This window comes from Haloarcula amylolytica JCM 13557 (genome assembly GCF_000336615.1).
Classification (GTDB): domain Archaea; phylum Halobacteriota; class Halobacteria; order Halobacteriales; family Haloarculaceae; genus Haloarcula; species Haloarcula amylolytica.
Map to the genome: position 1 here is coordinate 446,261 of NZ_AOLW01000015.1, position 56,505 is coordinate 502,765.

Annotated in this window: 56 protein-coding genes (2 of these 56 only partly in view); 31 read left to right on the forward strand and 25 right to left on the reverse strand. The window is 64.2% G+C overall.

Features of this window, described 5'->3' with window-relative positions; translation table 11 throughout:
• From pabB to C442_RS08195, 3 genes are all read right to left on the reverse strand, one after another.
• On the reverse strand, positions 1-1,027 hold the 5' portion of the coding sequence (pabB, locus tag C442_RS08185; RefSeq protein ID WP_008309419.1) for an aminodeoxychorismate synthase, component I. 443 nt of this gene lie to the left of the window's left edge; the window shows 1,027 of its 1,470 coding nt (coding positions 1-1,027); it begins with the start codon at positions 1,025-1,027; its stop codon lies beyond the left edge, outside the window.
• Positions 1,028-1,097: 70 nt separating this feature from the next.
• Positions 1,098-1,715: a helix-hairpin-helix domain-containing protein gene (locus C442_RS08190; protein ID WP_008309421.1), complete on the reverse strand. Its 618-nt coding sequence runs from the start codon at positions 1,713-1,715 to the stop codon at positions 1,098-1,100.
• 50 nt (positions 1,716-1,765) lie between these two features.
• Positions 1,766-2,563, reverse strand: a complete 798-nt coding sequence (locus C442_RS08195; protein WP_008309423.1) for a shikimate dehydrogenase — start codon at positions 2,561-2,563, stop codon at positions 1,766-1,768.
• 113 nt (positions 2,564-2,676) lie between these two features.
• Here C442_RS08195 and C442_RS08200 point away from each other — a divergent pair, with 113 nt between their 5' ends.
• The 7 genes from C442_RS08200 to C442_RS08230 all read left to right on the forward strand — a co-directional run bounded on the left by C442_RS08200 (position 2,677) and on the right by C442_RS08230 (position 11,266).
• Positions 2,677-4,062, forward strand: coding sequence for a sodium:calcium antiporter (locus tag C442_RS08200; protein WP_167320673.1), 1,386 nt, complete (start codon positions 2,677-2,679; stop codon positions 4,060-4,062).
• Positions 4,062-5,417 (forward strand): D-aminoacyl-tRNA deacylase, encoded by a 1,356-nt coding sequence (locus C442_RS08205; RefSeq protein WP_008309427.1) that lies wholly within the window; start codon positions 4,062-4,064, stop codon positions 5,415-5,417. Before C442_RS08200 ends, C442_RS08205 begins: the two co-directional genes overlap by 1 nt.
• A gap of 103 nt (positions 5,418-5,520) precedes the next feature.
• Entirely contained in the window at positions 5,521-6,681 is a 1,161-nt protein-coding gene (gene ftsZ, locus C442_RS08210; protein ID WP_008309429.1) for a cell division protein FtsZ, read from the forward strand.
• A gap of 128 nt (positions 6,682-6,809) precedes the next feature.
• Complete coding sequence (locus C442_RS08215) at positions 6,810-8,048, forward strand: ABC transporter substrate-binding protein (protein ID WP_239642281.1); 1,239 nt, start codon at positions 6,810-6,812, stop codon at positions 8,046-8,048.
• Positions 8,045-10,498, forward strand: coding sequence for a methyl-accepting chemotaxis protein (locus C442_RS08220; protein ID WP_008309433.1), 2,454 nt, complete (start codon positions 8,045-8,047; stop codon positions 10,496-10,498). Before C442_RS08215 ends, C442_RS08220 begins: the two co-directional genes overlap by 4 nt.
• A gap of 146 nt (positions 10,499-10,644) precedes the next feature.
• Complete coding sequence (locus tag C442_RS08225) at positions 10,645-10,824, forward strand: protein translocase SEC61 complex subunit gamma (protein ID WP_004592944.1); 180 nt, start codon at positions 10,645-10,647, stop codon at positions 10,822-10,824.
• Positions 10,825-10,828: 4 nt separating this feature from the next.
• Positions 10,829-11,266, forward strand: a complete 438-nt coding sequence (locus tag C442_RS08230) for a transcription elongation factor Spt5 (protein WP_004516836.1) — start codon at positions 10,829-10,831, stop codon at positions 11,264-11,266.
• Between the two features lie 329 nt (positions 11,267-11,595).
• Here the strand turns inward: C442_RS08230 and C442_RS08235 are convergent, their stop codons facing one another.
• Positions 11,596-11,895, reverse strand: coding sequence for a DUF7565 family protein (locus C442_RS08235; RefSeq protein WP_004516837.1), 300 nt, complete (start codon positions 11,893-11,895; stop codon positions 11,596-11,598).
• Between the two features lie 115 nt (positions 11,896-12,010).
• On the opposite strand from C442_RS08235, the gene C442_RS08240 reads away from it, so the two are divergent.
• On the forward strand, positions 12,011-12,772 hold the full coding sequence (locus tag C442_RS08240; protein WP_008309438.1) for a PHP-associated domain-containing protein: 762 nt from the start codon (positions 12,011-12,013) through the stop codon (positions 12,770-12,772).
• On the opposite strand, the gene C442_RS08245 is transcribed toward C442_RS08240, so the two are convergent.
• Together C442_RS08245 and C442_RS08250 are read right to left on the reverse strand one after the other, a co-directional pair.
• Positions 12,769-13,275: a metal-dependent hydrolase gene (locus tag C442_RS08245; protein ID WP_008309440.1), complete on the reverse strand. Its 507-nt coding sequence runs from the start codon at positions 13,273-13,275 to the stop codon at positions 12,769-12,771. The genes C442_RS08240 and C442_RS08245 overlap by 4 nt on opposite strands.
• Positions 13,276-13,311: 36 nt before the next feature.
• Positions 13,312-13,821 (reverse strand): CinA family protein, encoded by a 510-nt coding sequence (locus C442_RS08250; RefSeq protein WP_008309442.1) that lies wholly within the window; start codon positions 13,819-13,821, stop codon positions 13,312-13,314.
• A gap of 79 nt (positions 13,822-13,900) precedes the next feature.
• Between C442_RS08250 and C442_RS22090 the strand changes: the two genes are divergently transcribed.
• Both C442_RS22090 and C442_RS08255 read left to right on the forward strand, forming a co-directional pair.
• The gene (locus tag C442_RS22090; protein ID WP_004961837.1) at positions 13,901-14,044 is read left to right on the forward strand and encodes a hypothetical protein; all 144 of its coding nucleotides are present in this window, start codon (positions 13,901-13,903) and stop codon (positions 14,042-14,044) included.
• Between the two features lie 38 nt (positions 14,045-14,082).
• Positions 14,083-15,201: a pyridoxal phosphate-dependent aminotransferase gene (locus tag C442_RS08255; protein ID WP_008309444.1), complete on the forward strand. Its 1,119-nt coding sequence runs from the start codon at positions 14,083-14,085 to the stop codon at positions 15,199-15,201.
• 15 nt (positions 15,202-15,216) lie between these two features.
• Here C442_RS08255 and citE read toward each other — a convergent pair whose 3' ends face one another.
• Genes citE through glmS form a run of 5 tightly spaced genes read right to left on the reverse strand, consistent with a single transcriptional unit; the run spans position 15,217 to position 20,487 of the window.
• On the reverse strand, positions 15,217-16,257 hold the full coding sequence (gene citE, locus C442_RS08260) for an L-malyl-CoA/beta-methylmalyl-CoA lyase (protein WP_008309445.1): 1,041 nt from the start codon (positions 16,255-16,257) through the stop codon (positions 15,217-15,219).
• The gene (gene mch / locus C442_RS08265; protein ID WP_008309446.1) at positions 16,254-17,330 is read right to left on the reverse strand and encodes a 2-methylfumaryl-CoA hydratase; all 1,077 of its coding nucleotides are present in this window, start codon (positions 17,328-17,330) and stop codon (positions 16,254-16,256) included. Before mch ends, citE begins: the two co-directional genes overlap by 4 nt.
• The gene (locus C442_RS08270; protein WP_008309447.1) at positions 17,323-18,591 is read right to left on the reverse strand and encodes a methylaspartate ammonia-lyase; all 1,269 of its coding nucleotides are present in this window, start codon (positions 18,589-18,591) and stop codon (positions 17,323-17,325) included. The genes mch and C442_RS08270 overlap by 8 nt, the downstream gene beginning before the upstream one ends.
• Positions 18,581-20,044, reverse strand: coding sequence for a methylaspartate mutase subunit E (locus tag C442_RS08275; RefSeq protein WP_008309448.1), 1,464 nt, complete (start codon positions 20,042-20,044; stop codon positions 18,581-18,583). Before C442_RS08275 ends, C442_RS08270 begins: the two co-directional genes overlap by 11 nt.
• A 2-nt stretch (positions 20,045-20,046) precedes the next feature.
• A complete protein-coding gene (gene glmS, locus C442_RS08280) occupies positions 20,047-20,487 on the reverse strand; it encodes a methylaspartate mutase subunit S (RefSeq protein WP_004516847.1) in 441 nt (146 codons plus the stop codon).
• Positions 20,488-20,608: 121 nt separating this feature from the next.
• Here glmS and mct point away from each other — a divergent pair, with 121 nt between their 5' ends.
• From mct to C442_RS08305, 6 genes are all read left to right on the forward strand, one after another.
• Positions 20,609-21,799, forward strand: coding sequence for a succinyl-CoA:mesaconate CoA-transferase (gene mct / locus C442_RS08285; RefSeq protein ID WP_008309450.1), 1,191 nt, complete (start codon positions 20,609-20,611; stop codon positions 21,797-21,799).
• A 70-nt stretch (positions 21,800-21,869) separates the two neighbouring features.
• The gene (locus tag C442_RS08290; RefSeq protein ID WP_008309452.1) at positions 21,870-22,310 is read left to right on the forward strand and encodes a TRAM domain-containing protein; all 441 of its coding nucleotides are present in this window, start codon (positions 21,870-21,872) and stop codon (positions 22,308-22,310) included.
• A 202-nt stretch (positions 22,311-22,512) separates the two neighbouring features.
• A complete protein-coding gene (locus tag C442_RS08295) occupies positions 22,513-23,073 on the forward strand; it encodes a TATA-box-binding protein (RefSeq protein ID WP_004516850.1) in 561 nt (186 codons plus the stop codon).
• 222 nt (positions 23,074-23,295) lie between these two features.
• On the forward strand, positions 23,296-25,743 hold the full coding sequence (locus C442_RS08300; RefSeq protein WP_008309455.1) for an ATP-dependent DNA helicase: 2,448 nt from the start codon (positions 23,296-23,298) through the stop codon (positions 25,741-25,743).
• Between the two features lie 75 nt (positions 25,744-25,818).
• Positions 25,819-25,980 (forward strand): DUF7563 family protein, encoded by a 162-nt coding sequence (locus tag C442_RS23225; protein WP_004516852.1) that lies wholly within the window; start codon positions 25,819-25,821, stop codon positions 25,978-25,980.
• 51 nt (positions 25,981-26,031) lie between these two features.
• A complete protein-coding gene (locus tag C442_RS08305) occupies positions 26,032-27,120 on the forward strand; it encodes an ArsA family ATPase (RefSeq protein WP_008309457.1) in 1,089 nt (362 codons plus the stop codon).
• A gap of 32 nt (positions 27,121-27,152) precedes the next feature.
• Here C442_RS08305 and C442_RS08310 read toward each other — a convergent pair whose 3' ends face one another.
• From C442_RS08310 to C442_RS08325, 4 genes are all read right to left on the reverse strand, one after another.
• Positions 27,153-27,977, reverse strand: coding sequence for an SDR family oxidoreductase (locus C442_RS08310; RefSeq protein ID WP_008309459.1), 825 nt, complete (start codon positions 27,975-27,977; stop codon positions 27,153-27,155).
• 42 nt (positions 27,978-28,019) lie between these two features.
• The gene (locus C442_RS08315; protein WP_008309461.1) at positions 28,020-28,838 is read right to left on the reverse strand and encodes an endonuclease V; all 819 of its coding nucleotides are present in this window, start codon (positions 28,836-28,838) and stop codon (positions 28,020-28,022) included.
• 2 nt (positions 28,839-28,840) lie between these two features.
• A complete protein-coding gene (locus C442_RS08320; protein ID WP_008309463.1) occupies positions 28,841-29,785 on the reverse strand; it encodes a rhomboid family intramembrane serine protease in 945 nt (314 codons plus the stop codon).
• 86 nt (positions 29,786-29,871) lie between these two features.
• On the reverse strand, positions 29,872-30,816 hold the full coding sequence (locus C442_RS08325; RefSeq protein WP_008309465.1) for a response regulator: 945 nt from the start codon (positions 30,814-30,816) through the stop codon (positions 29,872-29,874).
• 412 nt (positions 30,817-31,228) lie between these two features.
• Here C442_RS08325 and C442_RS22875 point away from each other — a divergent pair, with 412 nt between their 5' ends.
• Positions 31,229-31,360: a DUF7503 family protein gene (locus C442_RS22875; protein ID WP_011223170.1), complete on the forward strand. Its 132-nt coding sequence runs from the start codon at positions 31,229-31,231 to the stop codon at positions 31,358-31,360.
• A 67-nt stretch (positions 31,361-31,427) separates the two neighbouring features.
• Here C442_RS22875 and C442_RS08330 read toward each other — a convergent pair whose 3' ends face one another.
• The gene (locus C442_RS08330; protein WP_008309467.1) at positions 31,428-33,512 is read right to left on the reverse strand and encodes a caspase family protein; all 2,085 of its coding nucleotides are present in this window, start codon (positions 33,510-33,512) and stop codon (positions 31,428-31,430) included.
• A gap of 228 nt (positions 33,513-33,740) precedes the next feature.
• Here C442_RS08330 and C442_RS08335 point away from each other — a divergent pair, with 228 nt between their 5' ends.
• Genes C442_RS08335 through C442_RS08345 form a run of 3 tightly spaced genes read left to right on the forward strand, consistent with a single transcriptional unit; the run spans position 33,741 to position 36,388 of the window.
• Positions 33,741-34,193 (forward strand): DUF5788 family protein, encoded by a 453-nt coding sequence (locus tag C442_RS08335; protein ID WP_008309469.1) that lies wholly within the window; start codon positions 33,741-33,743, stop codon positions 34,191-34,193.
• Between the two features lies 1 nt (position 34,194).
• Positions 34,195-35,931 (forward strand): DNA polymerase/3'-5' exonuclease PolX, encoded by a 1,737-nt coding sequence (gene polX / locus C442_RS08340; protein ID WP_008309471.1) that lies wholly within the window; start codon positions 34,195-34,197, stop codon positions 35,929-35,931.
• Positions 35,924-36,388, forward strand: coding sequence for a Mut7-C RNAse domain-containing protein (locus C442_RS08345; RefSeq protein WP_008309472.1), 465 nt, complete (start codon positions 35,924-35,926; stop codon positions 36,386-36,388). Before polX ends, C442_RS08345 begins: the two co-directional genes overlap by 8 nt.
• 24 nt (positions 36,389-36,412) lie before the next feature.
• On the opposite strand, the gene C442_RS08350 is transcribed toward C442_RS08345, so the two are convergent.
• Positions 36,413-37,432 carry a LolA family protein gene (locus tag C442_RS08350; protein ID WP_008309473.1) on the reverse strand — a complete coding sequence of 340 codons (1,020 nt, stop codon included), beginning with the start codon at positions 37,430-37,432 and terminating at the stop codon, positions 36,413-36,415.
• A 116-nt stretch (positions 37,433-37,548) separates the two neighbouring features.
• Here C442_RS08350 and C442_RS08355 point away from each other — a divergent pair, with 116 nt between their 5' ends.
• From C442_RS08355 to C442_RS08365, 3 genes are read left to right on the forward strand one after another with little or no spacing between them, the layout of a single operon-like run.
• On the forward strand, positions 37,549-38,256 hold the full coding sequence (locus C442_RS08355; protein ID WP_049942912.1) for an ABC transporter ATP-binding protein: 708 nt from the start codon (positions 37,549-37,551) through the stop codon (positions 38,254-38,256).
• Positions 38,256-39,491: an ABC transporter permease gene (locus C442_RS08360; RefSeq protein ID WP_008309475.1), complete on the forward strand. Its 1,236-nt coding sequence runs from the start codon at positions 38,256-38,258 to the stop codon at positions 39,489-39,491. The genes C442_RS08355 and C442_RS08360 overlap by 1 nt, the downstream gene beginning before the upstream one ends.
• Positions 39,492-39,537: 46 nt before the next feature.
• Positions 39,538-40,017, forward strand: a complete 480-nt coding sequence (locus C442_RS08365; RefSeq protein WP_008309476.1) for a DUF5797 family protein — start codon at positions 39,538-39,540, stop codon at positions 40,015-40,017.
• A 56-nt stretch (positions 40,018-40,073) separates the two neighbouring features.
• Here the strand turns inward: C442_RS08365 and C442_RS08370 are convergent, their stop codons facing one another.
• From C442_RS08370 to C442_RS08380, 3 genes are all read right to left on the reverse strand, one after another.
• Positions 40,074-41,120, reverse strand: a complete 1,047-nt coding sequence (locus C442_RS08370) for a DUF5787 family protein (protein WP_008309477.1) — start codon at positions 41,118-41,120, stop codon at positions 40,074-40,076.
• A gap of 40 nt (positions 41,121-41,160) precedes the next feature.
• On the reverse strand, positions 41,161-41,826 hold the full coding sequence (locus C442_RS08375; RefSeq protein WP_239642283.1) for a DUF4013 domain-containing protein: 666 nt from the start codon (positions 41,824-41,826) through the stop codon (positions 41,161-41,163).
• A 361-nt stretch (positions 41,827-42,187) separates the two neighbouring features.
• Entirely contained in the window at positions 42,188-42,619 is a 432-nt protein-coding gene (locus C442_RS08380) for a bis(5'-nucleosyl)-tetraphosphatase (protein ID WP_008309479.1), read from the reverse strand.
• A gap of 95 nt (positions 42,620-42,714) precedes the next feature.
• Here C442_RS08380 and C442_RS08385 point away from each other — a divergent pair, with 95 nt between their 5' ends.
• A complete protein-coding gene (locus C442_RS08385; protein ID WP_008309480.1) occupies positions 42,715-43,047 on the forward strand; it encodes an uS10/mL48 family ribosomal protein in 333 nt (110 codons plus the stop codon).
• A 64-nt stretch (positions 43,048-43,111) separates the two neighbouring features.
• Entirely contained in the window at positions 43,112-44,383 is a 1,272-nt protein-coding gene (locus C442_RS08390; RefSeq protein WP_008309482.1) for an amidohydrolase, read from the forward strand.
• Between the two features lie 5 nt (positions 44,384-44,388).
• On the opposite strand, the gene C442_RS08395 is transcribed toward C442_RS08390, so the two are convergent.
• Both C442_RS08395 and C442_RS08400 read right to left on the reverse strand, forming a co-directional pair.
• A complete protein-coding gene (locus C442_RS08395; protein WP_080504302.1) occupies positions 44,389-44,841 on the reverse strand; it encodes a type IV pilin in 453 nt (150 codons plus the stop codon).
• Between the two features lie 243 nt (positions 44,842-45,084).
• Positions 45,085-46,503, reverse strand: coding sequence for a geranylgeranyl reductase family protein (locus C442_RS08400; RefSeq protein WP_008309486.1), 1,419 nt, complete (start codon positions 46,501-46,503; stop codon positions 45,085-45,087).
• A gap of 182 nt (positions 46,504-46,685) precedes the next feature.
• Here C442_RS08400 and C442_RS08405 point away from each other — a divergent pair, with 182 nt between their 5' ends.
• Together C442_RS08405 and C442_RS08410 are read left to right on the forward strand one after the other, a co-directional pair.
• A complete protein-coding gene (locus C442_RS08405) occupies positions 46,686-47,018 on the forward strand; it encodes a 2Fe-2S iron-sulfur cluster-binding protein (RefSeq protein WP_008309487.1) in 333 nt (110 codons plus the stop codon).
• A gap of 195 nt (positions 47,019-47,213) precedes the next feature.
• Positions 47,214-47,816 carry a DUF7110 family protein gene (locus C442_RS08410; RefSeq protein WP_008309489.1) on the forward strand — a complete coding sequence of 201 codons (603 nt, stop codon included), beginning with the start codon at positions 47,214-47,216 and terminating at the stop codon, positions 47,814-47,816.
• Between the two features lie 80 nt (positions 47,817-47,896).
• Here C442_RS08410 and C442_RS08415 read toward each other — a convergent pair whose 3' ends face one another.
• Positions 47,897-48,514 (reverse strand): stage II sporulation protein M, encoded by a 618-nt coding sequence (locus C442_RS08415; protein WP_008309491.1) that lies wholly within the window; start codon positions 48,512-48,514, stop codon positions 47,897-47,899.
• A gap of 136 nt (positions 48,515-48,650) precedes the next feature.
• Between C442_RS08415 and C442_RS08420 the strand changes: the two genes are divergently transcribed.
• Positions 48,651-49,628, forward strand: a complete 978-nt coding sequence (locus tag C442_RS08420) for a phosphoadenosine phosphosulfate reductase family protein (protein WP_008309493.1) — start codon at positions 48,651-48,653, stop codon at positions 49,626-49,628.
• 703 nt (positions 49,629-50,331) lie between these two features.
• Complete coding sequence (locus tag C442_RS08425) at positions 50,332-51,522, forward strand: MFS transporter (protein WP_008309498.1); 1,191 nt, start codon at positions 50,332-50,334, stop codon at positions 51,520-51,522.
• Here the strand turns inward: C442_RS08425 and C442_RS08430 are convergent, their stop codons facing one another.
• Together C442_RS08430 and C442_RS08435 are read right to left on the reverse strand one after the other, a co-directional pair.
• Entirely contained in the window at positions 51,523-53,544 is a 2,022-nt protein-coding gene (locus C442_RS08430; RefSeq protein ID WP_008309500.1) for an AMP-binding protein, read from the reverse strand.
• 147 nt (positions 53,545-53,691) lie between these two features.
• On the reverse strand, positions 53,692-54,561 hold the full coding sequence (locus tag C442_RS08435) for an SDR family oxidoreductase (RefSeq protein WP_008309501.1): 870 nt from the start codon (positions 54,559-54,561) through the stop codon (positions 53,692-53,694).
• 246 nt (positions 54,562-54,807) lie between these two features.
• Here C442_RS08435 and C442_RS08440 point away from each other — a divergent pair, with 246 nt between their 5' ends.
• Together C442_RS08440 and C442_RS08445 are read left to right on the forward strand one after the other, a co-directional pair.
• Entirely contained in the window at positions 54,808-56,157 is a 1,350-nt protein-coding gene (locus C442_RS08440) for an ABC transporter substrate-binding protein (RefSeq protein ID WP_008309503.1), read from the forward strand.
• A 9-nt stretch (positions 56,158-56,166) separates the two neighbouring features.
• On the forward strand, positions 56,167-56,505 hold the beginning of the coding sequence (locus C442_RS08445) for a branched-chain amino acid ABC transporter permease (RefSeq protein ID WP_008309505.1). 606 nt of this gene lie beyond the right edge of the window; 339 of the gene's 945 nt are visible here — the first part of the coding sequence; its start codon is at positions 56,167-56,169; its stop codon lies off the right edge, out of view.

A 56,505-nucleotide genomic window follows, 5' to 3' on the forward strand; every position in this document is an offset into this window, starting at 1 on the left:
CGAATTTGCTCACTTTCCCGAGGTCGTTTCGCTCCAGGTCGACCAGCATGGCGTGTTCGGCCCGCTCCTTCGCGTCGTCGAGCAGGTCCGCCTCCAGTCGGTCGTCGGCCTCGGGTGTTTCACCCCGCGGGCGGGTGCCGGCGATGGGTTCGGTTTCGATCCGGTCGCCGTCGCGGCGCAAGAGGAGTTCCGGGCTCGCGCTAACGAGGTCGACGCCGGGGAACTCGAGCAGGGCGGAGTACGGTGCCGGGTTCACAGTTCGAAGTGCGTCGAAGGCCTCGACCGGATGGACCGCGGCGGGTGCGCGGAGGCGCTGTGAGACGTTCGCCTGGAACGTGTCGCCCTCGCGGATGTACTGCTTGACCGTCCGGACCCGCTCGGCGAACTCCTCGCGCGTGCAGTCGCTCTCGAACGTGGCTTCGTCGGCCTCGACCGGCGGGGCCTCGACGGCGGGGTCGCCCTGTTCGGCCGCCCGAGCAAGGTCCAGCGCGTGTTGCTTCCCGAACTCGTAGGCCAGTTCTGGCGTCTCGAAGTCGCCGACCCGCGGGCAGGCCGTCACGCGCAGCGTCACCGACTCACCGCGGGGCTCCTCCCAGGCGGCGAAGCGGTCGTAACGAGCCACCTGCAGGTTCGGGAGGGCGCGGTCGGCGTCGGCGCTGTCGGGCAGTGACTCCAGTTCCCGCGCCACGTCGTAGGAGAGCCACCCGACGACTCCGCAGGGATACGGTACGTCACAGTCGCCGCGGACCAGTCGCTCGCCGTCGAGGAACTCGGTCAGCGCGGCGAGAGTCCCGCCTTCCCTCGGATCGACCTCGCGGAAATCCGCCGGGGCCGTCCCGAAGTAGCCCCACCCCGACTGGCCGCCGGTGGTCGCCAGATACACGCCGCCGGTCTCGTCGCGCGCCCGGCGATAGGCGAGAAACGGGTCATCAACGTCCACGCGAACCTCGACAGGGACGCGTGCCTCCGGGGGCGCGTCGGCTGCGAGGTCGGTGAACGCAGTCCGGTCGGTTTCGACCGATTGCATTACCGAACGAAAACAGTGCGGCGACTAATTCCCTTGCGGTTCGGCGCACAGAGATGGGGCGTAAACGCTCTCAGAACTCTTCGGCCCGCTCGACCCAGCCCGAAACGCGGCTCTCTGAGAGGTCCGTGTCCGCGGCGATGTCTGCTGCATCCCCGCTGGCCAGTTCGCCCACCGTCTCGATACCGATCTCGGCGAGTCGGTCGGCGTAGGCGGGGCCGATGCCCTTGATATCCGTAACGGGCGCAGTGCTTCCATCATCGTCGGCCTCAGCCGATTCTTCGTCGGATTCGGCTGGCTCCTCATCAGCCTCGGTCGAGTCCTCACTAGCGGTGGCCGCCGAATCGCTGTCCTCGTCGTCGCCCGCCGTTTCTGGTTCGGCCTTTGTGGTAGAGTCATCAGTCGCAGATGCCGATTCGTCGTCGGTCGCAGTCGGTGACGCCGCGGTCTCCGACTCGTCCGTCTGAACGGACGTCGTACTCCCGTCCCCTGATTCGGCACCAGCCCCGTCCGCGGTATCGGATGTGTGGGTCTCGGTAGTCGTCGCGGTGTTCGTCCCCTTCACAGCGTCTTCGTCTTCAGTAGAGGGCTCTCGCTCGACGGTCACGTCCACGTCGCGATTGGTTCCCGACGCGGATGACCCAGTCCCGTCAAGCCCGAGGGCGGATTTCAATTTCTGAAGCAGACCCATACATGAACGTATTTATCCCCCACACAAATCTCTTGCTGGTGACCGCTCCGCTACAGGTGTTCGCGCAACTGGTCGTTCATCCGGTCCACGGGCGCGTCTTCGCCAGTCCAGCGTTCAAACGCTTCGACCCCCTGATACAGGAGCATCCACGCGCCGTCGACTGTCGTCGCGCCCGCGGCCGCCGCGTCCTGTAACAGACGGGTCTCGATTGGCGTGTACACCGCATCGAGCACCGCGATGTCGCTGTGCAGCGCATCGGCGGGGACCGGCGTCTCGTCTTCCTCCATGCCCACGCTGGTGCAGTTGACGAGGATGTCGGCGTCCGCGAGCAGGTCGGGGAGCGAGTCGAGGCCGTGGCCGGTTGCGGCCGGGACCTCGTCGGCGAGCGCGTCTGCTTTCGATTCGGTGCGGTTGGCGACTCGCACCGACAGCCCCTCGTCGGCGAGGCCGAATGCGACAGCCCGGCCCGCGCCGCCGGCCCCGACGACGACAGCCGTGCCGGACAGCGACACGTCGTGGTGGGCCAGCGCCCGGACCGCCCCAACCGCGTCGGTGTTGTAGCCCGTCGGCGTGTCGCCGCTGAAATCGACGGTGTTGACCGCGCCGATGCGCTCGGCGAGCGGCGCGGGGTCGACGGCGTCTAGCACGTCCTGTTTGAACGGGATAGTGACGTTGAGGCCGTCGATCCCGAGCGTCTCCGCCGCTTCGATGGCTTCGGCACCGGCGTCGGCCGCCGGCTCGAACGTGACGTATCGCGCGTCAAGCCCCAGTGCCTCGTAGCCCGCCTCGTGCATCGGCGGCGACAGCGAGTGCCCGACCGGGTTTCCGATGAGTCCGTAAACGTCCATACCAACGCCAGCGCGCGCCGGTCGTATGAACGCCACGCTCTCACGCAAGTGGTCAGGGTACTCAGTCGACACTTTCGCAAGCTTTTCAGCCGGACCCGGTTACGTTTGAGCTAGTGAGTCGTCTTCGCCACCCGCTGGTACAGGTCGCAGTGACGGTTTCTCTGACTGTTGGCTGGATATATCTGTTCGTCACTGGTACCGAAGTCGGAAACGTGACGACCGTCGCCGTCAGCGGGATCGCGGTCCTCGGGGCGTCGTTCCTGCTGGCGTGGGGCGCTGAAACGGCCGAGAAAGACGTGCCGAGATCGTTCGCTATCGCCGTTCTCGCCGTTCTCGCAGTCGCCCCCGAATACGCCGTCGACGCGCTGTACGCCTGGAACGCCGGAGCTGGTGGAGCGACAACGGAAGCCTGTCAGCAGTTTTCCCCGGCGGAGATCGAAGCGGGCGCGACATCGCTGGCCAGGGCCTGTCACGATGCGAACCTGGCTATCGCGAACATGACCGGCGCGAACCGCATCCTCATCGGCATCGGCTGGGCGGGCATCGCCGTGTTCACCGTCTGGCGGGCCGCGAAAACCCGAGACCCCGCAGTACAGAAACGCGACGGGTTCCTGCGGGACGCCGTCCAACTGGACACCGACATCGCGACCGAGATATCCTTCCTCTTTCTGGCGACGATGTGGGCGTTTCTCGTCCCCCTTGGCGGCGGTATCGGTATCTTCGATACGCTGTTTCTGGTCGGGCTCTACGTCGCCTACATCGGGCTCGTCCTCAAGTCCGACATCGAACACAGCGAGCACACCGTCGGCGTGCCGAAGTACTTCCAGGAGTGGTCGCTGCCGTGGCGGCCGCTGGTCGTTCTGGCGCTGTTTGGCTACTCCGGCGCGATGATTTTCACGGCCGTCGAGCCGTTCGCGCACGGCCTCGAAGAAATCGGCGTCGCGAACGGAATCCCCGAGTTCTTCATGATCCAGTGGGTCGCCCCGCTGGCGAGCGAGTCGCCCGAACTCATCGTCGTCGCCGTGCTGGTCAACAAGGCCCGGTCGACGGCCGGGTTCAACGCGCTCATCTCCTCGAAGCTCAATCAGTGGACGCTGCTCATCGGGACTATTGCGGTGGTGTACTCCATCGCGCTCGGCGAGTACGGCGTCCTGCCGTTCGACGCCAGACAGGGCGCGGAGATATGGATTACGGCGGCCCAGTCCTTCTTCGCGCTCGCCATCCTGGTCAACTTCGAGATCAGTATCCGCGAAGCGGTCGCGCTGTTCGCGCTGTTCATCTCGCAGGTGATTCTGGAGTTCGCTATCATCAGGGACCTCCTCGACCTGCCGATATCGAGTCACGACCTCCTGCTGGCGTACACGGGGATGTATCTCGTCGTCGGGATGGCGCTGTTCGTCCAGCGCCGCGAGGCGCTGAAACACCTGTTCGGGCTGGCCGGTGACGCCGTCCGGACCGCGATGGGCCGTGAACCGATCCACCCGGAGAACGCCGACTGATGCTCGGAATCGTCGTCTCACACGCTGACGCGGCGTCGACCCACATCGGCGAGCACCTGCGCTCTCTGCGGGACTGGGAAACGAGCGTCGACGAGACACGACCCGATGCCGAGGGCGGCGGAACGGTCTACCGGACTGACAGCGTGGAACTCCGCGAGTTCGAGGCGTTACATCTGGATATCGAAAACGTCCCGGCGGCGTTCGAGGACCCGGATCTGCTGGTGTTCGCCTCGAAACACGCCGGCGAGACCGACGAACTCCTGACGGCTCACCACACCGGGAACTTCGGCGTCGCGGAGTTCGGCGGCGAGGACGGCCAGTTCGCGCGCGCCTGTCCCGGTGCGCACGAGGCCGTGGTTTCGGCGCTCCAGCGCCACGCCCCGCCGGACTACGAGGTCGGCATGGAGTGTACCCACCACGGTCCGACGGAGGTCGGTGTGCCGTCGATGTTCGTCGAGGTCGGCAGCGCGGAGCCACAGTGGGCGGACCCCGACGCCGCCGAAGCCGCCGCCAGGGCGATACTGGACCTCGCCGACGAGCCGGCCGACAAGCCGCGGGAAAACGGGACGCGCCGCCACCTCCTCGGCGTCGGCGGCGGCCACTACGCCCCGCGTTTCGAGCGGGTCGTCCGCGAGACGGACTGGGCGGTCGGCCACATCGCCGCCAACTGGTCCTTGGACGCGCTGGCAGAGTGGGCCGACAGCGACGCGGAGCGCGACGCCGTTCTCGAACGCGCTTTGGCGGCCAGTGCGGCCGACTACGCCCTCATGGAGGGTGACCGGCCGGACCTCCAGGCAGCGATCGAGTCGCTGGGCTACCGTGTCATCAGTGAGACGTTCGTTCGGGAGACGACCGGTGTCGACCTGGGCCTCGTCGAGACGCTGGAAGACGCTGTCCGGCCGGTCGACGATGGTCTCAGGTTCGGAGAGCTTGCGCCCGGGTACGACGGGGAATGGACCGTAATCGACCTCCCGAGCGAGCTTATTTCGGACGTGCGCGGTGTCGATAGCGAGGCACTGCGTGAGACTATCGAACGCCAGTCCATCGCGTACGCGACCGAGCAAAACGGGACTGTCCTCACCGGACCGATTGTCTGTCCGGCGGCGACAGAAATAGAAGCGGTCGTCGAACCGCTGGTCGAAATCCTCGAACGGCGCTTCGACAGCGTCGACTGGACCGCGGACGAACTGGTCGCCCGGGAGACGGCGTTCGACCCGGACCTCGCACGAACGGCCGGTATCCCCGAAGGGCCCAAGTTCGGGAAACTCGCCTCGGGCCAATCCGTCGAAATCGGCGGCGAAGAGATTGGCCCGGAGCGTTTCCAGCGCGAGCGTATACGTCGATATACGCTGTGAACACTGGCGCGTCAGCCGGTAAAACTAGGACTCAACACGTCAGACGTGCGTCAGACGTAGGGGGAAAACTAATAACTGTTCGTCTGCAAGGGGGTTTTAAATTATGGATTCGATAATTGACGACGCTATCGACGAGGCAGAACAAGACGGGGAGGACGCGGCTGGCGGAACTGTCGACGAAACGACATCGTCGCCGTCCCAGGACATGTCCACGTCCGGGACGATGTCCGACGAGGAACTGGCAAGCGTCGTCAAGGACCTCGAAACGAAGATCACTGTCGTCGGCTGTGGCGGTGCCGGCGGGAACACGGTCACCCGGATGATGGAGGAGGGCATCCACGGGGCCAAGCTCGTCGCCGCAAACACCGACGCACAGCACCTCGCCGACGAGGTGGCCGCCGACACCAAGATCCTCATCGGCCGCAAGCGCACCGGCGGCCGCGGTGCGGGTTCGGTCCCGAAAATCGGCGAGGAGGCCGCCCAGGAGGACATCGAGGACATCCAGCAGTCTATCGACGGCTCGGACATGGTGTTCGTCACCGCAGGTCTCGGCGGCGGGACCGGGACGGGTGCGGCCCCGGTCGTCGCACAGGCCGCCCAGGAAGCCGGCGCACTCACCATCTCTATCGTGACGATTCCCTTTACTGCGGAGGGTGAGCGCCGCCGTGCCAACGCCGACGCCGGCCTCGAACGACTTCGGTCGGTCTCCGATACGGTCATCGTCGTGCCGAACGACCGTCTGCTGGACTACGCGCCTTCGATGCCGCTGCAGGACGCGTTCAAGATCTGTGACCGCGTGCTGATGCGCTCGGTCAAGGGCATGACCGAACTGATCACCAAGCCCGGCCTCGTCAACGTGGACTTCGCCGACGTTCGGACCATCATGGAGAACGGCGGTGTCGCAATGATCGGCCTCGGCGAATCCGACTCCGAGAACAAGGCCCAAGACTCCATCCGCTCGGCGCTCCGCTCGCCGCTACTTGACGTGGAGTTCGACGGTGCGAACTCCGCGCTCGTCAACGTCGTCGGCGGCCCCGACATGAGCATCGAGGAAGCCGAGGGCGTCGTCGAGGAGATCTACGACCGCATCGACCCCGACGCTCGCATCATCTGGGGCGCGTCGGTCAACAACGAGTTCGAGGGCAAGATGGAGACGATGATCGTCGTCACCGGCGTCGAGAGCCCACAGATCTACGGCCAGAGCGAGGCCGAACAGGAGAAGGCCGCCCAGCAACTCGGCGAAGACATCGACTACGTCGACTGAACTGCCTCGTCGTCTCAGTTTTCTGACTCTCCCTAGCTGCCAGTAAATGAATTTATCTCCACACGTTTGCTATCATAAATGATACTCTCGCCGAAAAGCGTTTATCCGGAAATTCTAACTCTCTTCGCATGTACTCAGATTCGAGGCGTAATGTTCTCAAAAAGTGTCTGACCGTTGGGAGCTTGGGACTCTCATCCGGTTGTCTCGGTTCTCTGGGCGGAGGTGGTGACACTGTTCAGTTTGGTGCACTCCTCCCACTCAGTGGTGCGCTCGCCCCACTCGGACAACACGGCAAGCGCATGGTCGAGCAGGCAGCAAGCGACGTCAACGCCGCCGGTGGTATCGGCGGTAACGACGTCGAAGTGACCATTCTTGATACCGAGGCGAACGCCGAAACCGCGGTAGAGCAGTACGGATCACTCGTCGACCGTGGTGTCATCGGCTTCGTCGGCGGCCTCGTCAGTGACGCGTCGCTCGCTCTCGCTCCGGAAGCAGCCAGCGACGAAATCATGGAGGTCAGCCCCGCCAGTACTGCCCCGCAGCTATCGACTGCCGGCCGAGCCAACGGGCGGAAATACTTCGGTCGAACGGTGCCGAGTGACGGGACGCAAGCGGTGGTGATGGCGAAGGCCGTCGACGACCCGCTGTACATCGATGCGGACTCCGTCGCGTTACTGAGCATCGACAACTCGTTCGGTGCCGGACTGGCCGAAGTGCAGCGCGACGTACTCGACGCCGAGGTCGTCGCCGATATTCGGTATGACCCGTCGTCGGAATCGTTCGACGACACGCTCGCAGACGTGTTCCAGAACGACCCTGATGCCGTCAGCTTCACCAGTGTCTCCGGTCAGGAGCGCGGTATCCTTGATGCGTACAGCCAGTCGGAGTACGACGTTCCATGGGTGTTGTCTGCAGGGATGTTCGGTAGTGACCTCCCGTCGTATTACGAAGGGTTCTACAGCGCATCGCTGTCCTCTGCGCGAACGCAAGCGTACTTCGAGCTCGTCCGCCGACTCTCGGACATCGATGATCCCCGAGCGTACTCGGTCAACGCGTACGACGCGCTGTTTTTGATGGCGTGTGCCGCCGAACAGGCCGGCGAAAGCAGCGGTCCGGCAATCGCCGAGACCATTCAGTCAGTCTCCGGCGGGTCTGGACACACTGTCTCTGTCGGCGACTTCGGTCGCGTTCGGTCACTCACTGAAGCAGGCCGGGCAGTGAATTACCAGGGCGCATCCGGAAGCGTCGACCTGACGGCTGACCTCGAACCGCTGAGTTCGTACCTGATCGAGCGGGTCACTAACGGGGCGGTCGAGTCGCTGGAGCTATTGCAACCGCAGTTCTTCAAATCGGGAGGGAACCGATGAGTTCGCTCCCGAGCCGGCTGGTTCAGGCGACGGAGCGTGCGCTCCCTGACGTCATTCGGCGTCGGTACGCGGCGAAGTTCGGCGTCCTGTTGCTCGGCGTGGTCGTCTTACTTGCACTCGGTGGGGCAGCCATCAACCTCGAAACGGGGGCGCTGGTCGAGTCACAGACAGAGGATCAAATCCGCGGTGTCGCGGAGTCCCAATCGAGTTCCGTCTCAACTTGGGTCTCGAACAAGCAGTCGACAGCGTCGTTCCTCGCGGCGTCTATCGGTGACCGGTCCGAGTCCACCTCGGACAGAGAACACCAGCGGTGGCTCGAACAGAAGCTCATTGGGTTACCGGGAGACGTCCGGGCGCTTCATTACGTCGACGCCGCTGACGGCACAGTCACCGCCAGCACCGACGACGAACTGAACGGCGTCGCACTGAGCGACGTCGACGATCCGTGGACCGACGCGAGTGGCGCAGTCGTCTCGTCGGGACCGACGGGCACGTCCGAAGCGTACAAGAGCAGTAACGAATCGGTTATCGCGTTCGTCCAACCACTGGCCGGGAGCGACGAATACGTCGTGCTGACGGCGTCGCTCGAGGCGCGCTCTCACGAGTTCACGTCACCGTTTGCGACCGGCGACGTGAAGGTCGTCGGGTCGAACGGACAGATCATTCTCGACAACCGGAAGAGTTCTATTCTCGAAGAGTACGCAGCGACCGGGGACGCGACCGACACGAGTGTCGAAGCAGCACTGAACGGCGAGACCGGCTACAAGTCCGTCTCCGCCAGAACGGGCATGGAAGACGGCCAGTACGTGATGGCGTACACGCCGGTCACCGGCACTGAGTGGGCGTTGCTGTATCACGTCCCGCAGGACCGCGCGTTCGCCCTGCAGTCGGCTGTCTCCGAGAACATCGCGCTCCTCCTGGCGCTTGCCGTGGGGGCACTGTTCGTCGTCGGCGTGACAATCGGGCGTGGAACCGCGAACGCGCTCTCCCGCGTGGCCGAAAGCGCCGAGGACATCGCCGCCGGTGAGATCAACAGTACCCTCCCCGAGACCACGCGCGTCGACGAGATGGGGCAACTGTACGACTCATTCGCGTCGATGCAGGCGTACCTGACAACCGCCGCGAATCAGGCCGACGCGCTCGCTGACAAGCGGTTCGACGACCCGGCGCTCGACGAGAGCATCCCCGGTGAGTTCGGTGCGGCGCTGGAGGAGATGGGCGAGGACATCCAGACGTTGATTACCGACGTCGAAGCCGCCAGAGACGAGGCGGAGGCGGCGAAAGAAGACGCCGAGGCGATGGCGTCCGCCCTCGAAGCGAAGGCGGCCGAGTTCAGCGACGTGATGGACAAGTCGGCGGCCGGAGACCTCACCCAGCGGATGGCCACCGACAGCGACTACGACGCGATGGTCGACATCGCGGAGAGCTTCAACGAGATGATCACGGAGCTCGAACGGACGGTCAACCGCATCGAAGGGTTCGCCGGAACCGTCGACAGTTCGACGGAGACGATCTCCGCGAGCGCACAGGAAGTGCGGTCGGCCAGCGAGTCGGTGAGCGAGTCGGTGCAACAGATCGCCGAAGGCGCTGACGAGCAAAACCGGAACATCCAGCAGGTGAGCGACGAGATGACCGACCTCTCGGCGACCGTCGAGGAAATCACCTCGTCCACCGACGAAGTCGCGTCGAAGTCACAACAGGCCGTCAACGACGGCGAGTCCGGCCGCGAATACGCTGAGCAAGCCGCCGCCGAAATCGAAGCACTCGAACGGAAGTCCACCGAGGCTATCGAACAGGTGGAGTCCCTCGCTGAGGAGATGGAGCGCATCGGCGAAGTCACGACGCTCATCGACGAAATCGCGGAGCAGACGAACATGCTCGCGCTCAACGCGAACATCGAAGCCGCTCGGGCCGGTGAGGCGGGCGAAGGGTTCGCCGTCGTGGCCCGCGAGATCAAGACGCTCGCCGAGGAGACGCAGGAAGCAACGACCGATATCGAGTCGATGATCGACGACATTCGGTCCCGGACCGACACCACTGTCGAGGACATGCAGGAGATGGGTGAGAGCGTCGACACCGGGAAGAAAACGGTCGAAAACGCGACGGACTCGCTGACCAGTATCGTCCAGCAGGTCAACGAGGCAAACGACGGCGTCCAGGCTATCAGCGACGCGACCGACGAGCAGGCGGCTTCGATGGAAGAGGTCGTCTCGATGGCCGAGGAAGTCGGCTCGATCAGCGAGGAGACGTCCGCCGAGGCCGAGAACGTCGCCGCGTCCGCCGAGGAACAGACGGCGTCGATCACGGAGGTCACCGAGAAGATACAGTCGCTCTCCAGTCAGGCGACAGACCTCAAGGAGCTCATCGACCAGTTCGAAACCGGCGATGCCGGTGACGGCAGTGAACTGGGAGCACACGGATCGGACGGGACTGCGTTGACCGACGACTAACCGACGAGTTCGGAACGCCCGTTTCGGCCATCGCTTCGCTCTGTCGACTACTTTTTTCGACGGTGTACCCAAAGCGCTCTGTGAGAGGTGCGGACTCGTCGCCGCGCACCACAATATAGAAAAGCCACCAGTGGGTACGACCCGCTATGGACGTTCCATACGATCTCACCTCCTACATCCGCGTACTCAAACTGGCGAGTACGCCGTCGTGGGAGGAGTTCTCCCAGATCGCGAAAATCGCCGGCGCGGGCATCGCGCTGGTCGGACTGCTCGGGTTCATCATCTTCGCCGTGATGACCTTCATCCCTGGCAGCAAGCCGGTGTAAACCGATGGGAATCTACGCAGTCAAAACCACGGCCAGTCAGGAACGCACCGTCGCGGACATGATCATCTCCCGCGAGGAAGACGAGATCCACGCCGCGCTCGCACCGGACTCGCTCACGAGCTACGTCATGGTCGAAGCGGACGATCACAACGTCTTCGACCGGATCCTCGACGAGATACCCCACGCCAACGGCGTCGTGCAGGGGGAGTCCTCGATGGCGGAAGTCGAGCACTTCCTCTCGCCGAAACCGGACGTGGAAGGCATCGCGGAGGGCGACATCGTCGAACTCATCGCCGGCCCGTTCAAGGGCGAGAAGGCGCAGGTCCAGCGCATCGACGAAGGCAAGGATCAGGTCACCGTCGAACTGTACGAGGCAACGGTCCCGATTCCGGTCACCGTGCGTGGCGATCAGATACGCGTTCTCGACTCCGAAGAGCGGTAGGCACATATCCACCGGCGGAGCCGGTGGTTCACTGGCCCGAACGACGTGAGGGCCCGCTTTTTCGCCCACGTTTTTCGAGGAGTGGTGCGCGAACACAGTGAGCGTACCCGACGAAGAAAAAGGTGGAGCAGTAGGAAGCGACGGTCCCGATTCCGGTCACCGTGCGTGGCGACCAGATTCGCGTTCTCGACTCCGAAGAGCGCTGAGCGAAGCGCTCCTCGTTCAACTCGAACGGGAGCGGAGCGAGCCATGAGACCGTACGGTAGCCTTTTTAGCGAGCTAACGGCGGCGACTAAACTTCCGCCTATGTTTCACAAAGCGCGCAGTCGCTACGCTTCGCCGCCTTCCAGTCGGTCGATGACCTCGCTCATGTTGGCGGCGGCCTCGACGGACTCCTTGATCTGTTCGCGGCGGCGGACCTCGGCGGCAGAGGCGTCGTAGGCGCGGACGTACTCCGCGCGGGAGTGTTCGTCGAAGGCGTGCTTGATAGCGAAGTAGCCGTCGGGGACGACGGCACCGCAGACCTTGCACTCGATGCGGTCGTGTTCGACCGACTGGTGGATGATAAGCTCCTCGACGCGGTCGAACTGTCTGTCGTCCCCTTCGATGTCGCACTCCCAGCGTGGCATTTGCTCAGTGGCATGCGACGCGGGGTTAAAAACGTTGGCTGCCACCTGTCATCGGTCTGTCCCGAAGGCTGCCGAAACGGAAACCCCTAATGGCAGTACGGAGTTAGCGTTCACCGTGCAACCCGAGGGGTACGCCGTTGATCTCCACGTGAAAGTGCTCGACGACGGGGTCGTCGAGCGCGCGAAGGCACGTGGCCTCGACGCGCTGGTGTACGCGCCGCATTTCACGCGGCTACCGGAGATACGGCGGCAAGCAGAGGCGTTTTCCGACGAAGAGCTGACTGTGTTTCCAGCCAGAGAGATATTTACTGGCACCTGGCAACAGCGCAGGCATGTGCTGGCGATTGGCCTCGAAGAGCCGATCCCGGATTTCATCACCTTCGACGGCGCGATGCGAGAGTTGGACCGTCAGGGCGCAGCCGTGCTCGTCCCCCACCCCGGGTTTCTCAACGTGAGCCTCGGACTGGACGACATCGAAGCGTACGACGACGTTATCGACGCGCTGGAAGTGTACAACCCCAAGCAACTGTCCCACCACCGAGACCGCGCGCAGTCGTTCACGTCGGAGACCGGCCACGAGCCGTTCGTCTCGTCGTATGCCCACGTTCGTGGTACCGTCGGCGAGGCCTACGTGAACTTCGCCGAGGCGTTCGACGACGTGGCGGCGCTCAGTGCAGCGCTGAAAGACGACGTGGAGCGGTCGCTGTTCCATCGTGACGGCCTCTCACACGACATCCGCCGGGCAGTCGAGTGGGCGCACCTGGGGCTGGAAAACACCTGGGGCAAGTTCGACCGGCTGATGCTACAGGGCACCGAGCCAACTCATCCGGACCACGTCGCGTACAGCGGTCGGTTCGACGATGTGAAAGTGTACTAAACCAGAAACGCGCTGTTCTCGACGACGAAGGTACGGACCGACGGCGGCAGGTACTGTGGGAGCACATGTATCAACAGCCCGACCGCGGCCAGTTCGAAGATGGTAATCGCGACGGTGACAACCTCCGCATACTCACTGGAAGTCGTCACACCCGTCGGTGACCCGTACTCTTTGTCCGAGATGGGGTAAAACAGCGCGATGCCCCGGCGGGAACCGAAGTAGTCCAGCACGTAGTGGGTGAGGACGCCGAGCCACACCCATTGGAGATTGCCGCCGTGATACAGCGGATGGGCCAGGAAGATCACGAGGACAGGGATGTTGTGCAGCGTCTTGCGGTGCTTGCCGAAGGCGGTGTCGACGTCGGGGAACAGTGCGCCCAGAACGACGGGAAGGAACACCTCTGTGATTGTCGCGAATGTCGTCACGTCGCCCGAGGGGTCAAGGACGTATCCCAGTCCGATGCTCAGGAGGACGGCGTTCAGGACGTGCCCACGTTTGTTCATCTACCGGACCGTCTGTGTCCCGACTGAAAGAGCTTACTACTCCTGTAAGGCGGTTTCCAGGTCTCGGAGCGCCTGTGTCGCGATGCTCGCTTTGATTTCTCGACGGGTGCCGTCGAACTCGTAGCGGGACACAGTCACGCCCGACTCGTTGGTCCCCCACGGGGCGGCCTCTGCCACGGCGATGTAGACCGTCCCGACGGGCGTCTCCGACGAGCCGCCGCTCGGCCCGGCGACGCCAGTCGTGGCGACGCCCCAGTCGGTCCGGGCGGTATCGCGTGCGCCCTGGGCCATTTCGACAGCTACCGACTCAGAGACCGCGCCGTGGGCGTCCAGCGATTCCCGCGAGACGGCCAGCAGTTCCCGCTTGGCCTCGTAGGAGTAGGTGACCAGCGAGCGGTCGAAGTAGTCGCTGGAGCCGGGTATGTCCGTTATTCTCGACCCAACGAGGCCGCCGGTACAGGACTCCGCGGTAGCGACCGTGGCATCGGCTTCTCGGAGACGCTTGCCGACGCGCTTCTCGACTGGGTCCGCAGTATCGTCTGTCATTACCGGTAGTTGTCGTGACAGGCGAATAAGCGTTCAGGGCGGGCCGAGATACTTTCAGTTCGGAGACACAACTGCGTGTATGAGCTATCAGACGACGCTTGGCTGGTCACTCGTTACGTCGGGTCTCGTGACGCTATTCCTCTGGGTCTTGCCGGGGTCGGACCTTCTGTGGGGGATGCTGTTGCTGGTCCTCGGCGGACTGACGCTGTACATCCGCCAGTAGACAGAAAAGCAGACGGGGCCGGCAGCCGGAGGGCCCGTATGGACTACACGGAACCCCAGTTCTTCCGGGTCATGCAGTACGCGGCCCGGGCCGACCGGGACGTGGTGGACATGGTGTCGGGCAACCCCGACTGGGACCCGCCCGAGGGGCTTCGGGACGGGCTCAGAGACTACGCCGAGGCTCCGGCCGACGACTACCAGTACCCGCCCAGCGTCGGGCTGACGCCCCTCCGCGATGAAATCGCCGCTCGGCGTGGGGTGGACCGGAACCGAGTCCTCATCACGAACGGCGCGGGTGAGGCAAACCACCTCGCGATGACCGGCGGACTCCACCACTTCGACGGCAACGAGATTCTCCTGACGGACCCGGTCTACCCCTACTACGCCGGCCGGGCGAACTTCGTCGGCGCGGACATCTCTTTCGTCCCGGTCGACGAGCGCAACCGATTGAGACCAGCGGACGTTCGGGCGGCCGCGAGCGAGGAGACGGCCGTCATCGTCGTCAATTCGCCGAACAACCCCACTGGCGCGGTGTACGACGCCGACGCGATGGCGGCGTTCGCAGCCATCGCCGAGGAGTACGACGCGCTGCTGCTCAGCGACGAGGTGTACGACCACTTCGACTACGCGGGTCGGTTCAGTTCGGCGCTGCACGCCGACTCCGACCACGTCGTCGCCACCAACTCCTTCTCAAAGACGATGGCGATCACCGGCTTGCGGGTCGGCTATGCAATCTTCCCACCGGAGGACGGCCCGACCGGCGAACTCCTTGAACGTGCTCGCACCCAGCACATGCTCACGAACGTCACCGGGAGCCGGCCGGCGCAGTACGCCGTCCTGCGGGCGCTGAAGACGACGAGTCCGGACTACTACGCCGACTGCCGACGGCGACTGGAAGAACGCGTCGACGACTTCTGCGCCGCGCTGGCCGAGGCTGGTGCCGAGTACAACCGCCCCGACGGTGGCTTCTACGTGATGGCCCGATTCCCCGACTTCCCCGGGTCCTTCGAGAACGTGTACGAACTCGTCGACGAGGCCGGCGTCGCCGGGATGCCCGGCGAGGCGTTCGGCGAATCCCGGCGCGACTGGATCCGGTTCGCGCTCGTGACGCCACGGGTCGACGAGGCGGCCGAACGGCTGGCGAACTACTTCGAATAAAAAGCGACTGCCGGCTTAGCCGAAGATCAGTTCGACATCTCGTGCCCGCGCCAGCAGGTCGTCGTCGTAGTACTCCTCGGTCTGGGCAGGGTGGGTCTCGTCGATAGCTCGGACGGTTTTGACCGTGTTCGCGAAGTTCTTGTAGGTCGCCTCGTCGACCATCTGGCCGTCGACGACGACCGCACCGGTCCCCTCGCGCTTGGCCTCGTTGAACGACTCGATCTTGTGGAGGTCACGTTCCATTTCCTCCACTGTCGGCATGTGGATGCGGTTGGCCTGCGTGGTCTGCTTGGGGTGCAGCGACCACGAGCCGTCGATGCCGATGGTCGCCTCGTGTTCCACCTGGTCGGCGTACCCCTCGGCGTTGTAGTAGGTGACGCCGGCGCGCTCGTGGAACAGTTGGTCGAAGGGGCCGCCGATGGCGACGATGTCCGCCGCGCTCGTCTCATTCGAGAGCGCTTCGAGCAGGCCGTCCCAGCGGGGCCGCTCCCCGTCGAGCGCGCGCCCGCCGAGTTCCGCGGTGTAGTCCACCGGCCCGAACACGAGCGCGGAGAGCCGCGAGTCAGCCGCGTACTGGCATATTTCGCGGAGGTCCGAGCGGCCGGGTGCCGTCTCCAGAATGATCGCCATCTCCAGCGTCCCCTCGGCAAGCCCGGCGTCGCGCTCCGCGTCGGCGATGACGCCTGCCGCGTCACGTACGTCGTCGAGGCGGCCGACCTTCGGGAAGACGAAGCCGTCCAGTTCCTCGCCGACCTCAGCCGCGAGGCGGGTTACCTGCTCGATGCCGCGCTCGCGGGCGTCGGCGTCGTCGTAGGCCCATTCGACCCGTGGGAGGATGTCCCCCGCGAACTCGTCGGCGTGGTCGGGGATGTGCTCGACGATGTTGTCGACGGCCTCGTCTTTCATCGACGGCGCGGTGCCGTCCTCGATGTCGGGGACGAGCCAGTCCGGCGTCTGGAACCCCTCGCTGGTCAGTCCCGAGACGAGGAACTTCGCGCTGTTGTCGTTCGGTATCGCGGCCGGTGCGGTCTGGAATGTGCGACAGAGTCGTGTCATTGATTTCGCTGAATGAGTGCGGTTCGCCGGCCAGAGTAGACCGGGGTCTGCTCCTGATTGAACGCGACGTGCTCGAACGTGACCGCGCCGGCCCCTTCCGGCCCGGCGTCGGGGTCGCAGTCGAGGACGCGGGTGAAGCCGTAGACGGTGTCGCCCAGCGTGACGAAGTCGTGGAACCGCTCGTCGGCGAACCGCTGCTCGCGGTAGGTCGCTTCGTCGGAGCGAGCGTGGGCCAGCGCAATCGAGCGGGTCACGTCGCCGTACGCGACGATGTCGCCCGACGGCGAGTCGGCCATCTCGTCGCGGTTGTGGTGCTGGCGAGCGGTGTTGAGCGTCGAAAGCGGCAGCCCGGCGACGAGTTGGTCGTCCATCGTCCGCCCGCGTTCGTGGCGGTAGGCGACGGCGGCGTTCTCCTCGCGGGCGGTGTCGAGTGCCGCTTGGAAATCCCCGAAACGTTCGCCGTCTGGAGAGACGAGGGTGTCGGGCAGCGTCGTCCCCCCATCGTCCTGTTCCCCGACAGCGCCGCCGTCGGTGGCCGCCGGTTCGCGGCGCGGAATCATGTTCGTCCGCCGGTAGGACACCAGCGTCTCGCCGGTCTCGCGGTCCTGGCCCTCTGTTTCCCAGGTGACGATGCCGTACTTCGGCCGGGAAGAGGAGGTTCGGGTGTCGACGACGGTCGAAGTCACCGACAGCGGCGTCCCCGCTGTCGCCGGCTGGTGGAACTCCACGTCATCGCGGCCGAGGAAGTAGCCGCCCTTCTCCGAGAGGTCCTCGACGGTGATGCCCATCACGCACGCGAGCAGGTAGTCCGGGTGAACCGGGCGCTCCTCGAACCCGCGTTCCCGGGCGGTGTCGGCCCGCCAGTACGCCGGGTCGTGGTTGAGCGTCTGGCCCATCCACTGCTCGCTGCCGTGGTGGGTGAGTCTGAGCCCGGGGTCGTGAGCGAGTTCGTCGCCCTCAGCGAAGAACTCGAAGAAGTGGCCCTTCTCACGGGTGTCGGCCCGGTCCAGCAGCGCGTCGAACGTCTCGCCGTCCGAGAGGTCCATGGCGTCGGGGTCAGTCCAGTCAGTCATCGGCCGGAACCTCCCGTGTGGCCTCGCGGCGTGCAAGCGCCCGCCGCATCTCGTTCGTGACGACCATGAACCCCTCGTCGAAGCCCATCCCGGGCTTTGCCAGCACCTGCGCGGCGTCGGTCGCCAGCGCGACGTGGGCACAGGCCCGCGCCGAGGTCACGGTCTCGTTGCAGGTCCCGCCGACGTAGGCGCGGGTATCCGTGCCCTCGCAGTACAGCACCGCTTCGGCCGAGCGCTGGATCCCACCGAGGTCCGGCGTCTTTATCTGGACCAGGTCGGCGGCTTCCGCGTCGACGAACGCCTGTACGTCCTCGAAAGTGTTGCACCACTCGTCGGCGACGATGTCCACCTCGACGCCGGCGTCCGCGAGGCCGCCGCGGAGTTCGGCCATCCGGGATATCTGCTCCGCGCGGCCGCCGGCGTCCATCGGGCCCTCGACCTGAAGGGGGTACGGGGCGGCGGCCTCGCGCAGGGTTTCGAAGTAGTCGGTCACCTCGGTCCGGTCGTACGGCGGGCCGAACACCTTCCCGAGGATGCCGTACACGTCGACGTGGAAGCGCGGCGAGTACGGCTCCGGCCCGAGGGCCGTCGCCCGGTCCGAGAGCCACGCGAGGTAGTCACGCAGCCCCTCGCCGTTCTCGCCGACCTTCTCGACGCTGTTGAACAGGCCGTGGGGCAACACCGGGACGCCCTTGATGAGCATCTTTTCGGCGTTGGTGCGGCGCTCGTCACCCGACTGGCCGAACACCGGAATCGGTGACGTGGCCGGTTCGGTGTCGTAGGTGTCGGCGAGCACGTCCGTCGGCGTCACCCCGCGTGCTTGTGCGGCGGCGTTCAGCAGCGCCTGTGAGACGCCGTAGCGGACCGCGGTGTGGAGCTGGTCACCGCCCGAACGCTGTGCGTTCATCTCCTCCAGCATCGTCGCGTTGGCACCGAACTGTGTCGCATCTTGGCCCCGGAGCGCATCGGCAACGGGACCCTCGACGACGGGACGGTACTTCTCGGCCCGGAACAGCGGGTCGCGGCCGCCGGCCCCCGAGTACTGGACCGCAGCACAGTCGCCCGTCGCGATGGAGCCGTCGGCGAGTTCGATTTCCACGATGAGGGCCTCGCCGGCCTCGCGGATGCGGTCGAACCCCTCCGTGACCGGCTGGCCGTCGTAGGCGAACCCGCTCTGGGTCGCCCCGTCCTTGATTGCCTGCTGGTCGTCGAAGAAGAACCCCGACAAGCCGGGAACCGTCCGAACGTCCTCAATCCGCATCGCTCGCACCTCCCGCGGGGCTGTTGTCACCGGTCGGCCGCCCGATGAGCTTCCCGTCGCTGATGGCGTCCACGTCGTCGGCGACCATCCGGAAGGACTGGTCGCGGCCCTCGGTCTCGGCCCGTTCGCCCAACCGCGCGGCGTGGATCTCCTTGATCTCGTCCGGGAGCGCGAGGTCCGCGAACTCGAAGATGCGGACCCGGCCGTCGTCGTCTCTGGCCGGTAGCACCGCGCCCTCAGCGGCGTCGCTCGGCGCGAACGGCACGTCCAGCGCGCCGCTGTCGAAGGCGTTGATGACCCCCCGTGCCACGTCGCCGTCGCCGGCGTCGTAGATCGCGTCCATCAGCGCCCGTGTCTCCCGCTCGATGAGCGCCTGTTCCTCTTCGATACCCCCGAGGTCGATATCCTGTTCGATCATCATATCGATGAGCTGTCTCGTCGTTCGCAGTCCGGCCGCGTTGGCCTCCTTCGTCGGCACGCCCTGGAACTCCTGAGCGGACTTCGTGATGACTTTGTCCGGCTGGGCGACGGCCGCCGTCGCGCCGCCGAGGCTGATGACGCCGTTGGCCCGCGCCTCGTCGGGCGGGAAGCCGCCCATCCACTCGTGGAAGACGGTCGTGACGGTCACCTCGTCGCGGAGGTACTCGTTGCCGAGCTTCCGAAGCGCGCGAAGCGCCGCCACGTCCTGCACGAGGTTCCCGACCTGTCCGTAACCGAGTGTGAGCGACCGGACGCCCTGTGTCGCGGCTAGCTCGCCCTCGACGAGCATCACTGCGATGGCGATGCTCGGCGGGACGAGGGTGCCGGTCAGCGGGCCGAACGGCTCGCGGTTGATGGTGACGCCGCGCTCGGTGTAGGCCCCGCAGAGCCGGTCGACGAACTGCCAGTGTTCGATGGTCGTCGCGAGGTCGTGCCGTTTCGTGTACGGGATGTTGTAGGAGATCGGCCCGCCCTCGAAGCTCTGGAAGCCGCCGGCGAGGGTAACCATCGCCAGCAGTCGAGCGTCCGGCGTGCCGTGCCGGACCTCGACCGGCGCGTCCAGCGCCCGGATGAGCCGTCGGCAGTCCTCGACACCGTGGTTGACCGCCGGGAAGCCGTTCAGCTCGTTCTCGTCGCTGCCGCGGGAGGCGGCCAGTCCCTCCTCGGCCTTCTCGTACTCGTTGTCGCGCGTGTACGAGTCGATGGTCGTCGGCAGGAGGTCCGCGCCGCCCTCGTCCTGGAGATACCGCAGCAGGTCGATCTGCTCTTCGAGGCAGGGCACGCCCGCCCGCGGCTGGAGGAGCGGCTGGTCGGCCGACTCCAGCACCGTGGCGAACTGTTTGGAGGCCGGCAGCGACTCGTGGAAGGCGATGGCCTCCTCGAAGTCGACTTCCCGGCCCGTGTGCCAGTTGTCCCTGAGTTCGTTTGCGATGCGCTGTAGCTGGTCGTCGCTGAGTCGCTCGTCAGTTGGCATAGTCACCCGTCAACCCTGATCTGCTCCGCCTCTGTTGTCGTCAGTTGCAGGTCTTCGCGGAGCATCTCGATGGCCTCTTCCGGGTCGGTCTCCGCGTCGAAGACTCGGTCGAAGCCCATCTGCCGGAAGGTCGCCTGCGTCTCCTCAAAGTCGGACTGGCCGACGGCGAGGTTCCCGCCGACGTAGGTGAGCACGTCGAGCCCGGCGTCGTCGAGCTCGTCGTGAAGCCCCTCACAGTCCTGACGGGCGTGCCCGTACAGGGAGGATACCAGTACTGCCTCGGCGTCGTGCGATTTCGCGGCAGAGACGAACTCGTCCTGTGAAGTCTGGACACCGAGGTTGATGACCTCGAAGCCAGCGGCCGAGAGCGCCTGCTCTAGAATCGTGATGCCGACGACGTGCGCGTCGGAGCCAATCACGCCGAGGATAACGGTCCGGGGCATGTACTACCCCGTCATCGGCGGGTAGTGATAAACCTAATGGTCTTTCATGATAATATGGCCTTAAGGAATTTATAACGGACATTCAAGAAGGTTTATGCGGCCGCCCCGTCGTGGTTTTCCCATGGGTGCGCTTGACGACTTGCGTGTGCTCGACCTGACACAGGTCCTCGCCGGACCGTACTGTACGATGTTGCTCGCGGACATGGGCGCGGACGTGGTAAAGGTCGAACGCCCCGGCGGCGACCTCATCCGGTCGAACCCGCCGTTCGTGTCCGACGGCGACGAGGAGGCCTACGGCGGCTACTTCCAGAGCGTCAACCGCGGGAAACGCTCGCTCGAACTCGATCTGGGGGCCGACGAAGACCGCGAGGCGTTCCTCTCGCTCGTCGAGCGCGCAGACGTGGTGGTCGAGAACTTCAAGGCCGGCACGATGGAGAAGTTCGACTGCGGCTACGAGACGCTGCGGGAGCACAACCCGGACCTCATCTACTCCTCCATCCGGGGCTTTGGCGACCCGCGGACGGGCGAAACCCACCGGCAGGGCCAGCCCTCGTTCGACCTCATCGCGCAGGCGCTGGGCGGCGTCATGGAAATCACGGGGCAGTCGGACGGGCCGCCGACGAAGGTCGGCCCTGGCGTCGGCGACCTCTTCACTGCCGTGCTGAACGCCGTCGGAATCCTCGCGGCCGTCCATCACCGCGAGCGCACTGGCGAGGGGCAGTACGTCGATACGGCGATGTACGACTCGATGGTGTCGCTGTGTGAGCGAACGGTGTACCAGTACTCCTGTGACGGCCAGTCGCCGACCCGGCAGGGGAACTCTCACCCGACGCTGTTCCCGTACGACTCCTTCGAGGCCGCCGACGGCCACGTCGTCATCGCGGCGTTCTCCGACGGCCACTGGGAGACGCTGTGCGAGGCGATGGAGCGCCCGGACCTCGCCGCGGATTACCCCGACGCCGGCAGTCGGATCGCGAACCGCGAGTCCCTGCGCCGCGAAATCGCCGACTGGACAGCCACCATCGACTCGGAGACGCTCCTCGACCTGCTCGAAGGGCGCGTGCCGGCCGCGCCGGTCCAGAACACCGCCGACATCTTCGACGACCCCCACATCCACGACCGGGAGATGCTCACCGATGTCGACCAGCCCGGCGCCGACGAACAGATAACCATCGCCGGCAGTCCGATAAAGATGACCGAAACCATGCCCTCGCCCGGTGGTCGCGCGCCGCTGCTAGACGAGCACAGGGCGGAACTGCTCGACGAGGCCGGGGTCGGTACGGGCACCAATCGCGTCGAAAGCGACGACTAATCGGCAACTGCCGGCAATTTTCACCACATCAGGGCAGGACCATTATCTATCATGAGCCGTAGAATAGGCTATGGTCGAAGTTCCAGATGCACTCAGTACATTGTTCAGTGCGCGAGTAGAGACTGACGGGGACCGATATATTGTCGAGATTCCGAAAAGCGAAGTGTCCCACGGCGCGATTTCGCCGGGCGAGACTTACCGCGTCGGTCTGCTCTCACAGGTCGATGCCGGCTCGTCGACGACGGCCCAGCCACAGACGCCCACACAGGATACCGACCCGGAGCGAGCCGACACCGGCGTCCCGCAACCGCCGGTCGACGAGGGCGAGATCAGAAACGTCACAATCGAATCGCTGGGCGACCAGGGCGACGGCATCGCCAAGGTCGAGCGGGGCTACGTCGTCATTGTCCCCGACGGCGAACCGGGCGACTCGCCGACCGTCGAAATCGAAACCGTGCAGGAGAACGTCGCGTTTGCGAGCGTCGTCGACAACGACGGCCGGACCGTATAGCGGGACTGCTGGCTCTTTTCGGCTCGTTCTACCGCCGGAGTGGCAGCCTCGCAGGACCGGACCGAACGGGCACAGCGGGCCGCTCGGCGGACGTACCCCCACTTGAATGGAATCTGTCGGACGTGGTAGAGGTCGAAGAACGACTAGTAATCACAGCATCACAAACGTTTATATGATTTAAATCCGGTATTTAAAACACTATATGGTCGACCCAAAAGAGAGCATTGACATCGAAAATGTCGTTGCTTCGACCGGTATCGGACAAGAACTCGACCTTGAGAGCGTCGCGATGGACCTGGAGGGGGCCGACTACGACCCCGAACAGTTCCCGGGCCTCGTCTATCGGACACAGGACCCCAAATCCGCCGCGCTCATCTTCCGGTCGGGCAAGATCGTCTGCACGGGTGCGAAATCCACGGACGACGTCCACCAGAGCCTGCGTATCGTCTTCGACAAACTCCGCGACCTGAACATCCAGGTCGACGACGATCCCGAAATCGTCGTCCAGAACATCGTCAGTTCCGCGGACCTCGGGAGTTCGCTCAACCTCAACGCCATCGCAATCGGCCTCGGCCTCGAGAACATCGAGTACGAGCCGGAGCAGTTCCCGGGCCTCGTCTACCGACTGGACGAGCCCGACGTGGTCGCGCTGCTGTTCGGTTCGGGGAAGCTCGTCGTCACCGGCGGGAAGCGAAAGGAGGACGCGGAGGAAGCCGTCGACACTATCGTCGAGCGGCTCAGCGACCTCGGCCTGCTGGACTAACGGCTCGGTGCTATAGTAACAATTGAAACGATGTACACACTGATCGCACTGCCGTCGTGCGATCAGGTGTGCATTGATTTTCAATGGCTACTATAGTGACTGGCCGGCGGTCAGTCACTGCCCGTTTTTCCGTTCATTGTGGTCTCGACGCTGTTCACACAGAGCGCGAGCGGCGGACAGGAACCCTGCGGTTCAAATACCGGGACGACTAACCCCGGCCCAATGGCAGACCCGGCCTCGACGGGCACGGAGTCCTGGCGCACGTATTTCGGCTTCGACGAGCCATACGAGAACCAGGCTGACGCCGTCGAACGAGCCATCGAGGCGGGCAAGGCACGCGGTTTTCTCGCGATGGAGGGCCCCTGCGGGACGGGCAAGACGATGGCCGCGCTCACCGCCGGCGCGACGCTGGTCCGCGATACGAATCTGTACGAGCGAATGGTCGTCGTTACCCCGGTCAAACAACAGCTCCAGCAGTTCGTCGACGACCTTCGAGCGCTCAACGCTGGAATAGAGGAGCCCTTCGACGGCATCTCGCTGGTCGGCAAGCGCGACCTCTGCCCGTACGGTCGCGAGGGGCAGTTCCCCGACGACGTGGGCACGCACGACCGCTGTGAGGACCTCAGGGAGGCGACGGCGCGGTTAGTCGAGGACGACGGGCGCTCGGACGGCGCAGCCGTCGCGGACGCCACAATCGCCGGTGAGACCGACGACGACCAGTGGTGGGACCCGCGGAAGGGTCAGGACCTCGCCGCTGCCGCGCGCCCCGACGCAGTCGAGCAGTCGACTCTTGGCAACGACACACTCCAGACCGCTGGCGCGACCTCCCCATACCGGAAGGCCCAGCCCACGGCCCCAGAGTCGATGGCTGAGGGATCGGACCCGCCGCTGTACTGTCCGTTCGAAGCGGACTGGTACGCTCGTAACAAGGGCTCGTCCGTCGATTTCTCCGCCGGGGAGGGGCATGTAGTGACGATGGACGACTACCTGCCGGCGGCGACGGAGCGCGGGACCTGCCCACACCGGGTGATGAACGTGATGCTAAACGAGGCCGACGTTGTCATCGGGAACTACAACCACCTGTTCGACCCCGGCTCTCGACCCCTGCTGTCGGACGTGCTCGACGGCCAGACGCTCGTCATCGTGGACGAGGCCCACCGGCTCGAAGAGCGCGTGCGGGACCTCTTGTCGGACCGCCTGGGCCGCCAGACTATCGTCCAGGCGCGCAACGACTGCACGACGCTCATTCAGCGCGCCCAGCAGAGCGCCGACCACAAGGCGCAGGTCCGCGAGGTGCTGTCGGCCCGTGAAGTCCCGCTGGACGCAGTCGACCAGGCCCGGAAGTTCTACGACGACCTCGTTCGGTGGCTCGACGACCGCATCGAGTCGTTCCTCGACGCCGAACACGAAGGCTGGCGCGCGGACCCGTCGATGCTGCCGGAACACGATAGGGAGATTCCGCTGCGGGACCCCGACACGGTCGAACAGGACGAACTGACCGAGTGGGCCGAGGGCAAGGGATACGACGGGTCGCTCTGGCGGTCACTGTCGAAGGTCGGGGCCGCGGTCGAGGACGCAATCGACCAGCTCGGCCTGACCCGCCAGCCGGTGTGTGCCGCCGTCGGCGTGCTGGCCGGCCAGTGGTGGGAGCGCGACCACGCGACGTTCCTCCGGGAGATCGAACTGGAGCACTCCCCCAATCACGGACAGACCCTCGACGCCGATTACCAGGCCGTCTACACGCCGGGGCTGCTCTGTTACAACTGCATGCCGGCGACGGCGCTTCGGAACGTCTTCGACGACCTCGGGGGCGGTATCCTGATGAGCGCGACGCTGGAGCCGCTGGACGTGTTCACCCGCGTTTCCGGGCTGGATTCGATGGCCGAGACGGGGTCGACAGCCCCCGACGAGCAGTCCGGCGACGGCCGGCCGGTCCGCACGACCACCTACGACCTGCCGTTCCCGTCCGAGAACCGGGCCTCGTATCTCGTGGACGCGACGCCGTTTACCGCGCGCAACCGCGGCGACCCCGAGACGATGCGGCCGCTCGGGGAGAACTGGAACCCGACGCGCGACGAGTACGCACAGGCGCTGCGCGCGCTGGCCCGCTCGCCGGGCAACGTCATGGTGGCGATGCCGAACTATCGGGAGGCGCGCTGGGCCGGCGCATACCTGCAAGAAGCCGTCGACAAGGCCGTTCTCGTTGACGAGTCATCGAGCAACGAGGAGACCGAACGGCTGAAACGCGAGTTCTTCAGCGGCGACGGGAAAGTCATGGTCACGTCGACACGCGGGACGCTGACGGAGGGTGTCGACTACGACGGCGAGAAGCTATCGACCTGTGCCGTCGTGGGCATCCCGCTGGTGAATATCGGGTCGCCCCGCGTCCGGGGTGTCCAGCGAGCATACGGCGACGCCTTCGGCGAGGACAACGCCTTCGAGTACGCCCTGACTGTCCCGGCCGTGCGGCGCGCGCGCCAGGCCATCGGCCGCGTCATCCGCGGTGTCGACGAGGTCGGCGTGCGGGCGCTGGTCGGCCGCCGGTACACGCCGGACGCACGGCATTCGGTGTATCCGTACCTGCCCGCCGGCGAGCGCGAGGAGTTCACCCGGATGACACCCGATTTCCTCGCGAGCCAACTAGATTCGTTCTGGGCCGACCACCAGTAGTGCCGCCTGTTGATTAACCGGAAGATTTCGTTGCCAGCGGAAAGCATATACATCGTGGAACGAGTGTACCTATAGATGCCCGAGTGTCAGAACTGCGGCGAGTTCGTAACCGAGCAGTACGTACGGGTTTTCACACCAGAAGCCGTCGAAGGTCATGGCCCCCGGGTCTGTCCGAACTGTGAGGACAAACTCAGAGACGGCGCGGATGTCCGTGAAGCGCGATCCTCGAGGCAGTAGGACAACTCTTTTTCGGGAAGTACTCAAGTCCGGGCGAGCGTAGCTCCTGGCATGAGCGAACTCGACGTCGAGGCGGTCGACGACATCGACGCACCCGCGGGAATCGACGCAGCGGAGTACGTCCTCTACGGCGGGAAAGGCGGCGTCGGCAAGACGACGTGTGCCGCGGCAACGGCGCTGGCCTCCGCGCGAGACGACACGGCGACGCTCGTCGTCTCTACGGACCCCGCACACTCGCTGTCGGACACGCTGGAGGCGGACATCCCGGCGACGCCGACGCGCATCCGTGAGGACATCCCGCTGTACGCCGCGGAAATCGACCCGGAGGCCGCCGTCGGCGAGGGACCGCTCGGCGTCGAGGAGGACGCACTCGGCGGCGTGGGCGAACTGCTCGGCGGCGACGGCATGTTCGGCGGTGGCGCAGGCGGCGCAGCAGGCGCAGGTCAGGCCGAGGACCCCATCGGCGGCGAGGAGGGACTCCTCGGCGGGTCGATGCCCGGGGCTGACGAGGCCGCGGCCCTCCGCCTCCTGCTGGATTACGTCGACGACGACCGCTTCGACCGCGTCGTCATCGACACCGCCCCGACCGGTCACACGCTCCGCCTGCTGGAACTCCCCGAGACGATGGATTCGATGGTCGGGAAGATCCTCCAGCTCCGCGAGCGGTTTTCGGGGATGATGGACAACCTCACCGGCATGTTCGGCGACGACCAAGACGTGGATGCTGAGGCCGGCATCGAGGACCTGCGGGAACTGTCCGACCGCATCGAACACCTGCGGTCGATTCTGCAGGATTCCCGGAAGACCGACTTCCGCATCGTGATGGTCCCCGAGGAACTGTCTGTGGTCGAATCCGAACGCTTGCTCGCCCAACTCGACGAGTTCAACATCCCCGTCAGCACCGTCGTCGTCAACAGAGTGATGCAAGACCCGAGCGAAGTGCTCGGCGAGGACGTAGACATCGCCGGCCCGAACCACGCCGACTGCGAGTTCTGCGCGCGGCGCTGGCAGGTCCAGCAGGACGCGCTGGCCCGGTCACAGGACATGTTCCGCGGCCACGACGTGCGCCGCGTCCCGCTGTTCGCCGAAGAAGTGCGCGGCGAGCGGTTGCTGTCGGTTGTGGCGGCCTGTCTGGACTGAGACGGATTGGTGTATCGGGCGGCAGTCGTTGCTTAACTCGTCAGCTTCCGGATGACGCCAAAGGCCGCGTCGCGCCACCGCGCCGGCAGATAGTCAAGCATGAGAAGCAGTTGCGCGCCCTGGCCGACGGGATACCGCGGCTCGGGATCGCTGGCGCTGGCGGCGTCGCGGATGGTGAGCGCCACCGTCCCGGGGGTGACCGACAGTGCGTCCTGGATGCCGACGAGGCTCGAATCCTCGTGGGCCTGGTACAGCCAGTCGTACGCGCCGGACTTGTCGAGCTCGTCGAGTTCTTCCTCGGCGCGGTCGTCGAAGTTGGTCTCCACCGGTCCGGGTTCGACGAGCACCACGTCGATGCCGAACTCTTCGACCTCCATCCGGAGCGCGTCGCTGAGCCCCTCCAGAGCGAACTTCGAGGCGGCGTAGCCACCCTGGTTCGGGAACGCGATACGGCCCGCGACGCTGGAGACGTTGACGATAGTTCCGTTCTCGCGAGCCCGCATGTGCGGGAGCGCTTCGCGGATGAGTCGGTGGGGGCCGTAGAGGTTCACGTCGAACTGCTCGTGTAGCGCCGCCGTCGACACGTCCTCGACCGCGCCGAACTGCGGGTAGCCGGCGTTGTTCACCAGGCAGTCGAGCCGTCCCTCGGCGTCGATGAGCGACTCAACGACCCGCTCGCATTCGCGCGGGTTCGTCACGTCGAGTTCGGCGGTCTCACACCCGTCTTCGCCGAGGTCTTCGATGTCCGATTCCTCGCGAGCGGTCGCCCAGACTGTCCAGTCGTCGGCCAGGAACGCCTCGGCACTCGCCCGCCCGATACCCGAGGACGCCCCCGTAATCAGCACCGTCTTCGCCATGTGTTGGCCGGGAGAACACACCCCGGGAAGTTATACTGTCGGTTATTCGGACGGAGTACTGACAGCAGCCTTCGCCTCGTCGGCGTAGCTGTCGGCCAGCCGGGTCGGCTCGGGGAGCTTGTAGCCGTCGGTGGTGGCTTCGACGATGTCCGCCGCCGTGCTTGCGCTGACGCGATGGCCGGGGCTGACGATGAGCGGATTGATGTGCCGGTTCGGTGAGTCGTACTGACGCGTCTGGAGCGCATGACCGATAACCGTTCCATCGGGGCAGGTCTCGACGCTGTCGTCTGCTGCAATCGGAATCCGAGTCCCTTCCGGGTATGTTTCGTCGAGCGACTGCTCCGGCGTGCCACAGAGGAGGCTCTTGGCGACGCCGACGGCCGGCACGTCCAGCGTGATGCCGATGTGTGTCGCCAGGCCGGCCTCCCGAAAGTGGATGCGACCGCTGCCGTCGACGAGTACCACGTCCGGGTCGGCCTCCAACTCAGCGAAGGCGGCCAGGATTGCGCCGCCTTCGCGGAACGACAGCAGGCCGGGAATGTACGGAATCTCGGTGCGCTCCACGGCGCTGACCCGCTCGATGACCTCGTCGTTCCGTAGCACGACAATAGCCGAGACGGCCCTGTCGTCGACGAACGCCTGGTCGACGCCGGCGACGAGCGGCGCGTCCGTTGTATCGTCGCCAGCACCCAGCGTCGTCTGGTCGCCGTCCGGGACGTCTCCGGCGCGCCCGATTGTCTCGGGTGAAAAGTCCAGGTCGTCCTCGAATCGCGCAACCTCGGCGATGTCGCGTTGCAGCAACTCCATCTCCGCTTGCGAGAGCGACGGGTCGGGGACGAACTCGGGGCGAACCGGGTCCATCGTCACGGACGACGGCGGCCGGGACCACCCGGTCCACCGGGGCCGCCTGGGCCGCCGCCACCGCCACCACCGAACTGTATCTGGCCGGGCATCCGGGTCTGCCCCTTGATCTTCTGGCCGTACCAGAGCCCGATGACGAGGCCGATGAGGTGTGCGAGGTGGGCGATGTTGCCGCCGAGTAGCCCGGCCCCCTGCATGCTGAACGTCCCGGCGATGCTCAGCAGGAAGTAGAAGCCGGTGATGGCCCAGATCGGGACGGGAATCAGGAAGTACAGGTACACGCGGAGATCCGGCTTCAGAACGGTCAGGAACGCCATGATTGCCAGCGCCGCGCCGCTGGCCCCGAGGACGCCGTAGCCGGAGCCGCTCTGGATCATTTGGAGACCGATTTGACCGAGGCCAGCAAGCGCTCCAGAGACAAGGAAAAAGATAGCGAACTTCTTCGATCCGATTTGTTGCTCGACCAGCCGGCCGAAGAAGTAGATGATGATGCCGTTCCCGAAGATATGGAACAGACCCCCTCGAGCATGAGAGAATATTGATGTAAACCACGTCCAGACGTACTCCGGATTGTTCGGGTGAAGGACGAACAGCATTTGGTGAGCCTGTTCACCGAGCGTGAACGTCACAACGTGTTGAAGTATAAACACGATCCCCATGATCGCCAGGAACAGGTACGTGACGTTCCCCCGGAAGTACGCCAGCGGGCCGCCGGGTCCGGTGTCGATACCGAGCCGGTCGGCGACGCCGCCGCCCCCGGAGGTCTGGCCAGTGTTTACACTCTCATCGAACCCGCTGTCGAACACGCCGCCCGGATCGCTCCAGTTATCCAGTCCGGGGCAATCGTGGGCCTCGGGCAGTCTGTGTTCCGAACAGTAGGTCCCGCCACAGTGCCCACACTGGTACGGCATGTTCTCCTGCTTTCCACAGGCATCGCACTCCGACATTGTCCTACGGTAGGAGTGGGCGGTGGAAAGGGATTGTGCTTATACTGTCGGCCGTCAGTCTGTGACGGGTTTCGTGACGCAGCGGCTCATTCGCCGATGTCGGGGTTGCTTTCAGCGTCCCGGAGCACGCCGATCCACGCCGGTTCGTCGTCGTACTCGATCGACCCGCCGGACACCTCGGTGGTGCGCGTTTCGCCGTCGGCCTGTTGCCCCGCAAATTCCGAATGGAACGTGTCAAGCTCGTCCGACTCTGCGGTTCGGAGTGAGCTGGGGAACTGGCTTTCGTCGCCCTCTGGAGTGAGTATAGTCGGTGATTCGTCGATGAGTTCACTCTGGTCGTAGCCGAAAATGTCGGCCAGCTTCTGGTTCACGTAGACGAACGTCCCGTCCTGAATGATACAGACGCCCGCGAGCTCCTGTTCGACGAGCCGTTGATACCACGAGAGGGCGTTCCAGAACCGCTGTTCGGTGCGGTGTTGCTCGACGGCGTTCTCGATTCGGTTGGCGAGGACGTCGTACGTATCTGACCGGCCTCCCTTCTGCATGTAGTCCGTCACGCCCGACGCGATTGCCTCGCTCGCGATCTCCTCGCTACCCTTGCCAGTGAACAGAATGAACGGGATGTCCTGGTACTGCTCGCGGACGAGTTCCAGAAACTCCAGCCCGTCGGTGTTTGGCATGTCGTAGTCGCTGACGATACAGTCGACCTGCTCGGTCCGGAGGAAATCGAGCGCGGCGACGGCGCTGGTCTTCGTCACGACGTCGAAGTCGTCGTTGATGCGTTCGAGATACATCTCGACCAGTTCACCGACCTGTGGGTCGTCGTCGACGTGCAACACGGTACACTGCTGGGACTGCTCGACCTTCGCTAGTGGAATCGGCACCTCTGCCCGTATTTCATCGCGGCGGTCCGCTGATTCGGTCCGGAGAAGCGGTGTGTGACGCGTCGTCGCGCGGCGGCTTCCGCTGATGGCCTCGCTGGAGAGTTCCACTATCTTATCCTCGAGCTGCCACTGCTCCTCAGGAGTCATTTTCTCTCACGGTGCTGTCGATAGTACAGCAGTCGAACGCAATCACCCGTCCAGTCACGCTGGTCGTGAGTGTTGTAGACCTCAGCCCCCCTACGTCTGCCCGCCAAAGAGAGCCGGCGGGACGTATGTGTTTCAAATAGTAGTCAGGAACTACCCATCCAGACATCAATACCTAATCCTGGCCAGTAGTTACATACCAGTCTACTAAACGCTACTGATGAGGTGTATCGCTGTGGGCCTTCTTCTGAACGTTTCACCCGTCTGTGTTACTTGACCGCCATATGGTCGGTTCAAGTCTTATATGTGTAGATTCCCGGATTTATCTTTTAATTCTATACTTAATACAACATATAATATGTAGGTACACTTCAGATAAATTTAATTATTTCGCGCCCTACATCAAAATCGTATCATGTCCGATACTACCATGCGCGAATACCTCGCAGAGCACCCGAAAATGGCCGGCGCACTGTTCACCCTCCTGATGCTACTGTCACAGGCGGGGACTGCAGCAGCTAATAATAATATCTACATCGGGCCATAAACCGTAGAACTGGCAACATAAGCAGCTGTTTTCGTCGCGTTGTTCTTAGCAAAAACCGGCAAGGAAATCAGCCGATATCTTCTAGTTCCATCGAATTACTCCAATAGAGATCTCCGCCGGTTTTGACAGGGACTTGTTGCATCTGAAGGAACTCAGATAGTTCCGAGCTAGAAATATTGAAACTTCCAACTGATCCCGGCGCTAAAAAGTACTCTTCACACTTCTCAAAGAACGGAAATACGATTGCTCCTAAGCCTTTGTTATCCATAGAATAGGCCTTCATTTCTACGTCGTATCCTGCTGTGGTCGCAGAAACATTCAGTAGATTCGGTGTCCCGTTTTCCGCTTGCGCAACTGTCACACCACCATCACCAACCACGATATACTGCCCCCCAAGAACGCTCTTTTTACGTGCGATAGTAAGCGCCGCTCGAAGGGGGAAGCCGCAGTTCAACAGCCTGGCGACCGTTTCACCGATGCGAACCGCGCCGTCGTTCAGCACTTCGTTAAGCGTGACGATGCCAGCGATTGCGCCCTTTTCGACGAGCGCTAACCCCTGGTTGTAGGAGTTGCAGGCGTTCAGCAGGAAGGTGTCGATACCGACCGAGTCGACTGTCGTCACGTCGAGCTTGCCATCGCGGCAGACGAAGCCGTCGTGTTCGGTGTGGCCGATGTAGTGGAAGAACTCCGCGTCGGTCGTGAGAACGGTCCTGAGCTCCGCCGTCGTCAGGTCGTCGTGGACCGTGACATCGAACGGCAAGTCGTCGCGGGTGCCGTACACGTCGTCGACGACCTGCCGTTCCTCGTCCATGCGAGCGTCGTTCTGGACGACGCGAATCGTGATGTCCTCGGCGTTCGTGTCGCGGTCGAGCCGGTGTTCGAACGCCGCTTTGGTCAGTTTGCTTGCACCGATCGGGATACTGTCCCCGATCCAGGCCTGTTCCAGTGAGTCCTCGGCCTGCGGCTCGACGTAGTCCGCCTCGGATGGAGCGGTCGCAGCATCGGAACTCGCGGCGCGGGTGATGACATCGTCCCGGGTGAACTCGGCCTCGACTTCCGCCGGAACGCTCGCCTGCTCCAGCTGCTCTCGCTGGTGTGTTCGGACGATAGCGAGGTCGTCGACGACGTACGGGAGCTGTTCCGCGTTCGCCGGCACCGGGTCGATGTGCGTCGTCAGCCGCCACTTCGGGATATGGTCCTCGATGACGTCGTACGGGACCTGCAGATAGGCGGCGACCTGCTCCGCCAGCGGCTGCTGATACAGCGACTGGAAGTCGAGGTCGACGTACGGCTCGATGGCCGCTCGCTCGTGCAAGTCGATCTGGTGGAATCCCTCGGTTCGCGTGACACAATCGAGAAAGAAGAGACGTTTGAGCGTGCGTCCGACCTCGGATTCGAAGCCCCGTGCGGTATCAAGCGAGTACGTAAATCCCGTGTCGGTCGTGAGCCGCGGTTCGGATGCGGGGACGAGTGAGGCTCCGAGATAGTACGCAAGCGGTGCGGCGACGAAGATCGACGGGAGGTCGGGCGGTAATTCGAGTGTGACACCGGTATCCGGCCTGTCGATATCCGACGGGATAGCCAGACTGTCACCGATCTCAAGCGCCGGTGGGTGGCCGCGAAGCGTCGGATAAGAGCGCTCGGGGTCGTGAGCCTTGAGCGCCGACCCGAAGGTCTCGACTGCGACCATCACGTCTGTCGGTTGCTCAGTCGTCGTGACCGTGGCTGCTGGCCGGTCGTGCTGGGACCGAGCGCCGATGAGCAGGTCTACCGGAGCGTCGAACTCGATGCGGGTCCGGCCCGAGTCGACGGTGACCTCTACCGCGGTGTCTTCGACCCGCAGATACGTCTTGATCTGCGTCAGCGGGTCCAGCACGTAGTCGTCCGCCGGCAGCGTCTCCGACTCGAACTGGGCGACCTCGGCGGCTATCGCTCCGGCATCGTCACGGACGTACACCATGACCACTGTCGGAAGTTCGATAGCGCGTGTCTGTATCCGGACAGCGTCCCCGACCGGATACTGGAACATGTCGGTCGCTGCCTCCCTGGGCGCGACGGGGGTCGGCGTGTGTATCCGGTAGCGCTGGCGCTCGATCTGATCAATAACCGCAAGTCCAGGGCGGTCGTCAAGCGGTTCGAACGTTAGAGTCATGTAATAGGCGAGGGGGACAGTAGGACTCTCGTACAATGAGAACGACAGAAACCATGAAAAAGATATCGCCGACTTCGTTCTCTCTTAGTCGAGACCACGGGATGGATCTCCCCCGAAACTGGGGGACAGGATAGGGACGCGTGGCCGATCCAAGACAGGAAGTTCCGTGCAAACACCGCCGGTGGCTTGGCGAAGCGGGTAAGGGCACCCCGGTCTAACACTCCGGTAGTGAAAGAGTTCGAGCGCAAACAGTTGCTGGAGCGCATCGAACGCGACAGCGCGACCGTCGGTGCGGATATCCCCGATGAGATCACCGTGCAGGGCGAGGAGATCGAACTCCAGTCGTTCGTCTTCGAAATCAAGCGTCGGGAGACGATTCCGCGGGGCGAGCGCGAACGCGTCGAGCAGGCGAAAAAGAACCTGCGGCGCGAGCGCCTCCAGCGCAAGCAGCGGATCGAGGACAACAAAGTGAGCTACGAGCGCGGCGAAGAGCTTGCCACGGCCATCATCGGTATCGACCGGGCGCTCAACGCGCTCGAACAGCTCGGTGCGGCCAACATCGAACAGGAAGCGCAGACCCAGGAGACGGCCGACAGGAAGCGCTGGATGAAGTTCCTCCAGAAAGCACTGGGTCACGAGGACGCGGACTCCGGCACGGGTCGTGCCGGGCGGAGCTACTAACATGAGCCGGAACGACGAAATCGCGACACTGCTCGAAGAGTTTGCCGACCTGCTGGACGCGAAAGGGGTGGAGTACAAGCCCCGAGCCTACCGCCGGGCAGCCGAGAACATCAGGGACTTCCCCGGGGCGATCGAGGGGCTGGCCACCGAGGGCGAGGACAGCGTCGGCGAGATCGACGGCGTCGGTGACGCTATCTCCTCGAAGGTCGTTGAATACGTCAACACTGGCGAAATCGAGGAGCTAACCGAACTCCGCGCGGAACTCCCCGTCGAGATGGATGCTCTCACGGCGGTCGAGGGCGTGGGACCGAAATCCGTCGGCTCGCTGTACGAGGCGCTGGGAATCACTACCCTTGACGAATTGGAAGCAGCCGCCGAGGCCGGCGAGATACAGGAAGTCTCGGGCTTCGGCGCGAAAACGGAGCAGAACATCCTCGACAATCTCGACTTCGCCCGCGAGGCCCACGAGCGGTCGCTGCTCGGCGAGGCCCGGCCGTACGGCGACCGTATTCGGAGCTTCATGGCCGGCGGCGACGCCGTGGCCGAGTGCGCGCTCGGTGGGTCGATCCGCCGCTGGCGACCGACCATCGGCGACGTGGACGTACTCGTCGGAAGCACCGACCCCGAGGCCGTCGTCGAGCGGTTCACCGACTGGGACGGGCTCGACCGGGTCATCGAGTCCGGCGAGACGAAAGCGAGCGCCTACGCGGACGACGTGCGGGTCGACCTGCGAATCGTCGACCCCTCGGAGTTCGGCGCGGCGCTACAGTATTTCACCGGGAGCAAGGACCACAACGTGGCGGTCCGCAACCGCGCTATCGAACGGGACCTCAAAGTCAACGAGTACGGCGTGTTTGATGTCGAAGGCGTCGAGGACGACGGCCAGCGGGCCGGCGAACTGGTGGCCAGCGAGACCGAGGACGCAGTGTACGACGCGCTGGGCATGGATTGGGTGCCGCCGGAACTCCGCGAGAACCGCGGTGAGGTCAAAGCCGCCGCCGACGGGTCGCTCCCCGACCTCCTCGCCGAGGGCGAGGTCCGCGGCGATATCCACACCCATACGAACTGGTCGGACGGCGGCAACACCATCGCAGAAATGGTCGCGGGCGCGGCCGACTTCGGCCACGACTACCTCGCTGTCACGGACCACGCGACCGGACCGGGGATGGTCGGCGGCGTCGGCGTCCCGGACGAGAAACTCCGCGAACAGTTGGCCGAGGTGGAATCGGTCGCGGCGGACGCCGACATCGACGTGTTCTCCGGCGTCGAGGCCAACATCGCCGCGGACGGCAGTATCTCCGTTGCCGACGACTTGCTGGCGGAACTGGACGTGGTCGTCGCCTCGCCACATGCCGCGCTGGACGGGGACGGCACGGACCGCCTCGTCGCCGCAGCGGAACACCCCGACGTGAACGTCATCGGCCATCCGACGGGGCGCTATCTGAACCGCCGGGAAGGGCTGGATGTTGATATCGAGCGTCTCGCAACAGCCGCCGCCGACAACGACACGGCGCTGGAGATAAACGCCAACCCGGCCCGGCTGGACCTCGGCGGCGGCGCGGTCAAGCAGGCCGTCGAGGCCGGGGCAGCAATCGTCATCAACACCGATGCACACAGCCCACGCGACCTCGAACTTCTGCGCTACGGCGTCCACACGGCGCGGCGGGGCTGGGCCGAGACGGACGACGTGCTGAACACCCGCGACGCCGAGGGCCTCCGCGAGTTCCTCGATGCCTGAGAATTCCCCAAGCGACCGGCTCGTGCTCGATGCGATGCTCGGCAAGCTCGCCACCTATCTGCGGATGTGCGGCTACGACACGGCGTACGCGCTAGATCGGGACGCCGAGGCCGACGATGACCTCCTCGCCCTCGCCGAACGCGAAGACCGGCTTGTGATTACTCGGGACAGCGACCTCGCCGCCCGCGCACCCGAGAGCGTGCTCCTCATCGAGCGGGCAGTCGAGGACCAGTTGCGGGAACTCGCCGATGCCGGCTTCAACCTCTCACTCGCTTCGGAGCCGGCTCACTGTGGCGTCTGCAATGGGCCGGTCGAACAGGTCGATCCGGTGGAACCGACGCCGGAGTACGCACCGAATACGGACGACGAGACGGTCTGGCGCTGTACCGACTGCGGACAGTACTTCTGGAAAGGGAGCCACTGGGCGTCAGTTCAGGCGACGCTGGACGGCCTCTAGAACGTAGAAAGTCAGCGGGCGTCGCTACAGTTCTTCAGCCGCGGCGACGGCCTCGTCGGTCGTCCCCTCGACGACCACGCCGGTCGTGACATCGTCCTCGGTCCAGTAGACGACAGCACTGTCGTCGCGCTCGATTGCAGTCGCGTTCTGGCCGTTCACCTGTACCGCCGTCCCGTTCTCCGCATCGGCCAGATAGCTCGACGCGCCGGTCGCAGACAGAACCGTCACGTTCTCCCCATCGGCGTTGTACTGCTGGGCCACAGCCGTACTCTCGGGCCGGCTGATGTACCGGGCTTCCTCGAAGGTCCCGTTCTCGTATTCGGGCAGGTCCATCTCCGTCGCGGACTGGGCCGCGTCGTAGGAGTCGTACCTCTCGACGGTCGTGACGGCGACCCGGTCAGCCGGCGGGGCGAACTGGCTGTCGTCGATGCTGACGTTGAAGTTTGTCTCCTCGACGGTGAGTTCCGTCCGGTTGGTCCCGTCGTCAGTGGTCAGCTTGTGGACGCGGTAGTCCTCAGTGTCGACCCACAGCGTCGTGTTCGGCGCGTCGATGCTCTCGTTGGTCGGTTCCAGGTCGAGAACGTACGTCGACTCGCCGTTGACTTCATCGGTCCCCCGGAGCGTCGCGGTGACGTTCTCCTCGGGAACCGGGTCCGTCGTGTCGTTCATCGCCGCCGGGTCCTCGGGCAGTTCGCGGCCGTAGGACTGGTTCTCGCCGACCGCCCAGACGACGGTCCCGTTCGTCCCCATCTCGTAGGACCGGTTCTCGCTCGTGACGGCGGCCCACGTCTTGTTGGGCTCAGCGGCGGCGTACTCGACCGTAGCGGTCTTCGACACCGAGTCGTTCGCGACGCTCACCGTCGCCGTTCCGGTAATTGTCTCAGTTGCGTCGTAGCGCTGCTCGGTCCGGTCGAGCACGTCGTCGCCGGACGGCTGCCCCATCTCGCTGAGGCCGGACACGCCGGCGACCGCCCCAGCAGCCAGTAGTCCAATGGTGACGAACACCGCGACGATAGCCAGTCTCCGTCCGGTATCGGCTGTCATTGTCCGGTCTTAGGACTGGAGTGGTAAGTGGGTTCTTCTTGTCAGAGCGCGGACTGTATCCGGCGAAACCTGGGCCCGGCGAACCCCTCATTGCCGTCCAGTCCGTACATCGGTCCGTGAGCGAGTCAGCGAACACGACCGTCCGCGTCGAGGGCGTCAGCAAGCAGTACGACCTCGGCGGGACGGTGACGGCGCTGGACGATGTGAGCCTGGACCTGTCGGCAGGGTCGTACACGGCGGTTATGGGACCGAGCGGCTCCGGCAAGAGCACACTCCTGAATCTCATCGGCGGGCTGGACACGCCGTCGTCGGGACAGGTGGTCGTCAACGGACAGGACGTTTCGGCGGCCAGCGAGGCCGAACGGGCCGACATCCGCGGGACTGAGGTCGGCTTCGTCTTCCAGACGTTCAATCTCATGCCGCGACTGTCCGCGGTGGAAAACGTCGCCCTGCCGCTCGTCTTCGACGGCTGGGACCGCGCCCGTCGCCGCGAGCGGTCGGTGTCGTTACTCTCTGAGGTGGGGCTCGCCGACCGCACCGACCACGTCCCCTCGGAACTCAGCGGCGGCCAGCGCCAGCGGGTCGCTATCGCCCGCGCCCTGTCGACCGACCCGGCGTTGATTCTCGCCGACGAGCCCACCGGCAACGTCGACACGGACACCGGCGCACAGATACTCGACCTGTTCGACGATCTCCACGCGGCGGGCAACACGTTCCTGCTGGTGACCCACGAGCGCCACGTCGCCGAGCGGGCGGAGCGCATCGTCCACGTCGAGGACGGCCACATCCAGTCCGTCGAGGACGTTTCCGGAGGGCAGGACTGATGGACACCGGCGAAAGCGTGCGCATCACGCTCCGGTCTATCAGGGCCCACAAGCTCCGGTCGGCGCTGACGGTCGTCGGCGTCGTCATCGGCATCGCGTCGGTCATCACCTTCGCCACGTTCGGGGCCAGCGTCGAGGCGGAAATCGTCGGCGACATCGAGACATCGAACGCGGGCAACATCTACGTGTTCGGGACGCCGTCGGGCGACGACGACTTCGACCGGACGCTTCAGCCGGTGTTTACCGAGTACGACATTCAGCAGTTGGAGGGGATTACCGGAGTACAAGCGGTACTCCCGCGGGGCACCGTCCAGACGCAATCGGTACGGCACGGGGACCAGACCCTCGCTAGACAGCAGGTCACGGCGATACGGCCGGCCAGCATCAACGACGGGGTCCTCGTCGACGGACGCTCCTTCGAAACCGACGAGGAGGCCGTCGTCGTCAACGAGCGCATGGCGAGGTCGTTTTCCGAGAACCTCACGACCGGCGAGCGACTCACGATGACGATGCCCGACGGGGGCGAGCGCAACGTCACAGTCGTCGGCGTCGTCAACGGGACCCGCGGCGAGGTCCCGGTCAGCGAGTTCGCCCGCCAGCCGCGGGTGTACGTCCCCATCGACCCGTTCTACGACTCCGTCGTCGAGAGTCCTTCAGCGGGCGTGCGACAGCGCGCGTACCCGCAGGTGACCCTCGTCGTCGACCCTCGGGCGATTCCGGAAACGCAGTCGGCGATTCAGACGTACCTCTCCGGTAATTCTGATGCGCGGTCGCTGTCGGCCGACGACACGGAACTGGTCGCTCGCTCGGGCAACGACTTCGTCGAGGAAATCAGCGACGTCATCGAGCGCATCACGCGCTTCGTCACCGGCATCGCCGTTATCGCGCTGGTCGTCGGCGCTATCGGTATCGCCAACGTGATGCTCGTCAGCGTGACCGAACGGACCCGCGAAATCGGCATCATGAAAGCCGTCGGGGCGCGCAACCGCGATGTAATGCAGGTGTTCCTCGTCGAGGCCGCACTGCTCGGGACGATTGGTTCGCTGCTCGGCGTCCCGCTCGGACTCCTCGTCGGCTACGGCGCGACCCGGTACGCCGAGGTCACGTTCTCGCTCGCGCCGCTGTGGATGGCGCTCGCGGTCGCCGTGGGCGTCCTTGTCGGCGTGGTGGCCGGTCTCTATCCGGCGTGGCGGGCGGCCCGGGTCGACCCCATCGACGCGCTCAGACACGAATGATCGGGATTCAGAACACCGAAATACGTGGTCGTCGTACCGACGGGCCATGACCCTCTCGGAGGATGCCCGCGAGCGACTCGCCGACATCGTCGAACTCCAGCCGACGAAAAACGGCGAGTTGCAGGAGCGCTGGGACATGGACAGCGGGAGCGAGGTGCACCAGTACCTCGAATCCGAACTCAAGGAGTACTACTACCGCAACGACAACAGCCTCATCTGTGCGACGCCGGAGGCGACGACGCTCATCGACGGGGAGGACTCCGAACGGATACAGACGGTGACGGTCACCACGCTTCAGCAGGCTATCGTCGACGTGATCGCCGGGCCGGACGAGGAGAGCCAGAGCGTCGTCGCCGTGTTACACGCCCTCCGCGAGGTCGGCGAGGACCGCGACACCGACGATGTTCGCTCCGCGCTCCGCAGCCTCGCAGACAAAGGTATCGTGGAGACGGTTGAGAAGACGGTGCCGACGTTCAGGCTCGCCGTTCCCCGGGACGAACTGGACATCGAGCTATCCGAGGAGTGAGTGCGTCCCGCAGTACCGGTCGGTTACTCTGACAGCCCGGCCGCGGTGTCGGTCCGCTACTCCGACAGTCCCGGCCGCTGGCGGCGACGACGCCGTGCTAACACCCGTTGTATTGCTTTGCCCGGCCCGCCCTCAAGCGGCCACGCCTTCGACCGCCACGCCGGCGGCTCCGGCTCGTAGGACGGGCACTGGCCCCGACACTCCGCCGCTGTCGGTAGACAGTCTTTCGCCGCGCAGTGGGGATACACACCAGTTTCGTCGGCGCTGAGTTGGAAGTGCCGGCAGTCGGGACGCATCGTGTCCACGTACGCGCGCCACCCGCGAGCATACGCCCGCTCAGCGATGGCGAGCCGCCGCTCGTGCTTCCAGTCGGTGTCCACGTACTCGAACCGCGCCGCGCTGGTGTCGTCGTCCGGTCGGTCCAGAATGCGCGTTCCAGGGTCGTCAACCGACAGCGACCGCGGTTGCCAGACCGCCTCGGCCGTGCCTATCTCTGGGTCGACTGTCAACACGCCGGCGGCTGCCGGCAAGTCAGCCAGCAGGATCGGCTCGACGCGCTCGTCGGTCGCCGCCGTCGCCACCCACACCTCGTCGGCCAGCGATAAGGCGATGTCCCGCTGTAGTTGTGGGACGAGATTTCTGGCGGCGCTGGCAGTGAGATCGGGCTTGTTCTCGATAGCGACGATCCGTCGGACCCAGTCCGGATACGGGCGTACCCGACGGATTTCGATGCGGTTACCCCGCTTTCGGGTCTCGATGGCGTCCCGGTCGGCCGCCTCGTGAATCGACTCTCGGACGTACCGCCACGGATAGCCCGGGTCAGGCAGCGCGTCGCGGTAGTACGTCCAGTCGGCCGGCGCGTTCTGCAGGACGTGCAGGAGGTCCGAGTCGAACGCGTCTCCGCCGAACGTCGCTCGCTCGCGGAGTCTGTCGGGGTCACACTCCAGTACAATCGTGTCCCAGCGTCGGTGTTTCGTCCCGAACTGTCTGGCGATCAGCACCGCCGCATCGTCGGACGGCGACCACGCTCGCTCGGCCCATTGACAGACGGCCAGTTCGAAGGCGAACTCGGAGTCTGAATCGGCTCCACCACTCGATGTCACGTATCTCGAAAAAATAGCCGGCCGCGTAAGAACTGCTGGGTTAGGCTGACGTGGTCGGACCTGTTACCTGCTGTGCGCTCTTGTTCGTCTGGCTTGCGAATGCCGTTCCGAACATACGGAAGACGGCGACCTGCCCGTAGTAGGTGACGAACGGAACGAGAACGAGTCCGATGACAGTAATCGCCAGAATATTGCTGATGAGGTTCGTGATGATGCCAACGACAATCGGCATCAGGACTGCGATGAAGTAGTCGCTCGTGAGAACGACGTTTTTCAGCAATGAGAAGTCGAACGCTGCTCCAAGGCTGCCTTCGACCGCCATATTGGCGAGTGCTGCCGGGACAATATAGTAAATGAGGAACATTACTGGAATCAGGAGGAGGATCGTCATGAACCCGAAGCCGGCGATGATTCCGCCGCCAGAGTCGCCAGCAGCGCCACCCAACCCGAGGAGGACGCTGCCGATACCGAAGATGACAGCTATGGGAACGATAGAGTACACGAGACCGACGATACTGAACTTGATGCCGTCGATGATGAGTTCACCCCAGTCGTCCCAGGCGGGTGGCTCGGATTCACCTTCAACCGTCGTTCCGATCACGCGAAGCAAATAGCCGTTGAACGCGAACACCGGAATCAAGAGGAAAAAGAACACCAGCAGTACGCCGCCGATCAACATCTGTGCTATCCAACTGTCGCCTTGCATTGGGTACGATAGTCCGTCTTCTAACATTTTGGATGCCTCTTTGCAAACTGTAAGCTTATCGTATTTAAAAATACTGTTAGTATTGAATTAGAGATTATTCATAAAACACATTTATGCCCGTAAATAGCTTAGCTGCGGCTGATATCGCGGTATTAGTAGCTTGTATTACATATATGGGCGAACTGTCGGGCAGGATACCACAGAAAGTGATGCCATTCTGTTAGTTCATATGTCACTTGAGCGGATCTGTATTCGTCGGAGAGAACATCCAGTTTCGTCATCAAGCGACGGTAAAGCCATCGCTGACCAGATGGCCACGTCGGTGCTCCGTGAATCGGGCTGGGTGCTGTCCGCTCTCCCTCTACTCCTCGTCGTCCGCTCGCTCGTCGAGGAACTCGTCTGCCTGTTCGAGTATCTCGCGGGGACCGTCCTGCGTGACCGTGTTGATGGCCTGCTCGTAGTCGCGCCATTGCAGGTCGCGGTGTTCTGTGGACAGTTCGGCTGACGCTTCGAACGATTTCGCGACGAACAGGTGGACCGTCTTGTGGATGGTGTTGCCGTTCGCCTCGAACACGTAGTCGTAGTCTTCGCGGAACCCGTCTAAAAGCCGGAAATCGCCGATTCCGGCCTCCTCTTTCACTTCGCGTATGGCGGTCTGCTGGAGTTCTTCCTCGCCCTCGACGCCGCCCTTGGGGAACTCCCAATCGCCGGGTCGGCTCTTGAGCAGGAGGTACTCCCGCCGGCCACGCGTATCGCGAAAGAGGATGGCTCCCGCGCTCGTGGCCTCTATCATTATCGGATTTTATGACACCGCTACTTAAGAGAATATCGGAGACACAACGGAAACAGATGGCCTTTTGTCACTCGCGGCTGAGTGTTCGTCTACAGATGCCCTTCGTCACGACGCTGACGTTCACCAGTGGGGACCGACACCGCCTCGAGGACATTGTCACAGAGATCAAAGAGAGCGCCGAACAGAAAGGGGTCGAACTCAAAGGCCCGCATCCGAAGCAACCACAGGAACTGCGGGTTCCACAGTCGAAGTCACTGGGGCCAAGCGGCGGCCGCTTCGAGTCTTGGACCCACACCGTCTACACCCGGACGATAGAGATCGTCGGGTACGAGGAGTTCGCTCGGAACGTTACTCAGCGAACCTTCCCGAACGCCATCCACGTCGAGGCCGGCGTCGAACAGCGGACGCAGGTCGGCAGCGGGTCGTAGGGCCGGAGTGACTGTCGTCCGCTCCTGTGGATTCTTATAAGTAACTGTGCCCCGTTTCGCCGGCATGAACGAGTCTCAACAGGAACGGCTCAGGTCCGTTCGACGTGACCTACACAGCTACCCTGAACCCGCGTGGCGGGAGTTCTACACCACCAGTCGCATCGTCGACGAACTCGAACGTATCGGCGTCGACCAGTTGCATCTCGGTCAGGATGTCGTGGACGGCGACGCGCGGATGGCAGTCCCGGACGCTGATGAACTCGAAGACTGGCAGGCGAAGGCCCGAGAGGCCGGGGCTCGCGAGGACGTGCTGGAGGCCGCCACCGGGGGATTCACCGGTGCCCTCGCTGTGCTCGAACAGGGCGATGGGCCGACCGTCGCGCTCCGGGTCGACATCGATGCGCTTCCGATAACGGAGTCAGACAGCGTGACACACGCCCCGGCGACAGAGGAGTTCCGCTCAGCCAACGAGGGGTATATGCACGCCTGCGGACACGACGCCCACGCAACGATTGGCCTTGGCGTGCTGGAGGCAGTGAAAGAGAGTGACTTCAGGGGAACGTTCAAAGTCGTCTTCCAGCCGGCCGAAGAGGTCATCGGCGGCGGGAAGGCCGTCGCCGAAAGCGGTCATCTGGACGACGTGGACCACCTGCTGGCGATCCACATCGGGCTCGACCATCCGACCGGCGAGATCGTCGCCGGGGTCGACGGGTTCCTCGCCGTCCGGCAAGTCAGAGCGACGTTCACCGGTGAGTCAGCCCACGCAGGGGGACATCCGGCACAGGGGCGGGACGCCGTCCAGGCGCTCGCAACGGCCGTCCAGAACCTCCATGCTATTCGCCGCCACGGCGACGGCGCGACCCGGGTCAATGCCGGGGTCGTGGAGGGCGGCACAGCGACGAACATCGTCCCCGAGGAAGCGACGCTGGAAGGGGAAGTCCGGGGTGAGACGACCGCGCTCAAGGAGTACATGAGCGAGCGGGCGGACACCGTCATGTCATCCGCAGCCGAGATGCACGACTGCGAGGTCGCCATCGAGACGACCGCAGAAGCGCCGAGTGCGGTGAGCGACGAGGTACTCGCGGGCGTGGTGTACGACGCGGCAGAATCAGTTCCCGGCGTCACAAGCCGCCTTCGGACCGACGACCTCGGCGGGAGCGAAGACGCGACCTACCTGATGGACCGCGTCCAGGACCGCGGCGGCACGGCGACGTTCGTCGGTATCGGTACCGACCACCCCGGCGGCCACCACACGCCCACGTTCGACGTCGACGAGGATTCACTGGCAATCGGTATCGACGTCGTCAGCAAAGCGATTAGCCAACTGAGTGAGTGAATACGCTACGGCGCTTCCCAGCTGGCGAGCTGGATCGATTTGCCGCTATCCGGCGACTTCCAGTTCAGCGTGACCGTTGCATCCGAGAGATCAGCGGCTTTCGAAAACGTCACCTTCGACCCGGCTGTGATTTCCGAACCGGCCGCCGGTGCGCCGCCGAGACTCGGGAAATCGTGCTGTCCGTTGGCGGTTGAAGCCCCGCTAACGGTGATGTACAGGTTTCCGGCCCGGATCGAGTCGCCGCTCCGGTGTTCGATTGTCAGGCTGTCGGGACTACCCGCGTCGTAATCGAACGTAAACGCCGCCTGTGGCGCGCTTTGGCCGAGACTCCCAGACCCGAAATCGAGGAAGAACGTCGCTGCTGTCGCCGCCAACAGCACTGTTATTGCAACCATTAGAATGACACCAACAACTGGCGAGACTGCACTATCGTCGGATTGGAATCTGCGTGCTAGCATGATTGACCCCCACTCGGGCGACGGTCGACACGCTGTCTCCGTCTCGGTGACCCCCCGGTCGACCGACCCCAGTGTGACTTCATTTTGATATCATGTTGTTAAATAATAAAACTTGTTGTTCAGAACTATAGTTCATGATTTCAGCAACTACTCTCCGGATAGCTGTTCGAAACGCCGTCGCTGCTGCTGGCAACCCCGCGCCAGAATATCAGAACCAACCGGAAGACGCAACGAACCGCCGCGTCAGTACTTGGGCTCTGCGCCAGTGACGTCGTAGATATCGTCCATAATCGAGTCGCGCTCGCGCTGCCAGGCCTCGAAGCCGCTGCGGTCGCTTGGATAGGATTCGTAATGCTCCAGCAGCCGGTCGGCAGCTTTCTTCGTCTGGTAGAGGTCCCGGATAGTCCCCAAGTGGCCGATGCTCTTGACTGCCATCTTGATTTTGAGTCCGAGCCCGATACTGGTCGAGCCGCCGTACAGCGCCTCGGCGAGCTTCTCGCCGGGTAACGCGGCCAGCAGCGCCATCAGGTCGTCGACGTCGTAGGCGGTGGTGAAGATGTTGTACACGTCAAGCGCCGCGTACCGGGCGCCGAAGTGCTCCATCACGCGCTCGTTGTACTCCCAGAGCGCGGCTTCGTCGTCCGTCCGGCCGGATTCGATAGCCTCGATAGCCTGTTCGGCGGCGTAGGTCCCGGCGTAGGCCGCACCGGCGATACCGCCGCCGGTGGTTGGATTGACGTGTCCAGCGGCATCCCCGACGGCCATGAACCCGGGCGCGACGGCGGAGTCGTACGGCCGGCGCGTCGGCAGCGCAGCGCCGAGTTTATCCTGTACCTCCGCCCCCTCGAACTCGCTTCGGCCCTGCAGGTCGCGCTTGAGGTCGTCGACCAGTTCCATCGGCTCCTCGTTCATCTGGAAGCCGAGACCGGCGTTGATCTCCGTGTCCGTACGCGGGAAGTACCAGAGGTAGCCGGCGGAGCGCTCGGTCGGCTTGAACACGAGCGCGTCGTCCCATTCGACCGGCTCGTCAACCTCGATAATCTCCCGGTAGGCAGAGCAAAACTGCGAGTACTGGACGTTCGTGTCGAAGGTCGCGTCTTCGAGGTCGGTCTTGTCCTGCAGAATCGAGAGCGCGCCGGCCCCGTCGATGACCATGTCACCCTCGTACGTGACGGGGTCGCCTTTCCGCATGGCTTTCACGCCGGTCACACGGCCGCTGTCGTCCTGCAACACGTCTTGAACGACCGTGTCGTAATGGAACTCCACGCCGCTGTTGTTTGCCCCTTCGATGAGACAGCGACCGTACTCCCAGCGGTCGATGACGGCGAGTTCGCCCGGCACGGGGATTTCGAGGACGGTGTCTTCCTGTGGTATCTCGAACCGGCCGTGGTCGACATCTGTGTTGGTAAACGCCGGTTCGAGCTGTGACTTCGGAATCGCTTCAGGGAAGTCGCTGGCACCCTTGAGCGCGTCCCCACAGGCGATGTGGCCGGCCTCGGTCTCGTCTTTTCGCTCTACGACAACGACGTCGTAGCCCGCGTCTGCGACAGTCGCGGCGGCGTAACAGCCGGATGTCCCGGCCCCGACGACGACAACGTCCACGGAAACGGTCCGTGCAGTCGCCGACGCTCCGCCGGCGTTGTCGTCCTGGTGTGTGGTCATGCACTCCCGTCCTGCCCGGAGAGAGAAAATTATTCCGACTACGGGTTTCAGAACTGCTGTAACTATTTCTGCGATGCACAGCCGACTACGGGTGCGTCATGCGGCATTGACGGACAGCGGTCCGTTTCGCTCCGGGACAGCGGTGATAAAGAGTTTTGCTGGGGGGTGTCAAAGGGCCGAGCATGACCGAGTACACGGTGACGTTCGTGGGGACGGGCGAGGAAATCACCGTCTCCGAGAAGGAGACGATTCTCTCGCGGTGTATCGAGGAGGGTATCGCCCAGGAGTACTCCTGCCGCGTGGGGATGTGCCTGGCCTGTTCGGCGGAAATCATTGAGGGATCGGTCACGCAGCCTGCCGCCCGCGGACTGACCGACCGTGAACGGGAGAACTACGCACTGACTTGCATGGCGCGCCCGCAGTCGGACCTGAAACTCGACCGCGGGAAGTACCCGCCCAGTATTGAAGCGGATGTCGACCTGGAGGACGGCGATGCCACGCCTGCGGACGACTAGTAGGCACTGAATACCAGTAGCATATGGCCTGCTAGAAGGTCTGTAAATACCTTTAACATACGCCTGATATATTGCCTGATATAGAGCGGTGAAACCGCGAATGAAGGACAGGTCATATAAGCAAGTGGCCCCTATGGAGTAGTGACTACAGCGTCAGCGGACGGCCTTCGACGACTGATACACGCTTCCCCAACCATGACCAGCCGCGTATACAGACTTCACTCGACACTTGAACTGCCACTGGAAGACGCCTACGATTTCTTCGAGGATCCGGACCTTCCCCCCGAAATCGCTGACATCGACATCACCCGTCGAAACAATACGCTAATCGTCAGCGCCGTCGCCAAAGACGACTCCATGAGCAAGTACACCCCGACGGCCCAGCTCAAGGCCAGCGTCACGGAGAATCGGGTGTACGAGGAAGACCCCGACGAGATGGGACCGCCCGGAGCCGCGAGTACCGGGAGTTCCGGCGGTGGCCCCCAGTGGGGCGCACTCGAAGAGGAAGAGGAAGAGATCGAGTCCGAACTCGTTGAGTACGCCTGCTTCAAGGGCGACCGTGAGACCGTGCTCCAGAACACCGCGCTCCAGTACGCGATGTTCGAGGTTCTGTGTGAGGTCGCGAAAGTCGCTGAGAAAGGAACGTTGACGGCGATTGCGGCGGTCGACGAGGAACTCGAAGCCGTCCGCATCGTCGATGGGGAAGAGCGGCCCGCCGCGATCAACGTTGCAGAGGAACCCCGCGACGGCGAGGAAGAAGAGGGCGTCAACTGGCGCGACAACGAGTTCATCTCGTAACGCGGCCTGCGGAGCGTCCGGTCACGGATTCAATTTTGCCGAGCCGTAGCTCAACACCGAATAGCGGACGGTCCGAACCGCTACGCTGGCGTGATGCCCGAGAGATCGGCGTCCGTGAACCGTGACGCGATTTCGATTGTGAGGTTCGCTTCGATGTAGGCCGCAATCACGATTAGTACGGCGGCCGTTGCAAGCAGCCAGCCGGCTTCCCGGAGATCCTGTCCAGTAACCAGTTCGTTTGTGCGGCCACGGATGTACTGTATCGTGCGCCACCCGAACCGAAGCCCGACGGCGGCGACGATGAGCAGTGCGGGGATCTCGATGAGGCCGTGTGGAACGATGAGTGCGGCGACGACGACGGGCGAGACCTGCTTGAGTGCGATACCGACGACGACCCCGATGAGCAGGCCGTTCAAGACGAGCGACAGGACCGTCATCGAACCGAGCGAGATAGCGCCGAGTGCCATCACGAGCAACGCCCCGAGGTTGTTAACGGTCAGTGAGACTGTCGTTAGCTCAGCCGGCATGAAGGGATTCTCGCCGGTCGTTCCGGGGTTCTGAAGCCATTCGGCGGGTACCTGGCTGCCGAGTCCGTACCCGAGGAGTCCACTGACGATCAGGATCAGCGCGGCTACAGGGACATAGCGCAACAGCCAGCGGTGAAAGAGGCGGGCCGGGAGGGTTGGGCGGTCGTCCATACCACGCCTTTCGCGCCGGCAGCAAAAAACCCGAGTGACCTGAACGGGCGCGGCCGCCGTTTTATTTGCCACCGCCTCACACACCTGTCGGCCATCCAAAAAGTACTTGGCACTCGTAATTATATCTCATTACACTATGTCCGAATCAGCAGAGTTCCCGGACTATCTGGACGTTGATTACACTGACGGGGAAGGCGAAGACCCCGAAGAGTACCCGACTGTCAACCACAAGATCGAGAAGGCTATCGAGGTCACGAAGACCGGCCTCGAAGAGTACGAGAACCCTGTCGTGATGTGGACCGGCGGCAAGGACTCGACGCTGACGCTGTACTTCGTCAAGGAGGTCGCCGACCGCTTCGACCTCGAAGTCCCGCCGGTCGTCTTCATCGACCACTACCAGCACTTCGACGAACTCATCGACTTCGTCGAGCACTGGGCCGACGAGTGGGACCTCGACGTCATCTGGGCCCGCAACGAGGACGTGGGCAACTACGTCGACGAGAACGGTCTCGAACCGGGTGACGACATCCCTGTCGACGAACTCTCCGAGCACAACCAGCACCACATTCGGAACATCCTCGAATACGAAGAGGACACGTTCCCGTTCCTGCTCGACACCTACGTCGGCAACCACCTCCTGAAGACGGTGGCGCTCAACGACACCATCGAGGAGCACGACGTCGACGGCATCCTGTCGGGCATCCGCTGGGACGAGCAGGAGTCCCGCGCCGACGAGACGTTCTTCTCGCCGCGTCACGACCCGGACATCTACCCGCCGCACGACCGCATCCAGTCGATTCTCCAGTTCGCGGAAGCCGACGTGTGGGAGGCCTTCTGGAACTTCGTCGTCCCGGACACGGTCGAAGGCTACCCGGACGACGGCTACGTCCCGCAGGGCCAGGACGACCTGCCCGAGGGCATCGAGAAGGAAGACGTGCCGGTCTCGCCGAAGTACTTCGCCGGATTCCGTTCGCTCGGGAGCGAGGTCAGCACCGACAAGTCCGCCGAGGAGCCCGCCTGGCTGCAGGACATGGCGAACACGACCGAGCGCGCCGGCCGCGCCCAGGACAAGGAAGACCTGATGGAGCGCCTGCGCGACCTCGGCTATATGTAAGCGGCCACGGAACGACGCTGATTCCGTACTGTTATTTCCCTTGCTGTCTCAGTAGCGACGTTCGCCACGACAAACAGTAAATACACGGCCGAATCCGTCTGTCGACCGAGACGAGTGGTCTCCGGTAGCTGACCCCCGGAGTACAGAAGCCCCCCTCGGCACTGAATACTGTCACTCTAACACTTCGACAAGAGTCGATGTATCCCGCGCCGGCAGCAATCCCGGACCCGGTGTGGTCAAACGCACAGAGTAGACACGGCTGTCGTTATGTGCGCGGCAACGGCTACAGGCGACGACCAATACCCGTTTTAGACCCTTGTTCATCCTTTCTGAACGATGTAATTATCCGTCCCACAATCCGGTGGATTGCAGTCTAAGCCTCGCTACGTCCCGCAAACCGGCCGAAAAAACGTTATAGACGATTGTCGAGAAAAGGTTTAGGTACTGTCGAACAATACCAGTAGGTGAATGAGTTCAGACCAGTACAACTGTCCGAACTGCGGGACGGAATTGAGCTACCAGACGACGAAGCACAACGGCTGTTCGAACTGCGGGTTCGTTCCGCCGCACAGCGCTGAGTAAGGCGGATTGGGCCGAGTTAGCGGACGCGCTGTTCTGTAGTCGGTCGTTGTGGAGTTCGACGAGTAGGGTCACGTATTCGGGTCCGACATCTATTTTTCTCGGCTCGCTGTATCCGTTGTCTGTGACGGACCGCACAGACCGGGGCGTTCTCGCGGGCGTTATCTTCGCCGTTTTACTGGCGCAGGTCTTGCTGTACCCGGGCGTCGATAGACTCGTCCGGACGCTGGGTGCGACGACGGACCTGAACGCGAGTATGTGGTTCCTGGCCGCTGAGTTCGGGGCTTTCGTCGTCTTCGCTGGCGTATGGGGCGTGCTCAGCGACGCCACCGGACGGCGCACGCCGTTCATCGTCGGCGGGGCGGGCGCGGGCGCAGTGCTATACGCCCTCATTGCGTGGCTCCCCGGCGCTGTCTCGCTCCCGTTTGCCGGCGTGCTGGTCCTGCGAGCGCTTCAGGGCGGAGCCACCATCGCGGCGTTCTCGCTGGCGATGACGATGCTGATGGACCTGGGCGGCGGCCACGGCAAGAACATGGGGGCGGCAGGCATCGCTATCGGCAGCGGAACGGCGCTTGGCGCGCCACTCGGCGGCCAACTGTACGAAATCCAGACCACGCTCCCGCTGTACGTGGCGAGCGCGCTGTCGCTCGTTGTTGCAGTGGCCGCTCTGTTCGTGACCGACCGCGCACCGTCGGACGGGCGGTCGGGCCTGGCTGCGACCGTGTCCGGGCTCAAACAGCGACCGACCCTCGGCGTCCCGTACGCCTTCGGGTTCATCGACCGGCTCACCGCGGGCTTTTTCGCGCTCGTCGGGACCCTGTATTTCAGGGAGACGTTCGAACTGGGGCCCGGCGAAACCGGCGTTATGCTGGCACTGTTTTTCGCGCCGTTCGCCCTCCTGCAGTACCCCTTCGGCGTGCTCTCGGACCGCATCGGTCGAACGGCTCCGATTGTCGCCGGGTCCGTGCTGTACGGACTCACCGTTATCGGCGTCGGGCAGGCTCCGACGGTCACCATCGCCGGTGCGGGGATGGTACTGACCGGCGTCATCGGCGCGCTGATGGCTCCGGCAACAATGGCGCTCGTTTCGGACCTCGCCGGCGAGACGGAGCGCGGGACCGCTATGGCCGGGTTCAACATCTTCGGTAGCGTCGGCTTCCTCGCCGGCATCCTCATCGGCGGTACCGTCGCGGGAGCGTTCGGCTACGCAGTCGCATTCTTTGTCGCCGGCGGGACAGAAGTCGTCCTCGCGGTGCTGGCGCTCCCTGGATTGCTCCGGCTGGAGAAGCCGGCCGAGGACGCCGTCGGGGGCTGACTACGACGCCTCGCGGACCTCGTCCAGTGCGTCCGGGTTCTCGATGCTGGACATGTCGCCCAGGTCCTCGCCGCGGTAGACGCCGGCGATTGCCCGGCGGATGATCTTCCCGCTCTGAGTCTTGGGGAACTCGTCGACGAACAGCACCTCCCGGGGCCGGAACGGCTTGCCGAGTTCCTCGCCGACGGCGGCGCGGATATCGTCCCGGAGGTCGTCGTCGGGTTCGTAGCCGGCCTCCAGAACAGTATAGAGGACGACGGCAGTGCCAGTGGTGTCGTCCGGGGCACCGACGGCGGCGGCCTGATTGACGGCGCTGTGTTCCATCGCCGCGCCCTCGACCTCCGCCGGCCCGACCTTCCGCCCGGCGACGTTGAGCACGTCGTCGGCCCGGCCGTGGAGGAACCAGAGGCCGTCCTCGTCCTTCTGCGCCCAGTCGCCGTGGTCCCACACGTCGTCCCAGGTTGACCAGTACTCTTGGAGGTAGCGCTCGTCGCCAGACCAGAGCGACCGGGTCATCGACGGACAGGAGTCCCGGGCGACCAGATAGCCACGCTCGTGGGTGTCGGCGATGGATTCGCCGTCGGGGTCGACGATGTCGATGTCCATCCCCAACCCGGGACCACCCAGCGTACATGGTTTGAGCGACTGTATCGGCATCGGCATGAGGAAACAGCCCATTATCTCGGTCCCGCCGGAGATGTTGATGATTGGACAGTCCTCGTTCCCGACGTTTTCGTGGAACCACAGCCAGCTCTCGGGGTCCCAGGGTTCGCCAGTCGAGCCCAGCAGCCGCAGGCTGGAGAGGTCGTGGCCCTCCAGCCACTCGTCGCCTTGCTTGCGGAGCGCCCGAATCGCGGTCGGTGAGACGCCGAAGGTGGTGAGGTCGTGGCGGTCTATCATCTCCCAGAAGCGGTCCGGCTCGGGGTGGTCCGGCGCGCCCTCGTACATGAAGACGGTCCCGCCGAAGGCGTGGTTCCCGAGCAGCGTCCACGGCCCCATCATCCAGCCGATGTCGCTCACCCAGAAGAAGCGGTCGCTCGGCTTGTGGTCGAACCCGAAGTAGATCTCTTTGGCCGCCTGCATGAGCGCGCCGGCGTGCGTGTGGACGATACCCTTCGGCTTCCCGGTCGTTCCCGAGGAGTACAACAGCATCGACTCCTGATTGCTCGGGAGTTCCTTCGCCGCGTACTCGTCGTCGGCGGTCTCGATAGCCTCGTCCCACCACTCGTCGCGGCGGGTCCAGCGAATCGTCTCGTCGGGGTCGTCCGCGATGCCGAGCCGGTCGTAGACCACGGTGTGTTCGACCGGTGTTGTCCCGAGTTCGTCGCCGGCCTGCTCGATGGCCTCGTCGGCGCTCCCCTTGAGCTGGACCCCCGAGCCCCGGCGGTAGAAGCCATCACCGGTGAACAGGACGGAACACTCGGCGTCCGCGATGCGGGTCGCCGTCGCGTCGACGCCGAACCCGGAGAAAATCGGCACGGCGATCGCGCCGACTTTGAGACAGCCGTACAGTATCGACGCGACTTCGGGGACCATCGGCATATAGAGGCCGACGGTGTCGCCGGTGCCGACGCCGACGGACTCCAGGTAGTTCGCCACCTTGCTGGCCTGCCGGTTCAGTTCGTGGTACGTGACCTCCCGCACGTCGCCGGGCTCGCCCTCCCAGATGAGTGCCACCGTGTTGCGGGTGGGGCTGTCCCGCGCTGCATGGCGGTCCAGGACATTGTGGGCGGCGTTGATGGTCCCGCCGGCGTACCAGTCGGTGAACTGCGGCCCCTCACTGTCGTCCCGGACCTCGTCGTACGCCTCGAAGAACTCGATGTCGAGGTACTCCGGGAGCAGGTCCCAGAACCACTCGACGCCTGATTCTGGTTCCTCCGGCAGGTCCGTGGTCGTTCGCTCGATGAGTTCGTCGTAGTTTTCGATGTCGTATTCCTGCATGAACTCCCAGACGTTCGTCGACTCGACGAACGCGTGGCTCGGTTCGTGGACGATAGAGTCTACGTGGTCTTGTTCGCTCATAGCGTCAGTATTCCGTAGTGTTTGGCCGTCTGGTATAAACTCGTACCGCCGCCCGGGGCACCATACGCCCGTGGGCCGTCCGGGGGAGCCCGGTCCCGCAGCGCGTGCGTTGCGGGCCGCTGCAGTTCACGTTCACACGTCACTGTCTCACTCGTAGGTCGTTGTCATTCCGCCGTCGAACAGCAGGTCCCCGCCGTTGAGATGGTCGGCGTGGGTCGAGAAGCCGAACACGAAGAGGTTCGCTACGTCGATGGGGTCCATCATCTCCTTGACTCGGGCCTGACCCAGCATCACGTCGTCGATGACCTCGTCGACGCTGATGCCACGTTGCTCGGCGGTGTCGGGAATCTGGTCGACCACCAGCGGCGTCTTGACGTAGCCCGTGCTGATGGAGAACCCACGAAGGCCGTTGCCTCCTTCGGCGGCGATAGACTGTGTCAGCCCCCGCAGGCCGAACTTCGAGACGTTGTAGGCCACCTTGTCCGAGGTGACGTAGTGGCCGTGGACCGACGCCATGTTCCCGATGGCACCGACGCCGTCGTCGGTCCCGCGGATGTGGGGGATGACGCGCTTCGAGAGCGCGAGCGGGGCGCGAAGCATGACGTCGTGCATCTGGTCGTACTTCGACATCGGGAAGTCCTCGATGGCGTCGATGTGCTGCAGGCCGGCGATGTTGGCGAGGTAGCGGACAGTGCCGTGGGAGGCGGCCGTCTCGACGATGGTTTCGATGTCCGCGTCGCTCGCGAGGTCGCCGGTCACTGTCTCGACACTGCCGTCGAGGTCGAGGTCCGCCGCGGTCGCCGCGACTTCGGCGAGGCCGTCCGCGTCGATATCTGTGGCGACAGCGGTCACCCCGTTGGCGGCCATCGCCAGCGCCGTCGCCCGACCGATACCCGAGCCGCCGCCGGTCACCAGACAGACGGTGTCTTCGGTGTAGTGATGGTCGTCGACGAACAGGATCGAGGACTCGTCGATGGATTCGACTTCGAGCCGTTCGTGAGAGGTGCTGGATGCCATTCGGTCACACGTTCTCTAGACATACCCGAATAGGGGTGGGTTGACATGTATACCCGCCTGGCTGCTGCGGAACTCCTGCAATTCGGGGTGAGAACACCGTTCCGCCGTCTCACCGGCCACCGTGGTTTACGTGTAAACCTCCCGTTATTCGGGGGTTACGTCGGAAGAGCCAGCCATCCCTGTGAGCGTGGCACACACTGCGTGACCAGACAGCCCGGACGAGTCCGGGCGTATTGGGACACACCTATGGAACAAACGACAACGGACCATGACACTGGTGGCATCGGCAGGCGACAACTGCTCTCCGCCGTCGGCGGCTCGGCCGTCGCCGCAGCACTCGCTGGCTGCTCGACGCTGCTGAGCGACGGTGAAACAGCGGATCAGGGCGGGCAGTCCGGAGGCGAGATCTCCGACGAACCGATACAGGCCGGGCTGTTGACGTTCACGCGTGGCGCACCGGGCGTCCTCGGCATCCAGGCCCAGCGCGGGGCCGAACTCGCAGTCCAGCGCATCAACGAAGCGGGCGGTATCGGCGGGCAGCGCGAGATCGAGCTGGACGTGGTCAACGAGGGGTCGAATCCGCTCGACAGCTACAACCAGTTCATCGAAGAAGGGAAAGAAGTCACGTTCGGCCCGATTTCCAGCGGCACGCACAGCCAGATCGCTCCCGAAATCGAGAAAAACGAGATCATCAACGTCAGCACCGACGGGACGGTGACGACACTCTACGAGGAGACCGTCCCTGACCCGACCTACTCCTTTCGCTTCCAGAACTACGACATCATGGAAGTGGTGACGATGGCTCGGGAGGCCGTCGAACGCATCGGCGCTGACAACATCTCGACCGTCGCTGGGGTCAACCCCGGCTACTCCTTCGGCGAGGACGAGATGCGGGTGTTCACACAGGCCATCCAGCAGCTCACGGACGCCGAAATCGTCTACGAGGGGTTCCCGGAACTGGGGGCCAGCGACATGTCGAACCACATCACCTCGATCAACAACGAAGAGCCGGACGTGACCTTCTCCAGCCTGTGGGGCGGCGACGTGACGACGTTCGTCCGACAGGCGAACGCCAACAACATGTTCGAGAACACGACGGTGTTCGGCACGACGCTGTACAGCGCGGCCGGCGACGTGCCGGGCGATGCACTGGCCGGGACGGACATCTACTCCGGGTCGCGCAACTACTACTGGGGCCTGCCGGCGCTCGGTAACTGGCAGCCCGGCCGCGAGTTGTTCGACGCCGCGACACAGCAGGAGGGCGTGACCGTCCCGACCGCACACTACATGAGCGGCTACGGCGCGGTCACCGCTTGGGCGACAGCCACCGAGAAGGCCATCGACCTGCTGGGGACCTACCCCAGCCAGGAGCAGATCGCGCAGGTCCTGGAGGGCCACGGCTTCTTCACGCCGGCCGGCTACCACAACATCGCCGAGGACCACCAGGGCGCGTCGAACTCCTTCGCCGGGCAGATGGTGTACGACGACGACCTCGGCGCGGCCAGGCTCGACGACGTGAACACCTACGCGGCGACCGAGACCGCGCCGCCGCCGGGCGTCACCGGCAGCGACTGGCTGGATAGCTGGAGCGCCTGATACCGAGCCATGGCCGTAACACCCACAGCCGCGCTCGTCCAGACGCTCAACGGCATCCAGTTCGGGTTCATCCTGTTCATGATCGCCTCGGGACTGACCGTCATCCTGGGCATCCTGGACGTGCTGAACCTCGCCCACGGGGAACTGTTCTCGCTGGGTGCGTACACCGCCATCGGCGTGTTCGGGTTTATCATCGGCATCGTCGGCCCACCGGGTGGCGGCGTCGTCGGTACCGCCGTGTTCGTTCTCGCGGTCCTCGCAGCCGTTCTGGTGACGGCAGCCATCCTCCTCCCCGTCGGGACCCTCTTCGAAGCAGTGTTCCTGCGCCAGATTTACGACCGCGACCAG

Bases quoted from the DNA above. Each gene is read 5' to 3' on its own strand.
- C442_RS08190 (WP_008309421.1), bottom strand. From the start codon at position 1,715: ATGGGTCTGCTTCAGAAATTGAAATCCGCCCTCGGGCTTGACGGGACT.
- C442_RS08195 (WP_008309423.1), bottom strand. From the start codon at position 2,563: ATGGACGTTTACGGACTCATCGGAAACCCGGTCGGGCACTCGCTGTCG.
- C442_RS08205 (WP_008309427.1), top strand. From the start codon at position 4,062: ATGCTCGGAATCGTCGTCTCACACGCTGACGCGGCGTCGACCCACATC.
- ftsZ (WP_008309429.1), top strand. From the start codon at position 5,521: ATGGATTCGATAATTGACGACGCTATCGACGAGGCAGAACAAGACGGG.
- C442_RS08215 (WP_239642281.1), top strand. From the start codon at position 6,810: ATGTACTCAGATTCGAGGCGTAATGTTCTCAAAAAGTGTCTGACCGTT.
- C442_RS08220 (WP_008309433.1), top strand. From the start codon at position 8,045: ATGAGTTCGCTCCCGAGCCGGCTGGTTCAGGCGACGGAGCGTGCGCTC.
- C442_RS08225 (WP_004592944.1), top strand. From the start codon at position 10,645: ATGGACGTTCCATACGATCTCACCTCCTACATCCGCGTACTCAAACTG.
- C442_RS08230 (WP_004516836.1), top strand. From the start codon at position 10,829: ATGGGAATCTACGCAGTCAAAACCACGGCCAGTCAGGAACGCACCGTC.
- C442_RS08235 (WP_004516837.1), bottom strand. From the start codon at position 11,895: ATGCCACGCTGGGAGTGCGACATCGAAGGGGACGACAGACAGTTCGAC.
- C442_RS08245 (WP_008309440.1), bottom strand. From the start codon at position 13,275: ATGAACAAACGTGGGCACGTCCTGAACGCCGTCCTCCTGAGCATCGGA.
- C442_RS08250 (WP_008309442.1), bottom strand. From the start codon at position 13,821: ATGACAGACGATACTGCGGACCCAGTCGAGAAGCGCGTCGGCAAGCGT.
- C442_RS22090 (WP_004961837.1), top strand. From the start codon at position 13,901: ATGAGCTATCAGACGACGCTTGGCTGGTCACTCGTTACGTCGGGTCTC.
- C442_RS08255 (WP_008309444.1), top strand. From the start codon at position 14,083: ATGGACTACACGGAACCCCAGTTCTTCCGGGTCATGCAGTACGCGGCC.
- citE (WP_008309445.1), bottom strand. From the start codon at position 16,257: ATGACACGACTCTGTCGCACATTCCAGACCGCACCGGCCGCGATACCG.
- mch (WP_008309446.1), bottom strand. From the start codon at position 17,330: ATGACTGACTGGACTGACCCCGACGCCATGGACCTCTCGGACGGCGAG.
- C442_RS08270 (WP_008309447.1), bottom strand. From the start codon at position 18,591: ATGCGGATTGAGGACGTTCGGACGGTTCCCGGCTTGTCGGGGTTCTTC.
- C442_RS08275 (WP_008309448.1), bottom strand. From the start codon at position 20,044: ATGCCAACTGACGAGCGACTCAGCGACGACCAGCTACAGCGCATCGCA.
- glmS (WP_004516847.1), bottom strand. From the start codon at position 20,487: ATGCCCCGGACCGTTATCCTCGGCGTGATTGGCTCCGACGCGCACGTC.
- mct (WP_008309450.1), top strand. From the start codon at position 20,609: ATGGGTGCGCTTGACGACTTGCGTGTGCTCGACCTGACACAGGTCCTC.
- C442_RS08290 (WP_008309452.1), top strand. From the start codon at position 21,870: ATGGTCGAAGTTCCAGATGCACTCAGTACATTGTTCAGTGCGCGAGTA.
- C442_RS08295 (WP_004516850.1), top strand. From the start codon at position 22,513: ATGGTCGACCCAAAAGAGAGCATTGACATCGAAAATGTCGTTGCTTCG.
- C442_RS08300 (WP_008309455.1), top strand. From the start codon at position 23,296: ATGGCAGACCCGGCCTCGACGGGCACGGAGTCCTGGCGCACGTATTTC.
- C442_RS23225 (WP_004516852.1), top strand. From the start codon at position 25,819: ATGCCCGAGTGTCAGAACTGCGGCGAGTTCGTAACCGAGCAGTACGTA.
- C442_RS08305 (WP_008309457.1), top strand. From the start codon at position 26,032: ATGAGCGAACTCGACGTCGAGGCGGTCGACGACATCGACGCACCCGCG.
- C442_RS08310 (WP_008309459.1), bottom strand. From the start codon at position 27,977: ATGGCGAAGACGGTGCTGATTACGGGGGCGTCCTCGGGTATCGGGCGG.
- C442_RS08315 (WP_008309461.1), bottom strand. From the start codon at position 28,838: ATGGACCCGGTTCGCCCCGAGTTCGTCCCCGACCCGTCGCTCTCGCAA.
- C442_RS08320 (WP_008309463.1), bottom strand. From the start codon at position 29,785: ATGTCGGAGTGCGATGCCTGTGGAAAGCAGGAGAACATGCCGTACCAG.
- C442_RS08325 (WP_008309465.1), bottom strand. From the start codon at position 30,816: ATGACTCCTGAGGAGCAGTGGCAGCTCGAGGATAAGATAGTGGAACTC.
- C442_RS22875 (WP_011223170.1), top strand. From the start codon at position 31,229: ATGTCCGATACTACCATGCGCGAATACCTCGCAGAGCACCCGAAAATG.
- C442_RS08330 (WP_008309467.1), bottom strand. From the start codon at position 33,512: ATGACTCTAACGTTCGAACCGCTTGACGACCGCCCTGGACTTGCGGTT.
- polX (WP_008309471.1), top strand. From the start codon at position 34,195: ATGAGCCGGAACGACGAAATCGCGACACTGCTCGAAGAGTTTGCCGAC.
- C442_RS08345 (WP_008309472.1), top strand. From the start codon at position 35,924: ATGCCTGAGAATTCCCCAAGCGACCGGCTCGTGCTCGATGCGATGCTC.
- C442_RS08350 (WP_008309473.1), bottom strand. From the start codon at position 37,432: ATGACAGCCGATACCGGACGGAGACTGGCTATCGTCGCGGTGTTCGTC.
- C442_RS08360 (WP_008309475.1), top strand. From the start codon at position 38,256: ATGGACACCGGCGAAAGCGTGCGCATCACGCTCCGGTCTATCAGGGCC.
- C442_RS08365 (WP_008309476.1), top strand. From the start codon at position 39,538: ATGACCCTCTCGGAGGATGCCCGCGAGCGACTCGCCGACATCGTCGAA.
- C442_RS08375 (WP_239642283.1), bottom strand. From the start codon at position 41,826: ATGCAAGGCGACAGTTGGATAGCACAGATGTTGATCGGCGGCGTACTG.
- C442_RS08380 (WP_008309479.1), bottom strand. From the start codon at position 42,619: ATGATAGAGGCCACGAGCGCGGGAGCCATCCTCTTTCGCGATACGCGT.
- C442_RS08385 (WP_008309480.1), top strand. From the start codon at position 42,715: ATGCCCTTCGTCACGACGCTGACGTTCACCAGTGGGGACCGACACCGC.
- C442_RS08390 (WP_008309482.1), top strand. From the start codon at position 43,112: ATGAACGAGTCTCAACAGGAACGGCTCAGGTCCGTTCGACGTGACCTA.
- C442_RS08395 (WP_080504302.1), bottom strand. From the start codon at position 44,841: ATGCTAGCACGCAGATTCCAATCCGACGATAGTGCAGTCTCGCCAGTT.
- C442_RS08400 (WP_008309486.1), bottom strand. From the start codon at position 46,503: ATGACCACACACCAGGACGACAACGCCGGCGGAGCGTCGGCGACTGCA.
- C442_RS08405 (WP_008309487.1), top strand. From the start codon at position 46,686: ATGACCGAGTACACGGTGACGTTCGTGGGGACGGGCGAGGAAATCACC.
- C442_RS08410 (WP_008309489.1), top strand. From the start codon at position 47,214: ATGACCAGCCGCGTATACAGACTTCACTCGACACTTGAACTGCCACTG.
- C442_RS08415 (WP_008309491.1), bottom strand. From the start codon at position 48,514: ATGGACGACCGCCCAACCCTCCCGGCCCGCCTCTTTCACCGCTGGCTG.
- C442_RS08420 (WP_008309493.1), top strand. From the start codon at position 48,651: ATGTCCGAATCAGCAGAGTTCCCGGACTATCTGGACGTTGATTACACT.
- C442_RS08430 (WP_008309500.1), bottom strand. From the start codon at position 53,544: ATGAGCGAACAAGACCACGTAGACTCTATCGTCCACGAACCGAGCCAC.
- C442_RS08435 (WP_008309501.1), bottom strand. From the start codon at position 54,561: ATGGCATCCAGCACCTCTCACGAACGGCTCGAAGTCGAATCCATCGAC.
- C442_RS08440 (WP_008309503.1), top strand. From the start codon at position 54,808: ATGGAACAAACGACAACGGACCATGACACTGGTGGCATCGGCAGGCGA.